This window comes from Streptomyces sp. NPDC001634 (assembly GCF_040298185.1).
Classification (GTDB): domain Bacteria; phylum Actinomycetota; class Actinomycetes; order Streptomycetales; family Streptomycetaceae; genus Streptomyces.
In genome coordinates this window covers 1-55,991 of record NZ_JBEOZU010000029.1, presented here as the reverse complement: position 1 = coordinate 55,991, position 55,991 = coordinate 1, and the positions used below count along the sequence as shown (strand labels likewise).

Below are 55,991 nucleotides of genomic sequence, written 5' to 3'. Positions count from 1 at the left end.
GTACCAGTAGGCGTAGGACGCGAACCAGTTGTTGTTGCCGCCGTAGAGGATCACCAGGGTGTCGTTGGCAATACCCTTCGCCGAGAGGAGCTTCTCGAAGCCCGCCTGGTCGATGAAGTCACGGCGGACCGGGTCCTGGAGGTCCTTGGTCCAGTCGATCCGGATGGCGTTCCTGATGTGGTTCTTCTCGTAGGCGGACGTATCCTCGTCCACCTCGACGATGGCGATGCTCGGGTCGTCCAGGTGCTCCTGGACCCAGTCGGCGTCGACGAGGACGTCGCTGCGGCTCATGCTCTTTCTCCTCCGGGGCAGTTGCGGCGGGGCGTGCGAGTGAGAAGGGGTGCGCGCGCCCGTGTGGCGGCGCAGGGGTGCCCTCAGCAGGGCGGTGGAATGCGGAAGGCCTGCGGGCCCGTCCGCTCAGAAAGTGCGACAGAGCATGGCGGCGACGCGGCACAGGTCGACTGCCCGCCGCTTCGTGAGATCCGCCTGTCGCTTCATCATGGGCTCGATCGTAGGGACGGACAGCCGGGCGTGTCACCGGCGTGTCGTATCCTGAGATGCGATCGTCCACCATATGAGAACAGTTGAGCGCCCGGACTGCCGTCGCGCGCCCCGGGGCGCGCGTGTCCCGCTGCGCATCTGCGGTACGGACGGGGGTGTCTCGCTCCTCGGACACCCGTGGTTCACCGCACGTCGTCCTACCCGGCCAGCTTGACGTCCGAACCCTTCACCGTGATCTCGACGCCGTCCTCGGCGGCCTGCACCTTGTCGAGCTGGATACCGCCGGGCAGCTGGTCGATCGCCTGCTGGAAGTCGGTGATGGCACGGATCCGGCCCTCGGCCAGCTGAACCCCGCCGATTGCGGGCAGGGCGTCGGCGTGCACCTTCACCTTGTTGCCCTGCACCGTGACCGTACTGAGCACATAGACCGGGCTGGGCAGCTTGGCGCCGAAGACCTTGGCCTCGACCGCGACCTTGATCTTGCCGTTGCCGCCGTCCGAGAGGCCGACGACCCGGGCGGTGACGCCCGGCGCGACCTGGGTGGGCTCGGACTTGGCCGTCTTCAGCAGTTCGTCGTAGGTGACGAGCGCGGTGCCGGTGGCACTGGCCGCGGTGGCGGAGCTGTAGTCCCCGGAGAACTTCACGCCCTTCATCTCGGCGTTCAGATCGTCGATACGGATCTTCTCCGAGCCGTTGCCGGTGGCCGCCTCGTAGTTCTTGATGCCGACGTGGACGTCGTCCAGCTCGCCGCCGGCCACCTGGGTGAGGAAGGGGAAGCCCTTGATGGACACGTCCGGGGTGGAGGCCAGGTTCTCGGTGGCCCTGAGCTTGTCGGCCGCCTCGCTCTCCGCGAAGTGAACCGCGACGCGGTCCGCGATCACGAACAGGACGCCCAGGATCACGGCGACGATCAGCAGTATTCGCAGTGCGCGCATGCTCGGTGTTTCCCCAACCTCGGCGGTCGTCCACTACGGCGGTCACGGACGACCGGGTGGCCGTCGAGCGCGACTGTAACCCTGTACGGTCCGACGGCCGCCGAATTGTCGATCACCTGTGACACTCCGTGTGACACGCTCTGTGACCGGCCCTAGCCGACGGCACGCCCCAGCAGGTAGATCACCGGCGCCGCCGCCGTCAGCGGCAGGGCGACGCCCGCCGTGAAGTGAACGAAGCGGGACGGATAGTCGTAGGAGGCGACCCGGTGGCCGATCAGGGCGCAGGCGCCCGCGCCCAGGCCGAGGACGGCACCCGACGTGCCCAGGCCCGTCGCCCCGCCCATCGCGATGCCCGCGCCCGCCGCCGCCAGCAGGGCCACGACCACGGAGGCCACGGTCGGCAGCGGCAGCGCCCGTGCCAGGACCGCCACGGCGACCGCGACCGCGCCCACGGTGACGGCGTCCTGAGGTGCCGCGAGGTGCCCGGCCGCGAGGATCGACAGCGCGGCCGAGGCGACGGTCGCCATCAGGCCGTACATCCGCGTGTCCGGATCGGCGTGCGAACGCAGCTGCAGGACGAGGGACAGCAGCACCCAGACGCCGAGGGTGCCGAGGATCGCGGCGGGCGCATGCTCCCGGCCGGCCACGAGCAGCACGACGTCCGCGGTGACCGCGCCCAGGAACGCCAGCGCGATGCCCTGCCGGGCCGGCCACATGCCGTTCAGCCGGAACCAGCCGGCCGCCGTCACGGCCTGCAGGATCACGAGCGGTACGACGAGGGCGTACGTGCCGAGGGCCGCGGCCCCGGCGAGCAGCGCCCCGAGCACCGCAGTGAGTGCGGCGGGCTGCAGCCCGGGCTCGATGATCGGCGAGCGCCCTTCGAGCCGGGCCCGCTGGTTGGCGGGGAGGCCGGCGAGATCGACGGGGGGTTCGGGAGCGGTCGCCGTCTGCGTGCCGCTGCCGCCGTGGGCAAGGCCGCCAACGCCGGGTGCCCCGTAGCCGTGGGGCTCGTACGCCGGTGCTTCGGGCGGCAACGGCTGCCCGTACGCCTGCCCCTCCCACTGCTGCTGCGGATACACGGCGTTGGGGTCGTACCACCCCTGCTGCTGCGCCTGCGGCGGATACCCCTGCTGCTGATAGGGGTCGTACCCCGCGTCGTACCCCTCGTACGGCTGGTTGCTCATCGCTTCGCTCATCCTCCTGCGAACGGCGGGAGCACCTCGACCGTGCCGCCCTCGGCCAGCCGTACCGTCTCATGCTCACGGGTCCCTACGGGGTCACCGTCGACGAGGAAGGAGCATCGCCGCAGGACGCGGACGAGTTCGCCGGGGTGTCGCCCGCGGGCCGCGTCGAGAGCCTCCGCGAGCGTGGTCGCGTCGTACGGCTCCTCGGCGACCCCGGCCGCGGCCTTGGCGGCGGCCCAGTAGCGCACCGTGCCCTTTGCCATCTGCTGCCTCAACTCGGTCGTGGTGAACACCGTCAGGCTAGGCCCTGTCGTCAAATTCCCGTCGTCCGCCCGCAGGGCGGGCCCCGCACCAGGCGTCGCGGGGCAGGCGGGAATTTGACGACAGGGCCTCAGCCCGCGCGCGAGGCCGCCCACGCCCCGATCCGTGCCAGCAGCTCCTCGTCGCTGGCGTGCTCGGCGTGGCCCATGCCGTGTTCCAGCCAGAGTTCGGCGTGGCCGGGGGCGGCGTCGGCCAGCATCCGGGGGTGGTCGAGGGGGAAGTAGCCGTCCTGGTCACCGTGCACGATCAGCAGGGGCGTCGGCGCGATCAGGGGGACGGACTCCACGGGGGAGGCGGGGACCGGGTCCCAGCCACGGCCGTGGATCCGGGTGTGCAGCCCGTAGCGGCCCACCAGACGGCCCTCGGGCCGCGTCACCAGCCAGTGCAGCCGCCGCATGGGCGCGGTGCCCCGGTAGAACCAGCGGGCAGGAGCGCTGACGGCCACCACCGCGTCCGTGTGCGCGCCCTCCTGGTGCCGCGCCGCATGCCGCAGCACCACGGAGCCGCCCATCGAGAAACCGACGGCGGCCACCCGCGTGTGCCCCAGCTCGCGCGCCCACGCCACCGCGGCCGCCAGGTCGTGGACCTCGCGGTCGCCGACCGTCGACCTTCCGCCCGACGCCCCGTGCCCGCGGAAGGAGAACGTGACCACCGCCCCGTACCGGACGAGGGCGCCCGCCACCCGACGCACATGAGGCCGGTCCAGATCACCCGTGAAGCCGTGCGCGACGACGATCGCGAGATCCTCCAGGTGACCGGAAGGTGGACGTCCGGTGTCGTATACAACGGACCCCGGATCGTATGCAGCGTCGATCCTCACCCCGTCGGCCGTGGTCAGAAACGTCCGCAAAGGCCCATGACGCGCCGTCTCAGAGTTCGGACGAACCGCGGATCGTGCCATATGACCTGCCGGACCAGTGCGCATGTGGGCTATTCTGCTGGGCAGAGGACTCGGGCAGCGTAGCCCCCGGGTCCTTTTGTGCTTTCGGAAGCGTTGTATACGAAGCGGGAAACCGCAGGTGTACGGGGCCCCGGGATCGCAGAGCAATACCGCAAACGTCCTCGCAGGGACCGAGGAGGAACCAGACGTATGAGTTCTCTGCTGCTCCTGACCAACGCCCTCCAGCCGTCGACGGAGGTGCTTCCGGCCCTCGGCCTGCTCCTGCACAACGTGCGGGTGGCTCCGGCGGAAGGCCCCGCACTCGTCGACACCCCGGGTGCCGACGTCATCCTGATCGACGGAAGGCGGGATCTTCCGCAGGTGCGCAGCCTGTGCCAGCTGCTGCGCTCCACCGGACCGGGCTGTCCGCTCGTCCTCGTCGTCACCGAGGGCGGTCTCGCGGCCGTCACGGCCGACTGGGGCATCGACGACGTCCTGCTGGACACCGCGGGCCCCGCCGAGGTGGAGGCCCGTCTGCGCCTGGCCATGGGCCGCCAGCAGATCGTCAACGACGACTCCCCGATGGAGATCCGCAACGGCGACCTGTCCGTCGACGAGGCGACCTACAGCGCCAAGCTCAAGGGCCGCGTCCTCGACCTCACCTTCAAGGAGTTCGAGCTCCTCAAGTACCTCGCCCAGCACCCGGGCCGCGTCTTCACCCGCGCCCAGCTGCTGCAGGAGGTCTGGGGCTACGACTACTTCGGCGGCACGCGCACGGTCGACGTCCATGTACGGCGGCTGCGCGCCAAGCTCGGCCCCGAGCACGAGTCGCTGATCGGCACCGTCCGCAACGTCGGCTACCGCTTCGTCACCCCGGAGAAGGTGGAGCGTGGAGCGGACGAGGCGAAGGCCAAGGCGGCCCGGCCGAAGGCGGAGGACGCCGACGAGACGGCGACCATGCCCGCGGCCGAGGTCACGGCTGAGGCATAGGAAGCCGTAAGCCCTGCCCAGAGGCGGTCCATCCGCGTAGACTCCGCGCGTGGCCAAGGTGACTCGGGACGATGTGGCGCGGCTGGCGGGGACTTCCACCGCCGTCGTGAGCTATGTCATCAACAACGGACCCCGGCCGGTCGCCCCGGCCACGCGCGAGCGCGTACTCGCCGCGATCAAGGAACTGGGGTACCGGCCCGACCGGGTCGCCCAGGCCATGGCGTCGCGGCGCACCGACCTCATAGGCATGATCGTGCCGGACGCGCGCCAGCCCTTCTTCGGGGAGATGACGCACGCCGTCGAGCAGGCCGCCGCCGAGCGCGGGAAAATGGTGCTCGTCGGCAACACCGACTACGTGGCCGAGCGCGAGGTCCACTATCTGCGGGCCTTCCTCGGCATGCGCGTCTCCGGGCTGATCCTGGTCAGCCACGCGCTCAACGACAACGCCGCTGCCGAGATCGAGGCGTGGGACGCCCGGGTGGTGCTGCTGCACGAGCGGCCCGAGGCGATCGACGACGTCGCGGTCGTCACGGACGACCTCGGCGGCGCCCAGCTCGCCGTCCGCCACCTCCTGGAGCACGGCTACGAGTACGTCGCCTGTATGGGCGGTACCGCGGAGACCCCGGCGGTCGGCGACCCGGTCTCCGACCACGTCGAGGGCTGGCGGCGCGCGATGCAGGAGGCCGGGATCTCCACGGAGGGGCGCCTCTTCGAGGCGGCCTACAACCGCTACGACGCCTACCAGGTGGGCCTGGAGCTGCTGTCCGGGCCGAACCGCCCGCCCGCCATCTTCTGCTCCACCGACGACCAGGCGATCGGCGTGCTGCGCGCCGCGCGTGAACTGCGCATCGACGTGCCGGGAGAACTGGCCGTGGCGGGCTTCGACGACGTGAAGGAGGCGGCGCTCACCGATCCGCCGCTGACGACCGTCGCCTCGGACCGGTCGGCGATGGCCCGGGCGGCCGTGGACCTCGTGCTCGATGACGGGCTGCGGGTCGCCGGTTCCCGGCGTGAGCGGCTCAAGCTGTTTCCGTCGCGGTTGGTCGTGCGGCGATCCTGCGGATGTGACTAGGCGCCGGCCGGCGGCGTCTGTGGGCCGTCCGTGGTTGCTCGCGCCTTTGTCTCGCACCTTTGTCCCGCGCCTTTATATCGGGCATACGCGGTTCTGTCGGGCTTCTCAGGGACGACTCAGGAAGCTCTCATGATCACGGGACACTCTCTATTGCATGACCGAGAGCTTCCGCCGCAGCGGCGAGTACGAGTACCCCCAGGGTGACGGGCACCAGTTCACGTACCCCCAGCAGCAGCACGCCTCCTCCCCCGTGAACCCGGAGTGGCCGCCCCCGCCGGCGTACGAGCCGGCTCCGCCGGCCGCCATGACCGCCACGGATCACGGCGGCGACGGCAACGGCGGCGGCACGGCTCTCCTCCCCACCGTCCCCGCCCAGCCCGAGGCACCCGCGCCGAAGAAGCGCGCCAAGGGCCCGCTCGCCCTCCTCGCCGCCGTGGCGATCGTCGCCGCGGCCGTCGGCGGCGGCACGGCCTACGGCATCCAGGAGCTGACCGGCAAGAACACGGTCTCCTCCAGCTCCACCAGCACCAATGTGGTGCCCACCGCCAAGAAGGGCACGGTCGCCGGAGTGGCCGCCGCGGTCAGCCCGAGCATCGTGGAGATCAGCGCCACCTCGAACGCCGGCCAGTCGACCGGCTCCGGCGTGGTCATCACCAGCGGCGGGGAGATCATCACCAACAACCACGTCATATCCGGCGCGTCCTCGATCAAGGTGACGACCAGCAGCGGCAAGTCCTACACCGCCCAGGTCGTCGGCACCGACAGCAAGAAGGACCTGGCACTGATCAAGCTGCAGGGCGCTTCCGGCCTGAAGGCCGCCACGCTCGGCAACTCCGACGGCATCCAGGTCGGCGACCAGGTCGTCGCGATCGGCTCCCCCGAGGGCCTGAGCGGCACGGTCACCAGCGGCATCGTCTCCGCGCTGGCCCGCGACGTCACCGTCTCGACCGACGAGAGCCAGGGGCAGGGCCAGGGCAACGGCCAATGGCCGTTCGAGTTCGGCGGCCGGCAGTTCAACGGCGAAACGGGCTCGTCCACGACGACGTACAAGGCGATCCAGACGGACGCGTCCCTGAACCCGGGCAACTCCGGCGGCGCCCTGATCGACATGAACGGCAACATCATCGGCATCAACTCGGCGATGTACTCGGCCAGTTCGGACTCGACCTCGTCGAGCGCCGGCAGCGTCGGCCTGGGCTTCGCCATACCGATCAACACGGTCAAGTCCGACCTGGCGAAGCTGCGCTCCGGCTCCCAGAGCTGAGCGGGCGTCCTGCCGGGCCACTGGTAAGGAGCACGACATGATCAAGCAGGTTCTGCACGAGGCGACCGCCCCCTTCGGCCCCGCCGGGGTCTCCCTGGCCCTGGCCGTGGCCTACGAACTCCACGAGCCGCTGACTGCCGTGCCGGAGGCGTGCGAACTCCAGGCAGTGGTGACACGGGTGCTGGAGGTGTCGGTCCCGCAGCTGATGGGCCTGCGCACCGACGCCGCGCGTCCCCACCGCCGCAAGGTGCCGCTGAGCCGGCTCACCGCGGTCATGGGCTGATCCGTACGCCGTACGGTCCGGGGGGACCCGGTACCAGCCCCCCGCCGACCCTTACCGTCCCTGCCCGGAAACGTGCGAGGCTGAATCCGTTCAGCCCCGTCCCACCGCACCTCGAGGAACTCCACGTCCATGAGCCCCGCCGAAGGCGACCGTGAACCCCAGCGCATCCTGATCGTCGACGACGAGCCGGCAGTGCGCGAAGCACTCCAGCGCAGCCTCGCCTTCGAGGGCTACGACACCCAGGTCGCCGTGGACGGCGCGGACGCCCTCGAGAAGGCGACCGCGTACCAGCCCGACCTGGTGGTCCTGGACATCCAGATGCCGCGCATGGACGGCCTCACCGCCGCCCGCCGCATGCGCGGCGCGGGCACCACCACACCCATCCTGATGCTCACGGCCCGCGACACGGTCGGCGACCGCGTCACCGGGCTGGACGCCGGGGCCGACGACTACCTGGTCAAGCCGTTCGAACTGGACGAGCTGTTCGCCCGTATCCGCGCCCTCCTCCGCCGCAGCTCGTACGCGGCCTCGGCCGTCGGCGCACCGGAGGACGAGGCGCTGACCTTCGCCGACCTGCGTATGGACCTGGCGACGCGCGAGGTCACGCGGGGCGGGCGGCCGGTGGAACTCACCCGAACGGAGTACACCCTCCTGGAGATGTTCATGGCGCACCCGCGGCAGGTGCTGACCCGCGAGCAGATCCTGAAGGCGGTCTGGGGCTTCGACTTCGAACCGTCGTCGAACTCGCTCGACGTGTACGTGATGTACCTGCGCCGCAAGACGGAGGCCGGCGGCGAACCGCGCCTCGTGCACACGGTCCGCGGCGTGGGATACGTCCTGCGACAGGGCGGCGCGGAGTGATCAAGCGCTACCGCTCCCTCCCGCTGCGCTCCCGGCTCGCCCTGCTGGTGGCGGCGGCCGTGGCGTTCGGGGTGGCGGCGGTTTCGGTGACCTGCTGGTTCATCGTGCGCGACAAGCTCTATGTGCAGGTGGACAACACCCTGAAGGACAACGCGAGCAACGCGGTCCGGGCAGGGCTCCTGGCACAGGTCGTGACGAACTGCACCACCACGCCCTCCACCCAGGACGACCGGGGGCCGCAGCCCTACTACATGCAGGTGGTCGGCGCGGACGGCAAGTCCTGCGTCTTCCCGTACTCCGCGGGCCTCGTCAAGGTCACGAGCAGTGAGACCCACATCGCCCGGCACCCGACCCGGAACGGGACGCTCCACAACGCCACCGACAGCAAGGGCAACCCGGTACGGGTGCTGGCCGCACCCCTGATCGTCGGCACCGGCCCCGGTACGCCTCCTCAGCTGTACCCCGGCTACGCCATGCTCACCGCGTACCCCCTCGAGGACACCTACAAGACCCTCAACGACCTGTCCCTGGTCCTCCTGATCGTCTCCGGCATCGGTGTCGTGGGCGCCGGAGCCGTAGGTCTGGTGGTGGCCCGCGCCGGCCTCCGCCCCGTCGACAAGCTCACCGAAGCGGTCGAACACATCGCCCGTACCGAGGACCTGACCACCCGCATCCCGGTGGACGAGGACAGCGAGGACGAGATCGCCCGGCTGTCCCGCTCGTTCAACTCGATGACATCGGCCCTGGCCAACTCCCGCGAACTGCAGCAGCAGCTGATCGCGGACGCTGGCCACGAACTCCGTACGCCGCTCACCTCGCTGCGCACGAACATCGAGTTGCTCACCCGCAGCGAGGAGATGGGCCGCCCCATCCCCGCGGAGGACCGTAAGGCGCTGCTCGCCTCGGTGAAGGCGCAGATGACGGAGCTGGCCTCGCTCATCGGCGACCTTCAGGAGCTGTCGCGTCCGGAGAACGGTCAGCACACCGGCAAGGCGCAGGTCGTGGCGTGGGAGGACATCGTCGAATCGGCACTGCACCGCGCCCGGCTGCGCGGCCCGGAGCTGACGATCACGGCGGACCTCAAGCCGTGGTACGTGCGGGCCGAGCCGTCGGCGCTGGAGCGGGCGGTCGTGAACATCCTGGACAACGCGGTGAAGTTCAGCCCCGAAGGCGGCACGATCGAGGTCGCCCTGGCGGACGGTGTCCTGACGGTCCGCGACCACGGTCCCGGTATCGCGGCCGAGGAACTCCCGCACGTCTTCGACCGCTTCTGGCGCTCCCCGAGCGCAAGGGCACTGCCCGGCTCGGGCCTCGGCCTGTCGATCGTGGCCCGCACGGTCCAGCAGGCGGGCGGTGAAGTGTCCCTGACGCGGGCGAACGGCGGGGGCACGGTGGCGACGGTACGGCTGCCGGGGGCGCCCACCCCGCTGCCGGAGACGGAACAGCAAGAACTTCCTTGATTCCGGCAACCGTTCCGGTACGGGTGACGACTACCGGGCGACCCGCGCCGCGCACGGCACGGGTGGTCCGACTCGTACGGAACGGAACCCACGCATGGACACCACCCCCCGCAAGGCCCGCCACCGCAGACGCAGAACGGCTCTGATCGCCGGCGTACCGCTGGCCCTGGGCGCCGCCGGAGCGCTGGCCTACGGCACCGTCTTCAACGTGTTCGGAGCGGACGCGCAGCCCGAGGCGTCGGCGGCGACCACGGCTCCCGCCTGGGCCACCGCCACCGCCGACGGCTTCGCGTCCGTCAACGCACTCGGGCAGAACGGGACGTACGGCGGCCGGGGCGGAAAGACCGTCACCGTCAGGAACCTGGCCGACCTGGAGAAGTACGCGACGGCCTCCGACCCGTACGTCATCGTCGTCGCGGCCGCGATCACGATGGACCCGGTCGGCAAGGAGATCAAGGTCGCGTCGAACACCGCCACCCTCGTCCAGCGCGGCAACGTCTTCTCGGGCACGAGCGGCCGCAACGAGAGCGGCGGCGGTACGGCGTTCGACCCGAAGACGTACTACTCGTACACGCCCGACAAGGCGGCCGATGTGCCGTCGCTGGTCAAGTCCGGTGCCGGACCGCGCAGTTCGATCGGCGCCACGGCGAACACCGCATCGAACACGGCATCGAACACCACGCCGACCACGAAGGCCGCGGCCACCAGCCTCACCGTCGCCACGGACGGCAGCGGCCAGTACACCAGCGTCCAGAGGGCCGTCGACGCCGTCCCGGCCGGGAACACCTCCCGTGTGGTGATCCAGGTCAAGCCGGGCACCTACCGCGAGACGGTGAAGGTCCCCGCGAACAAACCGCACGCCACCATTGAGGGCACGGGCGCCAGTCGCAAGGACACGGTGATCGTCTACGACAACGCGGCCGGAACGAAGAAGCCCGACGGCTCCGGCACCTACGGCACTCCCGGCAGCGCCACGGTCTCCGTGCAGGCCGACGACTTCCAGGCCCGCAACCTCACCATCTCCAACGACTTCGACGAGGCCAGGCACCAGGACATCGCGGGCCAGGCGGTGGCCCTGCTCACGGCCGCCGACAAGGTCGTACTGGACGGAGTGATCGTCACCGGCGACCAGGACACCCTGGAGATGGAGACCGCCGCGGCGAACAAGCCCGGCCGCGTCTACGTCACCAACTCCTACATCGTGGGGAACGTCGACTTCGTCTTCGGCCGGGCCACCGCCGTGATCGACAAGTCGGTCATCACGCTGAAGAAGCGCTGGAACGGCACCTCCGCCGGCTTCGTCACCGCGCCGGGCACCCCGGCGAACCGCAAGGGCATCCTGATCAACCGCACCACCATCAGCGGCGACGTGGCCGCCCGCAGCTTCTTCCTCGGCCGCAACTGGCACGCGGGCGGCGACGCGAGCCTCCGCCCGCAGACCACCGTCCGCAACTCCACCCTCAGCGCCGCGATCAAGTCGACCCCGTGGTCGGACATGGGTGGCTTCTCCTGGAAGAAGGACCGCTTCGCCGAGTACAGGAACACGGGCCCGGGCGCGGGCGCGGCAAGCTCCGACCGCCCGCAGCTGACGGATGCCCAGGCCGCGGACCAGGAGGTCGCGGACTGGCTCGGCGGCTGGAACCCTGACGCACTGGTGCCGGGGCCTCGCGCGGGGCCCCGGCACCAGTGCCCGTACCGACATCGCCGTAGCCTCACCCCATGAGTGACCTCTACGAACTCCAGCTCGTCCTCGATCCGCCCGACTCCCTGCCGGACACCGATCTCGCGCTGCTGCAGTGGCACTTGGGCGAGCGCGACGACGATCCGGAGAACCCGGACGCATACCCGTTGCTCGCCTCCCGGGGACCCGCCTCGCGGATAGGTGGTGCGCTCGTGGGCGTGCTCGTACAGGGTGCGCGCGGCTGGGCGCTGACCGTCCGGCAGGAGGTGCACCCGGACGAGTTCGACCGGCTGCGGGAGCTCGTGGTGTGGCTCGGGCGCCGGACCAGTACGTTCGGGGCCATCGGCTATCTGCGGTTCCTGGAGAACGACGTCCCCGACGTGCTCGTCGCCGACACCGCGTCCGGGACCGTACGCCGGTTGACCCCGACGTCCGGGCCCGCCGAGGAGATCGATCCCATCCCGGACCCCTGGGGCTGACCCGCCCCGGCCCACTCCCCAGCCTGCCCACACCCCGCTCCAAGCCCCCGCACAGACCGCCGTAACACGTTGGAGGGATGGCGCGGAAGATCCTGCTGGCCGATGACGACCAGGCCGTACGTGAGGGCCTCGACCGGGTGCTCAGGTTCGAGGGTTACGAGACCGTCCTCGCCGGGGACGGACGTGAGGCGCTCGACATCGTGGGCGGGCCCGGGGAGTGGCCCGATCTGGTGTTGATGGACGTGATCATGCCGGGGCTGGACGGTCTCGCCGCGACCCGGCGGATCCGGGCATCCGGGTCGACCGTCCCGATCCTCATGCTCACCGGCCGCGACGCCCTCGGCGACCGTGTCGTCGCCCTCGACAACGGCGCCGACGACTACCTGATGAAACCCTTCGCCGTCGAGGAGCTGCTGGCGCGGGTGCGGGCGCTGCTGCGGCGCAGCCCCCGGCGGGCCGAACGCCCCGCCGTCCCCTACGACCGTCTCTCGTTCGAGGACGTTCTGATGGACCGGCGGACCCGTACCGTCACCCGGTCCGGACAGGTCCTCGACCTCACCAAGACCGAGTACTCCCTGCTCGAGTACCTCCTGCGACATCCCGGCAAGGTGCTCAGCCGCGCCCAGATCCTCAAGGAGGTCTGGGGCTTCGACTTCGAGCCCGCCTCCAACACTCTCGACGTCTACGTCATGTATCTGCGGCGGAAGCTGGAACGGCAGGGGCGGGCCCGGGTCATCCAGACCGTCCGCGGGCTCGGATACAGCCTCCGGAACCAGTGAGGCGGGCGGCCTCAGACACGGAGGATCAGCGTGTCGTCCGCGCGGCCGCCCGTCACCGTCTCCGGCAGCGGGGCCGCCAGCCTCGCGTACGTCCCGCCCCGCGCGAGCAGTTCCGTGTGCGTGCCCGCTTCCACCAGACGACCGGAGTCCACGACCAGGATGCGGTCCGCGTCCGCGGCCAGGCTCAGATCATGGGTGATCATGATCGTCGTACGGCCCGCCATCAGACGGCGCAGGGGCTGTACGACACGGCGTGCGGCCAGGGCGTCCAGGTCCGCCGTCGGTTCGTCGAGGACCAGGACCGTGGAGGAGCGGAGCATCGCGCGGGCGATCGCGATGCGCTGGAGCTGGCCGCCCGACAGGGCCGCGGTGCCCGGGGCGATCTCCGTGTCGTAGCCGTCCGGGAGCGCGGTGATGAAGTCGTGCGCCGCCGCGTCCCTGGCCGCCTGTTCGATCTCTTCGCGACTCGCGCCGGGACGGCCGGCCTCGATGTTCTCCCGGACGGTGCCGCTGAGGATCAGGGTCTCCTGTGGCAGCAGGGTCACGTTCTCGCGCAGGAACTCCAGCGGCAGGTCGGTCAGCGGCACGCCGTCCAGGCAGATCACTCCCGCCGTGGGGTCGTAGAAGCGGGTGAGGAGTTTGGACAGCGTGGACTTGCCCGCGCCGCTCGGGCCCGTGACCAGGATCAGTTCCCCGGGGCCGGCGGTGAACGTGATGTCCTGCAGACAGGCGCGCTCGGCGCCCGGGTAGCGGAAGGACGCGCCGTGGATGCCGACCCAGCCGCGCACCGGCCACGGGGCCACCGGTTCGGCCGGGTCGGTCACGGCGGGCCGGGCGTCCAGGATCTCGTTCAGGCGTTCGGCGCCCGCCGTGGCGGCGGTGAAGGTCAGGCCCAGCCGGCCGAGGTTGCGGATCGGCGGGTAGAGGTAGCCGAGGAAGGCGGCAAAGGCGAGCAGCTCTCCCAGGGTCATACGGCCCTGGGAGATCTCCCATGCCCCGAGCCCGATCACGGCGAGGACGCACAGCGTTTCGACGACCTCGACGAACTGCTCGTACATCTCGCTCGCCCGCGCGCCCCGCACGGATGCTCGCATCCAGGCGCGCGCCTCGCGCTCCAGCCGTTTCTCCTCCGCCCGCCTGCGGTTGTACGCCTGGGTGAGGACGACATTGCCGAGTGACTCCTCGACGACCGAGGTGATCGCGCCGTCGGCGGTCCGCTCGTCCTGGGACGCCTTCTTGATACGGCCGGAGAAGCGGCGCGCGGTGACGAGGAAGAGGGGGGCCAGGAGGAACGTGACGAGGGCCAGGTCCCAGCGCAGCCAGAGCGCCGCGGTCGCGTAGAAGACCGCGGAGAAGGCGGCGGAGATCGTACCGACGACCCCCGACACGACCATCTGCTCGATGGCCTCGACATCGCCCGTCAGTCGTTCCACCAGGTCACCCTGGCGGTGCCGCTGGAAGAAGTGCGGCGGCAGGTCCTGGACATGGCGGAAGACGTTCGCCCGCAGACGCAGGACGAATCTCTCCGCCGTCCAGGTGGCGAGCGAGTTGCCCAGGTAGCCGACGAGCGCGCCCAGCGCCGCGGCGCCCAGCCAGGACCCGGCCGGCCCCCAGAACGCGGAGAGCGAACCGGCCTTCAGCGCATGGTCGGTGAGCTGGGCGAAGAGCAGGATCGACGCGGTCTCGGCCAGCGCGGACACGATCACGCACACGATGATCAACGCCAGCCATTTGCGGTCGCCGCGCGTCAGCGGCCAGAACCGGGCGAACGCGTCCTTGATGTCGCGCATGTCGGCTTCAGCTCCTCTGAGGCTTGTCGGGGTCTCGGTGACACGGCCGAGGCGGGGCCCCGGAGGTTTTCCGGTGACCCCGCCTCGTGGCGTGTGTCAGTGCTGGTGACCGACCGGGCGACGCCGCACGTGCTTCTTCGGGGCCGGCTTCCTGGGGGCAGGCTTCTTCGGAGCCGGCTTCTCGGCCTTCTTGATGGGGAGGATCTTGTGAAAGCTCATGGGAGGTCCTTTTCTGCTGTGTGAGGAGACGCGTGTTCCACTGTGCGAGGAAACGCGTGGGGAAAGAAACTCTCGGCGACCTTGCACCGGCTCTGTACTGACTTCGTAACAGCCCGGCGCCTGTCGATTTCCGATCAGGCTCGGCGACGCGGCCCCAAGGCCCTACGAATTCTGCTCAACCCTGACTCTTGTGGCCGACGGGGCGCTTGGGCCCGGGCTTCTTCGGGGCCGGCTTCCTGGGCGCCGGGGCGGGCTTGCAGTGCTTCTTGACCGGGACGATCTTGTGGAAGCTCATGAATTCTCCTTGCTTGCCTGCGGGTGGATTCCCTGTGCCGTAAGCACTGTTCGCTTTCGACATGGAAAACATTACGGGATCCGCGGGCCAGAAAAAGCCAATTCCGCTTAGACCTCGATGAAATGCGCCTGAATCAATTTTCAGGCGCTCCATGGAACCGAACCGGTACTCACACAGAATTTATTATGGACCTCACCTGGAACTTACCGAGGTAATTGCCAGGTTATTTCAGCGTGGCCCGCCCCTGTCCATGGAGGCCGGCGGACCTCGGCGGCCAGGGGCGGGCCGACGATCACTGCTCGATCGGCGCTCGATCAGTGCTCGATCACTGCACGACCGTGATCCGGTCCGCCGCCGGCACCGGATACGGCGTCGCGGCCGACGAGTTTGCCGTCGGACACGCCTCGAACGCCGCCAGGTCGTCGCCGCCGACCAGCACGTTCGTCCCCTTGCCGAGCTCGGCGAAGCTGTCGCCGCCGCCCGCCAGGAAGGAGTTCATCGCGACGCGGTAGGTGGCGGCCGGGTCGATCAGCGGCCCCGAGAATGCGGTGAATACGTCTGCGCCGGTACCCGGTCCTCCCCGTACCCTCGTACCCATGACCAGCGACGACACCGCCCACCCGGCATCGCCCCGCTCCATCGAGACCGTCACCGCGCTCTCCCCCGAACAGGCCGAGGCGGTGCTCGCGCTGCTCGCCGACGCCGCCCGGGTCGACGGACAGCAGGCCGTGTCCGAGCAGGGGCGCCTCCAGCTGCGCGGCGGTGAACGGGAGGGCGTGTCCCATCTGCTGCTGACGATCGACGACACACTCGTCGGATATGCGCAGCTGGAGGACACCGACCCCGTGGAAGCCCCAGCCGCCGAGCTGGTCGTGCACCCCTCGCACCGCGGCCACGGACACGGCCGGGCGCTGGGTGCCGCGCTCCTCGCCGCCTCCGGCAAGCGGCTGCGGGTATGGGCGCACGGCGGTCACTCCGCCGCGCGGCACCTCGCCCAGGTCCTCGGTCTCACCCTCTTCCGCGAACTGCGCCAGCTGCGCCGCCCGTTGACCGGACTCGACCTGCCCGAGCCGAAGCTGCCCGACGGCGTCACCGTGCGCACCTTCGTGCCCGGCCAGGACGACGCGGCCTGGCTCGCCGTGAACGCGGAGGCCTTCGCCCACCACCCCGAGCAGGGCTCCCTCACCCAGCGCGACCTCGACGACCGCAAGTCCGAGCCGTGGTTCGACCCGCAGGGTTTCTTCCTCGCGGAGCGCGAGGGCGAGCTCGGCCCCGAGCTGATCGGCTTCCACTGGACCAAGGTCCATGCCGAGATGGGGGTCCCCCCGGTCGAGCGAAGTCGAGACTGGGGGAAGCTCGGTGAGGTGTATGTCCTCGGCGTCCGCCCCGGCGCGCAGGGCGGCGGTCTCGGCCGCGCCCTCACCACGATCGGTCTGCGCCACCTGGCCGCCCAGGGGCTCCCGACCGCCATGCTGTACGTCGACGCGGACAACAAGGCCGCCCTCACGGTCTACGAACGGCTGGGCTTCACGACCTACGAGACGGATCTGATGTACCGCACGGAGACGTGAGCTCCGGCCGGCCGCGTCAGCGGTGGGCCCAGGCCCTTGCCCGGTACCTGCGTATCGGCTCGGGCAGAAGCGCCGCGCCCACCGGCAGGGTGAGCGTCAGGAGCGCCGCCCACCGCTGATGAGCCGCCGCCCAGTCCGAGGCGTCCACCTCGGAGAACAGTTCCCATCGGCCCGGAAGCAGCAGCGCGAACACCGTGCCGGCCAGGAGCGACACCGTCACGGCCCTGCCCGGCCGTGGCTCGTCCGTGAACCGCACGGCCGCCATCGCGCCCGTGAGCGCCAGGGCGATGAGGGTCGCCACCTCGAGGGTGACGGCACCCACCGGGGGCCGCATCTCCCCCGGTACGAGCAGCAGGGCCGCCGTCCAGGACAGCGCCGCGAGCGGGGCGACAAGGGCCATCCGCAGCCCGGTACGCACCACCCGCCGGGTCGGGACCACCGCGGTGGTGTGCCGTGCCGGGTCGTCCAGCAGGAACGCCAGACCCAGGGCAAGAGCGAGCGCGCCGGTTCTCAGAACCATGAGGCCATGCGTCGTGCCGCCCGCACGGGGCATCAGGCGCCCGGCTCCGGCGAGGACCGGGCCCAGCCCGCCGGCGGCACCGAGCACCCGCCAGGGCAGGGTGCGCCACACCGGCGGAAGAAGCGCGCGGACCCCTACGTACTTGTCGCCTACTCCGAGCACGACGCCCCCTTCTCGGTGCCCTTCTCGGTGTCCTTCGCCGCCGGTACCCCCAGCATCTCCGCCACCCGCGCCTCCGACGTCTTCGGGGACATCAGCTCCGTCCAGTGGGCCTTCACCTTGGCCGTGACGCCGAAGCGCGGGCGCTGCAGCAGTTCGCGCACGATCCGGGTCTGTTCCGCGCTCATGAAGACCCCGTCCGTGGGGGTCATGGCGATCGCCGAGCCCTTGATGCTGTCGTCCAGGCGGACGTTGCGGAGCGCGGTCATCGGGTCGTCCTGCGCGGCCAGCGCCAGCCACATGACCGTCACCACACGGGCGTCGCACATCCTGGTGCCCGCCAGCTCGTCACCCGCGACGAGGACCGCGGCGGCTCCGACGGAGAACTCGGGGATGCGGTTGCCGCCCCAGCGCGTACCGACCGTGACCTCGCCCGGTGCGCGCAGCGGATCGAGGGAGGAGTCCTCGTCCAGCTCGTGGATGGCCGGTATCCGCTGCCGGACCGTCAGCCGCGCTCCTCCGGCGCCGCCGCCCGCCAAATCCTGGATGCGGTCGACGACCGCCGCCCATTGGTCCCGCCAGGCGGTCCACTCCGGGAAGGAGCAGTACCTCGAGCGGCCGTGTGTCACGCACTCCTGGGACGTCACCGGCGTACGGCTCGCCTTCTCGCGGGCCGCGATCAGGGCGGACTCATGGCTCGGGGACTGTCCGGCGATTCCCGCGACCGTGGCGCCGAGGGCGACCGCCGTCACCGCCTTCATCAGGCGCGTCCGTCCCCCGCTCAGCAGAACTGCTACGCACAGCAGCAGCGCGGTCAGGCCCGCCAGATAAAGGGCGTGCCAGGCGGCCGGGCGGCCCAGGAGACCGGAGGGGAGCGGCTTCGTGCCGTCCTCGGAGACCAGTGGGAACAGCCAGTCCGGCCAGTGCGCCGCGTTGGGCCCCGCGACGGCGAAGGCGGCCATGAGCGCGGCGAACCCGACGCCCATGAAGACGGGAAGGCCGGCGGCACTCGGGAACAGCCGCGCGATCAGCACCCCCAGGACTCCCGCCAGCAGCACCGACAGCGGCGCCACCGCCAGCTCGGCGACCGACCCATGGCCGACCGCACCCGGTTTCAGCGCCGCCCAGCCGAACTGGGCGGCGACAACGAGCGCGGTCACCGCCGCGAACGGCACCACGGACAGCGCGTGCGCGACCGTACGCCGCCAGGGCTCCATGACCAGAACGTCGAAGTGCCGGTCCGTGCCGTTGCGCCGGGAGCGCAGCGCGGCGACGTTCACACAGATGAGCACCACGATGGCGAGGAACAGCGAACCGGGCTGGGTGGCGCGGTCGGTGTTCTGGAGGATCGGATAGTCGTCCATGCCGTCGCGGGGGCTGAACAGCTTCCAGCTCGTATAGCCGATGTAGAGCAGGAAGACCACGAACACCGGGAGCTGCAGCAGGAGTTCGCGGGCTTCGAAGCGGGCGAGCGCGAGGACGGCGGAGGCCGGGTGGCGGCCGGTCCGTACGGGTGCCGGAACCGCGGGGGCCTTGTCCATGACCGTGCTCATACGGACGCCACCTCCGCGGGCTCGCCGTCGAGGACCAGCAAGTAGCCGTCCTCCAGGGTGGGTTCGAGGAGGTCGGCGCCCTTGGGCGGGTCGCCGACGTTGCGGAAAGTGCCCATACCCGTACGCCAGCCGGCGCGGGCCCCCCGGTCGCGTTCCGCGCTGCTCCACACCCGGCCCGCCGCCTGTGCCGTCAGCTCGGCCGGAGTGCCCTCGAAGCGGACACGGCCGCGGGCCATGACGATCACACGGTGGCAGAGCATCGCCACGTCCTCGGTCTGGTGGGTGGACAGCAGCACCGTCCGGCCCTCGCCGGCCTCGGCGATCAACTCCCGGAACCGCATGCGCTGTTCGGGGTCCAGGCCCACGGTCGGTTCGTCGAGGAGGAGCAGGCCCGGGTCGCCGACGAGCGCAGCGGCCAGGGCTACGCGCTGGCGCATGCCGCCGGAGAGCCGCTTGAGGCGCTTGCCGCGCACGTCGGAGAGATCGACGGCCTCCAGCACGCGCCGCACCTCGCGGTGGCGGGCGGCGCGATCGGTGATTTCCTTGAGGATCGCCACGTAGTCGACGAACGCGAAGGCCGTGAAATCCGGGTGGAAGCCCGGGGTCTGCGGCAGATAGCCGAGCCGGCGCCGCACTTCCTGGCGGCCGGCGGCCGTACCCGGGTCCTGCCCGAGGACCGTGAAGGCGCCCCGGTCGGCGGGCACGGCGGTGGCCAGCACCCGCAACAGGGTTGTCTTCCCCGCCCCGTTGGGCCCGAGCAGCCCGGTGACGCCCTCGTTCAGACGAAGAGAGACGCCGTCGAGCGCGGCCGTGCCGCCGTAGCGCAGGGTCAGCCCGGAGGCCGAGACGGTGGAGGCGGTGGAGGCGATGGTCATGAGGCGCTCCTGTGGGCGAAGTCCGTGAAGGGGGCATGGGCCGGCGAGGCGTCGAACCGGTCCCGCAGACGGTGCAGCAGCAGGGCCGCGACGGCCGCGACCGCCGCCGCCACGCCCTGGCCTACCGCCGTGAAGGGCGCGAGTGCCGCGTGGTGCGTCGCCCGGGCGACCACCAGCAGGCCGATCCAGGCGCCGCTGACCAGGGCGGGCGCGAGAACCGGGCCCAGCCGGGCCGTCAGCGCGAGTCCCGTCGCGGTGAGGGCGAGGGCCGGCAGCAGCCAGGCCAGGGCGCGCAGCCCGTACGCCGGCAGGGCCAGCGTCGCCAGGCCGTTCAGCCCCAGGGTCGCGGCCAGCACCGCGACCGTGCGGATCATCAGCAGCCGGAAGCCGTGCAGGGGAGCGACGAGCGTCATCTCGTACGTCGGGTCGAGAGCCGGCGTGTACGAGAGGGCGACGCCCGCGAGCGGCATCAGCGGGGCCAGCGCCAGGAACGTGGCGGGCGAGTCGACCGTGTACACGCTGGCCACCGTCATGGCCAGGACCAGCAGGACCGCGCCCAGCCAGGAGGCACGCAGCACGGGTGTCGCGGCGAGCAGCCGGGCGGTGTGATCGGCGACCCCGAACCGCACAAGCAGCGCCTCGAAGACCCCCGGCCGGGGGGCGTCCAGCTCGGCGTCGAGCCGCTCCCAGCCGCTCTCCAGGGCGACCGGGTCGGCGCACTCGGCCAGCGTCAGGCGGCAGGGTGCGCAGGCGACCAGGTGGGTGTCGACGGACCAGAGCCGGGGCGCCTCCAGCTCGCCGCGCGCATACGCGCGCAGGTCGTCGGCGTCCGCGTGCCATCCGGCGCCGTCGTGCGTCTCGTCCCTCATGCCAGCTCCTCCCGCAACCGCTTCCGCGCGCGCAGCGCCCGTGTCTTGACCGTGCCGGGAGGGATGCCGAGCAGGACGGCTGCCTCCCGGGTCGTCAGTCCGTCGATCACCGTCGCCTGCAGGACGGCCCGCAGCTCGGGCGAGAGCCTGGTCAGCGCTCCCGCCAGGTCGCCGTGCTCCACACCGGCCAGGACACGTTCCTCCGCGGAGGCCTCGTGGCGGTGGCGCAGCCGCGCCAGCGTCTGCCGCAGCCGGCCGCGCGCGCCGTCGCCGCGCAGCGCGTCCACCAGCCGGCGGGCGCCGATGCGCCACAGCCAGCCGGCCACGTCCCCGTCCTCGCGGTAGCGCGCGGTGCCGTGCCAGACCGCCAGGAATGTCTCCTGCACGACGTCGTCCACCACGCCGGGATCGGCGCAGCGGCCGCGCAGCCGTGCCGTGAGCCACGGCGCATACCGCCGGTACAGCTCCTCGAAGGCGTGACGGTCCCCATCTGCCGCGGCACGCAGCAGCTCCCCGTCACTTGTCGTTTCCCTCACGCCCCTTCATCGGACGAGCCCCCGCGATCGGTTCACACCTCGGGGAGTAGTTTTTCGAGCGAGTGCGGACCGCCCGCACGACGAGCCGCACGCCTTTCGTACGACGCCCGGGACAGGAGCGGCGCCTCGACGCCGAGTTCACGCTCCCGTCCAGCCCCGTCCTACGCCTGTGCGCCCGATGTAGACGTCCGCGAGCCTCCCCCCGCTATCCCGCACGTCATGTCGCCGTAACCATTGATTCAGACGGACTTGCGACGCTCAGCCAATGATTGCCGCCGTGCCAGAGCCCTCCCCACCTCCGGAGAAGGGGGCCGGTGCGGAGCGCGGGCTTCCGTTCGCCGCGCTGCCGCCCGCGCTCTCCGACGCGCCCATGACCCGGTCGGCGCGGAAGAATGGGTTCATGAGCCAGCAGAACGCCGAGGCACCGGCCCACCCGTCCCCCACCACCCGTGATGGAGAGCCTGCGGGTCGCGCGAACATGCAGAATCAGCAGCCCTCCGTGGGCTCCATCGCCGCGCACCGCCCGCACGCCGTGGCCGCGGCGGTCTCCGACCTGGATCCCGACCTCGATGCCGACCTCGACGTCTACGAGGAGACCGAGGGCGCCGAGCTTCCCCAGGGCCGCTTCCTCGACCGGGAGCGCAGCTGGCTCGCGTTCAACGAGCGCGTGCTGGAACTGGCCGAGGACCCCAACACGCCCCTCCTCGAACGCACGAAGTTCCTGGCGATCTTCGCGAGCAACCTGGACGAGTTCTTCATGGTCCGGGTGGCGGGTCTCAAGCGCCGTATCGCCACCGGTGTCGCCACCCGGTCGGCGTCGGGTCTCCAGCCCCGCGAGGTGCTGGAGATGATCTGGGCCCGCTCCCGCGAGCTCATGGCCAGGCACGCGGCCTGCTTCCACGAGGACGTCGCCCCCGCGCTCGCGGAGGAGGGCATCCACCTGGTCCGCTGGAACGAGCTGACCGAGAAGGAGCAGGCGCGCCTCTTCACGCTCTTCCGCCACCAGATCTTCCCGGTCCTCACCCCGCTGGCCGTCGACCCCGCGCACCCCTTCCCCTATATCTCGGGACTCTCGCTCAACCTCGCGGTCGTCGTGCGCAACCCGGTCACCGGCCACCGCCACTTCGCGCGCGTCAAGGTCCCGCCGCTGCTCTCCCGCTTCCTGGAGGCCTCCCCGCAGCGGTACGTCCCCATCGAGGACATCATCGCCGCGCATCTGGAGGAGCTGTTCCCGGGCATGGAGGTGCTGGAGCACCACACCTTCCGCATCACCCGTAACGAGGACCTCGAGGTCGAGGAGGACGACGCCGAGAACCTGCTCCAGGCCCTGGAGAAGGAGCTCATGCGGCGCCGCTTCGGGCCGCCGGTGCGCCTGGAGGTCGAGGAGTCCATCGACCGGTACGTCCTCGACCTGCTCGTCCGAGAGCTGAAGATCTCCGAGGCCGAGGTGTACCCGCTGCCGGGCCCCCTGGACCTCACCGGCCTCTTCGGCGTCGCCAACCTCGACCGGCCCGAGCTGAGGTACCCGAAGTTCGTCGCGGGTACCCACCGTGACCTCGCGGAGGTCGAGTCGGCGTCCGCGCCCGACATATTCGCGGCGCTGCGGGAGCGGGACGTCCTGCTGCACCACCCGTACGACAGCTTCTCCACCTCCGTCCAGGCCTTCCTGGAGCAGGCGGCCTCCGACCCGGACGTGCTCGCCATCAAGCAGACGCTGTACCGGACCTCGGAGACCTCGCCGATCGTCGACGCGCTCATCGACGCGGCCGAGTCCGGCAAGCAGGTCCTCGTGCTGGTCGAGATCAAGGCCCGCTTCGACGAGCAGGCCAACATCAAGTGGGCCCGCAAGCTGGAGGAGGCGGGCTGCCATGTCGTGTGGGGGCTCGTCGGGCTGAAGACGCACTGCAAGCTGTCGCTCGTCGTACGGCAGGAGGGCGACACGCTCCGCCGCTACAGCCACGTCGGCACGGGCAACTACCACCCGAAGACCGCACGCCTGTACGAGGACCTGGGGCTGCTGACCGCCGATCCGCAGGTCGGCGCGGACCTGTCCGACCTCTTCAACAGACTGTCGGGCTACTCGCGCCGCGAGACCTACCGCCGGCTGCTCGTCGCCCCCAAGTCCCTGCGCGACGGTCTGATCTCGCGGATCAACAAGGAGATACAGCACCACCGGGCCGGCCGGCCCGCGTACGTCCGCATCAAGGTCAACTCGATGGTGGACGAGGCGATCGTCGACGCCCTCTACCGGGCGTCGATGGCCGGCGTCCCGGTCGACGTCTGGGTGCGCGGCATCTGCGCGCTGCGCCCGGGCGTCCCCGGCCTGTCCGAGAACATACGCGTACGGTCCGTCCTCGGCCGCTTCCTCGAGCACTCGCGCGTCTTCGCCTTCGGCAACGGCGGCGAGTCCGAGGTGTGGATCGGCAGCGCCGACATGATGCACCGCAATCTCGACCGCCGCATCGAAGCACTTGTCAGGGTCACCGACCCGGCGCACCGGGCGGCGCTCAACCGGCTCATGGAGACCGGTATGTCCGACACGACCTCCTCCTGGCACCTGGGCCCGGACGGCGAGTGGACCCGGCACGCGATGGACGGGGACGGCCAGCCGCTGCGGAACATCCAGGAGATGCTCATAGACGCCCGGAGGCGCCGGCGTGGCACAGCAACACCTTGACCCCCCGACCGACCCGACCCCCACGGCAGGGCCAGTGTCCGGGGACGCCCTCGCGGGCTACCTGAGTGCCCAGGCCACGGAGTTCCTCCGCTCGCTGCGGCAGCACCGGGAGACCGGCGCCGTCGCGGCGAACGCCGCGGAGGACTCCGGCGACGCGGCACTCTCGCTGCGCCGCTCGGCCCGCCGTATCAGCGGCACCCTGCACACGTTCCGCCCCCTCCTCGACGCCGACTGGTCCGAGGAGATGCGGCCCGAACTCGCCTGGCTGTCGGGGACGCTGGCCCGCGAGCACGCGTACGCGGCCCGGCTCGAACGGCTGCTGCTCGCGCTGCACCGGCTGTCGGGCTCGTCGGTCTTCCCCGCGCAGTCGGCGACCGTCGCGGAACCCGTCGGCGCCGGACCGCGCAGCCACCCCGCAACCCCGGAGCGCGGCAATCTGACCGTGGGCGCGGCGAAGGCGGGCGCCCTGCTGGAGCGCCAGCTGACCCTGGCCCGGACACGCGCCCACTCCGCTGCCCTGCAGGCCATCGGGTCGAGCCGCTTCCACGCGGTGGCGGACAGCGTCGCCGTCCTCGCCAGCGAGGTCCCGCTCACGCCCGCCGCGGCGAGCGCCGACCTGCGCCCGCTGGCGGCGGCGGCCGAGGAGCGGCTGACCGACGCGGTGGCCGCGCTGCCGCTGGTCATCGCGGGCCACCCGTACAACGCGGAGGCCCTTGTCCACGGCCTGTCCCCCGACCCGGCCCCGCATCCGCAGGACGCCCCCTGGCACCAGGTCCGGCTGCTGCTGCGGCTGCACCGCTACGCCCGGGAGGTGCTCTACGGCGAGGACGCGGCCGTCGACGTACGGCTGCTGGCGGCCGGCCAGGCCCTGAACCGGCACCGCGACGCCTCCGAGGCGGCAGCGGCGGCGGCAGCGGCGGCGCGCACCCCGCGCATCGCCCCGGCGACGGCATACGCACTCGGCGTTCTGCACGCCGACCAGCGCCACGAGGTGGAGGCGGCGCGCTTCGCCTTCCAGCAGTCGTGGCAGAAACAGGCGGTGGGCACTCCGTAGGCACCCGTACCACGGCACTGCGCACGCGAGCGAGCCGAAGGGGCGCGACGGTGTCGAGAGCTCGGGCGCGCGGAGGCCCCGACGAAGGAGGGGCTGAGCACGGTCGAGCTCTCGACACCGGCTCAAGCGCCCCGGAGGCGAGCCAATCAGAGGGGTCACGCCGCAGGCACGAGAGAGGAGCCAGAGCACCCGATGACCGACGACACCATCATCGCAGCGGGCTGTGTCCTGTGGCGCCGTTCACCCATCGACGGCGGGCCGGAGATCTGCCTGGTCCACCGGCCGAAGTACGACGACTGGTCGCATCCGAAGGGCAAGTTGAAGCGCGGCGAGGACCCGCTCAGGGGTGCGCTGCGGGAGGTGGCGGAGGAAACTGGGTACACCGCCGTGCCCGGCGCACGCCTGCCCACCATGCACTACGAGGCGAACGGCCGTCCGAAGCAGGTGCACTACTGGGCGGCCGAGGCGACGGGCGGATCCTTCACCCCGAACCGAGAAGTGGACCGCGTGCTCTGGCTCACCCCGACAGCAGCCCGCAACCGTCTGACGCAGCCCCGCGACCGAGAACTGGTCGACGCGCTCCTGAACGCACTGCACCTGACCTGAGTACCTCCCCGCGCCCCTGAAAAGGGGCGCGGGGAGCAGCACAACGCGCGCTGCCGTAAGGGGCGCGCGGCAGTTGCGCCATGCGGCTCCGCCGCGTGGGCGCGCCCCACCCCGACGAACCCGCACCTGACCGAAAACCGCAGGCCACGCACCCCCACACCGGCCCGGCCCAATGGAATGCCCCTGTGTCCGAGACGTAAGCGTTCCGTGACCTAACCGCACCGACCTCAGGGGTTCACCTTCCGTTCACTCTTGGCCATCGGCAGCTTCACCTGTTCTGCCTAATTTCGGCCTTACACGGTGCGAAGGACGCATGAAGGCGTGCTGTCGCACTCCAGAGTCACCCCAGCCCCCTGACGGGCTGACCACACCTCGCACGCCGCCCTGGAGGCGGCTCCAGGAAGGAACTCCCGAAAGTGATGCTTCAGCGCAAGAACCGGCTTCGCGCCCTTTCGCTCGGTGCTGTCGCCGTCTCCGGCGCCCTGGCCCTCACGGCGTGCGGCTCGGATGCCAAGAGCAGCGACAACGGTGGCAGCAGCTCCTCCGCCTCGGCGCCGAGCAGCTCCTCCGTCAAGTGCGACAACGCCAAGGGGCAGCTGCAGGCCTCCGGCTCTTCCGCGCAGAAGAACGCGATCGACGCCTGGGTCAAGGCCTACACGCAGGCCTGCACCGGCGTGCAGATCAACTACAACCCGACCGGGTCGGGTGCGGGTGTCACCGCGTTCCTCGGTGGCCAGACCGCGTTCGCCGGCTCGGACTCCGCGCTGAAGCCCGAGGCGGTCCAGCAGTCCAGCAAGGTCTGCACCGGCGGCGGCAAGGCCATCGACCTGCCGATGGTCGGCGGCCCGATCGCGGTCGGCTTCAACGTGCCGGGCGTCGACAGCCTGGTCCTCGACCCCTCCACGATCGCCAAGATCTTCAACGACCAGATCAAGAACTGGAACGACCCGGCGATCAAGAAGCTGAACCCGAGCGCGAAGCTGCCCGACCTCAAGATCCAGGCCTTCCACCGCTCCGACGAGTCCGGCACCACGGACAACTTCACCAAGTACCTGATCGCCACCGCCAAGACCGACTGGCCCTACACGGGCGGCAAGGCCTGGCAGGCCAAGGGCGGCCAGTCCGCTCAGGGCTCCGCGGGTCTGGCCCAGCAGGTGAAGCAGACCTCGGGTGCGATCTCGTACTTCGAGCTCTCCTACGCCGCCGACGGCATCAAGACGGTCGACCTCAAGACCGGTGCCTCCACCCCGGCCAAGGCCACCGTCGAGAACGCCACCAAGGCCATCGCCAGCGCCACGGTCGCCGGCACCGGCAGCGACCTGGCCCTGAAGCTGAACTACCAGCCGACCGAGGCCGGCGCCTACCCGCTCACCCTCGTCACCTACGAGATCGTCTGTGACAAGGGCAACAAGGCCGACACCCTGCCGGCCGTGAAGTCCTTCCTCACCTACACCGCGTCCGAGGACGGCCAGAACCAGCTGGCCGCCGCCAACTACGCGCCGATCCCCGCCGAGATCATCTCCAAGGTTCGCAGCACCATCTCGAGCCTGAGCTGACCTGATGTGCGGCCCGCTCCCTCCGGGGGCGGGCCGCACCGTCCGGTGCACCGCCGCCTGGAGCCGCCACCCGCCGCGGCTCCGCAGACCGGAGACTCCCGATGGACATAACCACACAGAACACAGACGCGCCTCCCCCCACCCCCCAGCCTTCCGCGGCCGCGCACAAGCGCACGAGCCGCGGCGCCACCCGCCCCGGAGACCGGATCTTCCTCGGTCTGTCCCGCGGGTCAGGCATCTTCCTCCTGGTGATCATGGCCGCGATCGCGGTCTTCCTCGCCTACCGTGCGTCCCTCGCGATCAGCAAGGACCACGGCAACTTCCTGACCACCTTCGAGTGGAACACCAACCTCATCCCGCCGGTCTTCGGCATCGCGGTCCTCGCCTTCGGCACGGTCGTCTCCTCGATCATCGCCATGGCGATCGCGGTCCCGGTCGCGGTGGGCATCGCGCTGTTCATCACGCACTACGCCCCGCGCAAGCTGGGCGGCCCCATCGCGTATGTGATCGACCTGCTGGCCGCCGTGCCGTCGATCGTGTACGGCCTGTGGGGCGCCCTCGTCCTCGTACCGCACATGCAGGGACTGTTCGGCTGGCTCAACGACTACTTCGGCTGGACCGGCATCCTCTCCTGGCAGGGCGGCGCCCCGCGCTCGCTGTTCACCGTCGGCATCCTGCTCGCGATCATGATCCTGCCGATCATCACCAACGTGAGCCGTGAGGTCTTCCGCCAGGTCCCGCAGATGCACGAGGAGGCGGCCCTCGCCCTCGGCGCCACGCGCTGGGAGGTCATCCGCATGGCCGTGCTGCCCTTCGGCCGCTCCGGTGTGATCTCCGCCTCGATGCTGGGCCTCGGCCGCGCGCTCGGCGAGACGATGGCCGTCGCCACGGTCCTCTCGCCGACCTTCGACATCCAGGCCAGCCTGCTGGACCCGGGCGGCGGCACCTTCGCCCAGAACATCGCCAGCAAGTTCGGCGAGGCCACCGACCAGGGCCGTGACGCGCTCATCGCCTCCGGTCTCGTCCTCTTCGTCATCACCCTGCTGGTCAACGGCGCGGCCCGCATGATCATCGCCCGCCGCAAGGAATACTCGGGGGCCAACGCATGAGCACCGCAGCCGTCACCGACAAGCGTCCGAGCACTCTGCAGGGTGCCAGCCTGCCGAAGTGGTCGCCCTGGGCGATCGCCGCGGGTTCCATCGTCCTCGCCGTGGTCATCGGACTGGCCGGCGGCCTTGACAGCAAGGTCCAGTGGGGCCTGGTCGCCGCGGTCCTCCACGTCCTCGGCACATACGGCATCGCCGCCCGTGTGGAGGGCCGCCGGCAGGCCAAGGACCGTCTGGCGACCAGCCTCGTCTGGGTCTGCTTCCTCGTCGCGGTCATCCCGCTGGCCTCCCTCATCTGGGAGACCGTCAAGCGCGGTGTGAAGGTCTTCGACGTCTACTTCCTGACCCACTCCATGGGCGTGGTCGCCGACACCGAGCCCGGTGGCGGTATCTACCACGCGATCCTCGGCACCCTGGAGCAGGTCGGTATCGCCACGGTGATCGCCGTGCCGGTCGGTGTGCTCACCGCCGTCTACCTGGTCGAGTACGGGCGCGGCAAGCTCGCGCGTGCCGTCACCTTCTTCGTCGACGTCATGACGGGTATCCCGTCGATCGTCGCGGGTCTGTTCATCCTCAGCTTCTGGATCCTCATCCTCGACATGGGCTACTCCGGCTTCGCCGGCTCGCTCGCCCTGTCGATCCTGATGATGCCCGTGGTGGTCCGCTCCACCGAGGAGATGCTCAAGCTCGTCCCGAACGAGCTGCGCGAGGCGTCCCTCGCGCTGGGCGTGCCGAAGTGGCGCACCATCCTCAAGGTGGTCCTGCCGACCTCCATCGGCGGTATCACGACGGGCGTGATGCTCGCGATCGCGCGCATCACCGGCGAAACCGCACCTGTCCTGCTCTTGGTCTGGGGCACGAACTTCATCAACAGCAACCCGTTCCAGGACCCGCAGGCCTCGCTGCCGCTGTACATCTACCAGCAGTACGCGAACAGCGCGGGCTCCGGCGCGGCCTACGACCGGGCGTGGGCGGCAGCGCTCGCCCTCATCGGCTTCGTGATGATCCTCAACCTGTTGGCCCGCGGGATCGCCCGCTGGAAGGCCCCGAAGACCGGTCGCTAAGGCGACGATTTCCGGCTCCGCCGGTCGGGGCCCTCAGCGACTGATACTGGAAGTGAAGTAGTCATGGCCAAGCGAATCGACGTAAGCGGACTCACCGCCTACTACGGCTCCCACAAGGCGATCGAGGACATCTCGATGTCCATCGAGCCTCGCTCTGTGACGGCGTTCATCGGCCCCTCGGGCTGCGGCAAGTCGACGTTCCTGCGCACGCTCAACCGTATGCACGAGGTGACGCCTGGCGGGCGTGTCGAGGGCAAGGTGCTCCTGGACGACGAGGACCTGTACGGCGCCGGTGTCGACCCGGTCTCCGTCCGCCGCGAGGTGGGCATGGTCTTCCAGCGCCCGAACCCCTTCCCCACGATGTCGATCTTCGACAACGTGGCGGCGGGTCTGCGTCTGAACGGCAGCTACAAGAAGTCCGAGCTGAACGACGTCGTCGAGAAGTCCCTCAAGGGCGCGAATCTCTGGAACGAGGTCAAGGACCGCCTGAACAAGCCGGGCTCCGGCCTGTCGGGTGGTCAGCAGCAGCGTCTGTGCATCGCCCGCGCGATCGCGGTGGAGCCGAAGGTCCTGCTGATGGACGAGCCCTGCTCCGCCCTGGACCCGATCTCCACCCTCGCCATCGAGGACCTGATCGGCGAGCTGAAGGAGCGCTTCACGATCGTCATCGTGACGCACAACATGCAGCAGGCGGCGCGTGTCTCGGACCGTACGGCGTTCTTCAACCTGGCGGCCGTGGGCCAGCCGGGCAAGCTGATCGAGATCGACGAGACGGAGCGGATCTTCTCCAACCCGTCGGTCCAGGCGACGGAGGACTACATCTCCGGCCGCTTCGGCTGATCGGCTGTAGCCGAAGACCCCTCGCGGTGCTGCATGGCGGTGCCACCGCGAGGTAGAAGAGGGCCCGCCCCTGGCTCCCGGGGGCGGGCCCGTTCGCGTCCCGGCCTATTCGGCGACTTCTGTCCGTTCCCACCACTGGTAGACGTTCACCCGACCCTCCTGGGTGTCCTCGTGGCGCGACGTGACCTTGTAGTGCTCGTATCCGCCGCGGTGCGGAATCTTCAGCTCTTGTCCCGGAGGAACGACCGGCACGAGCTTGCCCGCCAGATCCTCCGGCCCGCCTTCGAGGAGTGCCTTGGTAGTCATAGCTCCAGTCTTGTCCCAAGGCCGACAACCGCATCTCGAAGACCTCCACTCCAGCGGGACGCCTCACGACTTGAGGCGGAACCTCGAGTCGGGGGCGTGGTCCCGGCGGGGGTCCGGGGTGAGGGCGAGACCCGGGGGAGGCAGCCCCCGGCGGGGGAAGCGGACACAACCCCGATCAGGGTCCCAGGGCTGCAGCCCCCGGCCGGTCCGGGGCGCAGCCCAGCGATGAATCGCGAGAGCACGACCCTCGGCAGGAACCGCGGCGAACCGTCCGGGCGACTGCCTGATGGCGACGCAGCCCCCAGGGGGAATGGGCACAACCCCGAGCAGGGCCCCAGAGCCGCAGCCCCCGGCCGGAGCTGGGGCACAGCCCGGGACGGATGGCGAGAGCACGACCCCCGACAGGAACGACGCGAAACCAACGAGACGACTGCCTGAGGGCGACACAGCCCGCGGTGGAGAGGGCACAGCCCCCAGCAGGGCCCCAGAGCCGCAACCCACGGCCGGAGCTGGGTTTCGGCCCGCCACGCAGAGGTCGTGAAGGGCGACGCACTCCCCGGCAGGAAAGCCAGGGCACAGCCCCGAGGCACGCTCCGGGAGCGCAGCCCCCGGCCGGAGCTGGGGCACTGCACAGAGACGGCTCGCCAGGGCACGACCCCCGACAGGAACCGACGCGAAACCATCCAGGCGACTGCCTGAGGCCGACACAGCCCGGCGGCGGAGAGGGCACAGCCCCCAGCAGGGCCCCAGAGCCGCAACCCCCGGCCGGTCCAGCGCACAGCCCCGCGATGAATCGCGAGAGCACAACCCCCGACAGGAACCGACGCGAAACCGTCCAGACGGCGATCTGAGGGCGACGCAGTCCCAGGCGGGGGTCCCGCGGGGCGCAGCCCCAGGAAGCGTCCAGGGGGCGTAACCGCGCCCCGTCCCGGGGGTGAAGGGGCGGACCCCGGAGGAGATGGGACGCGTGGGGGCGGGGCGATGGAAGTCCTCCTCGGCTCCCGGCCACCGGCGACTTACTCGGCACCCCGGCCACCGGCGATTTACTCGGCCCCCGGCCACCGGCGATTTACAGGAACGCCAGGTCGATCAGCCAGAACCCGCACGCCGCCACGATCGCCGCCGCCGGCATCGTGATGAACCAGCCGAGCACGATGTTCTTCGCGACACCCCACCGCACGGCGTTCACCCGCTTGGTCGCCCCCACACCCATGATCGCCGACGTGATGACGTGCGTCGTGGAGATCGGGGCCTTGAACAGGAACGCCGTCGCGAACATGATCGACGCACCGGTCGTCTCCGCCGCGAAGCCCTGCGGCGGATCCAGTTCAATGATCTTGCGGCCCATCGTCCGCATGATGCGCCACCCACCGGCGTAGGTCCCCAGCGACAGCATCACCGCGCAGATGATCTTCACCCACACCGGGATCGGGTCCCCGTACTTCTGGACGTCCGCGATGACCAGCGCCATCGTCACGACACCCATCGTCTTCTGCGCGTCCTGCAGACCGTGCCCGAGCGCCATCCCGGCCGCCGACACCGTCTGCGCTATCCGGAAACCCCGCTTCGCCTTGTGCGGGTTCGCCCGGCGGAAGACCCACATGATCACCATCATCACCAGATAGCCGACGATCAGGCCCACCACGGGCGACAGGAACATCGGGGTGATGATCTTGTCCAGGACCCCGTTCCAGTACACCCTCGTACCGCCGGCCAGCGCCGCACCCACCATGCCGCCGAACAGCGCGTGGGACGAGGACGACGGCAGGCCGTGGTACCACGTGATCAGGTTCCAGGTGATGGCACCGACGAGCGCCGCGAAGAGGATTCCCATCCCCTTACCGCCCTCGGGCGTCTGGATCAGGCCCTCACTGACCGTCTTGGCCACCCCGACCCCGAAGAACGCACCGGCGAGGTTCATCACCGCCGCCATCGCCAGCGCCGCCCGCGGCGTCAGCGCACGCGTCGACACCGATGTGGCGATCGCGTTCGCCGAGTCGTGGAAGCCGTTCGTATAGGTGAAGAGGAGTGCGACCAGGATGGTCAGGACCAGGGCAAAGGTGTCCATGGACGCCTCAGGACTCCTTGACCGCGATGGTCTCCACGGTATTGGCCACGTGCTCGAAGGCGTCCGCCGCCTCCTCCAGCACATCCACGATCTGCTTGAGCTTCAGGACCTCGATCGCGTCGTACTTGCCGTTGAACAGGTGAGCGAGCAGCTTCCGGTGGATCTGGTCCGCCTGGTTCTCCAGACGGTTCACCTCGATCCAGTACTCGGTGAGGTTCTCCATCGTGCGGAGGTTCGGCATCGCCTCGGCCGTCAGCTCAGCCGCCCGCGCCAGTACCTCGATCTGCTGCTCGACGCCCTTCGGCAGTTCCTCGATGTTGTAGAGGACGACCAGGTCGACGGCCTCCTCCATGAAGTCCATGATGTCGTCGAGGGACGATGCGAGGGAGTAGATGTCCTCGCGGTCGAACGGCGTGATGAACGAGGAGTTCAACTGGTGGAAGATCGCGTGCGTGGCGTCGTCACCGGCGTGTTCCGCGGCCCGCATACGCTCTGCGATCTCGGCCCGGCCGGAGGCGTCCGCCCCGAGCAGTTCCATCAGGAGTTTCGAGCCCGTGACGATGTTGTCCGCGGATGCGGCAAACATGTCATAAAAGCTCGTCTCCCTGGGGGTCAGACGAAAGCGCACGTGGGGTCCTCAGGATCCTTCGGTTTCAGTCAGGCTGATGCTAAGCGCATCATCCGGCCACAGCTAAGGGGCCGTCCTCCAGTTTCGCCCATCGGACACAGTGGTCGTCACGGGGGCGGTGCGGGGGCGGCCGAGGCTCTGGCCAAGGGCCGTATACCCAGCAAAGTTCGTTACCATATACCCACCAGGGGTATATGTCCGTATCGGGATGTGCACGATCCGCATCCGCGGGCCATCTGTCCAAAACCGTAACCCCGGGCAACCGTCAACAGGAGGACGCGATGACGACCACCGAGGCCGGCGCGGGGGCGCCCTCCGAGGGCACCGGGACCGTGGTGACCGATCACGACCGCGGCATCCACGGCTATCACAAGCAGAAGGACGAGCACCTCAAGCGGCTGCGCCGTATCGAGGGCCAGATCCGCGGTCTGCAGCGGATGGTCGACGAGGACGTGTACTGCATCGACATACTCACGCAGGTCTCCGCCTCGACGAAGGCCCTGCAGTCCTTCGCGCTCCAGCTCCTGGAGGAACACCTGCGCCACTGCGTCGCGGACGCCGCGCTCAAGGGCGGGTCGGAGATCGACGCGAAGGTGGAGGAGGCCACAAAGGCCATCGGCCGCCTGCTGCGCACCTGACGCCGCCGCTGTGCGCCCGATGCCACGGGCCCCCGGGATCAGCCATACGACGGGCACCCGGCTCAGTCGCCGGAGGCATCCCGCTCTTCGGCCACCTTCAGCACCTCGTCGATGCTCTCAAGACTGAGCCGGTCCTCGTGCGCGGCCGAGGCCGCGATCATCAGGTCACCGCACAGCTCGATCTCGGCGAGGGCCACGTGGTCCTGAACTGCCGTACCGCCGACCGGAGCCACGTGCATCACCTCTTTCTGCCGTCACCGACTTCCTAGAGTAGGGAGCGGCCTACACACCGCGCATGGCACGGACGGACCATTTCCAGCCCCTCAGCCGCGCCACTCCGGTACGCCTGCGGGCTCTCCGGCCCCCTCGGCGCCGATCATTCCCGGCCATCTCCGGGTGCGCGCCGCCGCTCCGCCCGCTCCTGCGCGCACAGCTCCGCTCACTGCTCCGCGATCTTCCCGGCGTAGATGTCCTTGGGCTTCGGCAGCCGTACGTCGGCGGGGGCCCCGAAGTCGTACAGCAAGGTCGTCGAGGCCACGGCGACCGTCGTCTTCTGCAGGCCGTTGACGAAGCTGAACCGGTGGCGGATCTTCCGGATGCGCCCCTGGTCGTCGAGGTAGGCGTCGAACGGGACGTCGGCCGTGGCGAACCCTTTCGCCGCCGCCCGCAGGGACTCCTTCGTCCCGGCGGAAGCGCTCCGCGCGGCGAGCGCGATGTCGGCCACCCCGCGGTAGTGCCGCACGGGCGTCCCGGCGACCTCGGTCCGCCCCACGTATGTCGCCTTCCGGACCCCGCGCAGCAACTCGGCCGCCGCGTAAGGGTCGGTGACGCCGCCGGTGACGAGGTTGCCGTCGGACAGCGTGGTCGTGTCGACCCGCACCCACTTGTCCGCGGGCACCCCGGCACCCCGGTTCTTCATGAACAGGGCGCCGGGGGCGAGCAGTTCGGTGATGGGGCGGTGCTCCTCGGCGCCTGCGGGGTCCCGCGGCAGAGTCACCCTCAGCCGGCCGAGCCGGTCGCGGTAGTCGTAGACGCCCTCGCCGCGGATGGTGACCCGGGTGCCGCCGGTGGCCATCTCCATCGACGTACGGGCCTTGGAGCTGCCGGCCCGCTCCAGAGCCGCCGCTGCCCGGTGCAGCGCCTCGACCGCGCCCGTACCGGAACGCGCGTCCTCGGCCGCCGCACCGCCGCCCGCGCACCCGGAGACCGAGGAGCCACCGACCAGGAGTCCCATCGTCGCGAAGACCGCCGCACCCACCCGACCGTGCTGCCGCACCACCATCGCCTGCCTACCCCCAGCCGGTCCGTCCCGGTGTCCCTCCTGTCGTTCCGGTTAACGACGGGTCGGAGGACCCGTCACGCGCATGGCATGGCAACTCACTTGCCCTGGGTAACCTTGTCGGGGTGGAGCAGCAAGGCACCCCCACCATTCCGGAAGAACACCGCACCACGACGGTCGAACAGGGCCGTTTCTGTGTGGCCAGATGCATCTGCGGCTGGCGGGGACCGGCGCGCAGAGCCCGCAGCCTGGCGAGGGCGGACGCGCAGGAGCACTCGGCCGGACAGCCGTACACCCGCACGCTGTAGCGATTCTGTGGCATTCCCTTGCGGAACCTCCCGCCACGAGGCTCCGTCTCGTTCCACGAAACCCAAGGGAGGCGCACATGCAACGGCGTACGTTCATCGGCGGAGCCACCGCCGCGCTCGCGACGACGGTCACCACCGCGTGCACCAGCGCCGCGAGCGGCTCAACCGCCGCCGACACATCCATACGTACGAGCACCACCAGCACCCGTGCCGCCGCCAACTGGACCGCCCTGGCCAAGGACCTGGACGGCATCCTGGTCCGCCCCGGCGACCGTGCCTGGGCCACCGCGCACCAGCTCTACAACACCCGCTACGACTCCCTGACGCCCGCGGCGGTGGCGTACGTGGCGCACTCCGACGACATCCGCAGCGTGCTGTCGTACGCCCATGCCCACAACATCAAGGTCGCGATACGCAACGGCGGTCACTCCTACGCCGGTTGGTCCTCCGGGAACGGCCGGCTGATCCTCGACGTGAGCAAGCTGAACACCATCCGCGCGAGCGCGGGCGAAGCCGTCATCGGTGCCGGGTCCAAGCTGATCGACGTCTACCGCACGCTCACCGCGAAGGGCGTGACGATACCCGCCGGTTCCTGCCCCAGCGTCGGCGTCTCCGGTCTCACCCTCGGCGGCGGCCACGGCGTGGTCTCCCGGGCGTACGGACTGACCTGCGACAGCCTCACGCAGGCCACCCTCATCACCGCGGACGGCAAGCAACTCGTCGCGAACGCCACCCAGAACAAGGACCTCTTCTGGGCCCTGCGCGGCGCGGGCAACGGCAACTTCGGCGTCGTCACCGAGCTGCGCTTCAAGACGCACCCAGCGCCGCAGGCCGTGTCCGCGTACGTGACCTGGCCGTGGTCGAAGGCCGCGGCCGTGCTCAAGGCGTGGCAGGAGTGGGGCCCGTCCCAGCCCGACGAGATCTGGTCCTCCTGCCACCTCGAGAACGGCGGCTCGCCCACCGTCTCCGTCGCCGCGTTCTCGCTCGGCACGTACGGCGAACTCCAGAACGCCGTCGACCGACTGGCCGAGAAGGTCGGCTCCCCGGCGCGCAGCGTCTCACTCAAGCGGCATTCGTACGAGGGCGCGATGGAGGCGTACGCGGGCTGCTCGTCCTTCCCCACCGCCGCCCAGTGCCATCTGCCGGGCTCGACGCCGGGCCGCTCCCCGCAGGGCGCCCTCGGCCGCGAGACGTACGCGGCCCGCTCGGACTTCTTCGACCGCTCGATCCCCGCGGCCGGCATCCAGACGATCCTGAACCAGGTGGCGCAGGTGCGGGGCGGCGCCGGCAGCGTCGCGTTCACCGCGCTGGGCGGTGCGGTCAACCGGGTCTCGCCGACGGCGACGGCGTTCGTCCACCGCCGTTCGCGCATGCTGGCGCAGTACATCGCGAGCTGGCGCGCGGGCGCGTCCGGCACGACGGCCCAGTCCTGGCTGACGTCCGCACACGCGTCCATGCGCAGCTACGCGTCCGGGGCCGCGTACCAGAACTACACGGACCCGAACCTGACGAACTGGCGGAAGGCGTACTACGGGGATGCGGCGGGCCGGCTGACGCAGCTGAAGCACCAGTACGACCCCGACGGGTTCTTCACGTTCCCGCAGTCGCTGTAGCCACCGGCAGGCTCACGCCGCCAGATCCCGCTCCTGAGCCGCCGACTCCGTCCGCGCCCCCGGAAGCACGGCGTCCGGGGTACGCGCCCCGCGTGCCCGGATCAGCCAACCGGCGCGCGGCGAGCGCTCGATCGCCTTGGTGAGCGGGGTGAGCAGCGCCGTGGCGAGCGGGGAGAGCAGCAGGGCGACGGCCGTGCCGAGGGCGAAGCCGCCGACGACGTCCGTCGGGTAGTGCACGCCCATGTAGACGCGGCAGAAACCTTCGAAGAGGGCGAGTCCGAGGCCGATGAGCCCGAACTTCCGGCTGGCGACGAAGAGTCCGACCGCCATGGCCATCGTGAGCGTGGCGTGGTCGCTGACGAAGGAGTAGTCGGACTTGCCGGTGACGAGGACGTCGAGGCCCTGGTGGTCGACGAACGGACGCGGGCGCTGCACGAATCCCCGGATCGGCACGTTCACCAGCACGGCGAGTCCGGCGGCCAGCGGGGCCCAGATGAGCGCGGCCACGGAGGACGCCGCGTCCTCGCCGCCCCGTCGGCGCACACTCCACCAGCACCACAGGACGAGCAGAACCATGGCGAGCAGCAGGCCGTACTCGCCGACGAACTCCATGAGGCGGTCGAACCAGTGCGGCGCATCCTTGGCCAGGCCATTGATGTCATAAAGGAGATCGACGTCGGGGTTCGACCCGGATTCGGCGAGTCCAGCCATCGTGCGCGGCCCCTTCGTCGTCTGTCCCGTTGCGGACGCACCCGTGCGCGCGCCGCTTCACCACCCCCGTGGCTGTAGATCCGCTCCACGTCACGCCGCTGCCGTACGTCAACGCTCTACGTCAGAAGGAACGCACAGTCCTCTTGTCTACGTTCCACACTCCACCGAATGATCACGCAGACGTTATCGAAGAGAGACTCGTCTTCGCAGCTCAGAGGGCGCGTTTAACGGAGAGTTCCGGCCAGCGCGCGCCCTTGCGTGCGCCGTTCACAACCCGATTCACACCGAAGTGGGCAGCGCTTTCGCGCCATCTTCGGTGACACGCGTCGCACCGAAGTAGTCACGGGTGTCGATCGGGTCGAACCGGATCACGGCACCCGTCCTGGGCGCGTCGATCATGTAGCCGCCGCCGACGTAGATCCCGACGTGATGGATGGCGCGGGAATCGGTCGGGTCGTTCGAGAAGAACACCAGGTCGCCCGGGAGGAGTTCATCCCGTTTCGGGTGCGGTCCGGCGTTGTACTGGTCGTTGGCGACACGCGGCAGCGTGATGCCCACGCTCTCGTACGCGGCCTTGGTCAGCCCTGAGCAGTCGAAGCGACCGCCCTGGTCGGCGGTGCCGTCGCCGCCCCACAGATAGGGGGTGCCGAGCTTCTTCTGCGCGTAGTAGATCGCCCCGGCCGCCTGCTTCGACGGGTCGACCCGCTGCACGGGCGCGGCGAAGCTCTTCTCCAGGGTCGTGATCGTCTTCACATAGTTCTGGGTCTCCTTGTACGGCGGCACGCCCCCGTTCCGGATGACCGCGTCGGCTCCCGCGTTGTAGGCGGCGAGCATGTTGTCCGTCGGGTTGCCCGGCACGGTCTTGACGTAGGAGGCGAGCTTGCAGTCGTACGAGGCGGCCGACGGGATCGCGTCGCGGGGGTCCCAGACGTCGGCGACCCCGTCGCCATTGCCGTCGATGCCATGGATGGCCCAGGTGCCGGGGATGAACTGCGCTATCCCCTCTGCCTTCGCGGGGCTCTTGGCGTTCGGGTTGAAGCCGCTCTCCTGGTAGAGCTGGGCGGCGAGCAGCGCGGGGTTGATCGCGCTGCACAGGTTGCCCCACTTCTGCACGATCGACGCATACGCTGCGGGGACGGCGTTCTTGGCGAGCCCGACGGTCCCGCCGATGCCGTTCATGAGGTTCCCGGCGGCCATGTAGACCCCGACGACCAGCAGCATCACGAAGCTCAGCGCGGCACCGACGGCAACGGTCGCCCAGATCCCCGCCTTACGCACCGTCAACCGCCCCTCGCCGCCCGGGAGTACGCCGAGGGTCAGTGTAGGGGCGCGAAGAGTCTACGGACCCGGGAAGGTCCTGGTCCGGCCGTCAGGAACGCACAAGATCGGCCACCACAGGGGCAATGGGGCGCGGCTGAGCCCAAAGGGCCCGACGAGGGCCGCGGTTACTGGCCCGAGGCGGACCGGTACAGCTTCGAGGCCTCGCCGCCCAGGACGACGCTGTAGGAGATGTCCGGGGTGTCGCCGCCCTGTTCATGGCCTCCCAGGATGCCCACGACCTCGTCGTCGCCGTTCACCCAGGGGCTGCCGCTCGTACCGCTGGTGAAACTGGGGCAGTCGATGCGCTGCTGGGTACGGCTGTGCGCGGTCGGCTTGTTCGTGCAGATGATCGGGGCTTCCTGGGAGTCGGGGTATCCCGTGACCGTGACGGCGGTGGCGCCGGTCTCACGTCCCGTCACAAACTTGTTGCCGCCGACGATGTCCTCGACGTTGACGCCGCCGATGGACTCCAGTGTGGCGAAGGCGACATCGCTGTCCTCGTCCTGGCCACCGCTCCAGGCGTCCCCGACGTAGGTCTGGGCCACCTTCCAGATCCCGTACGGCGCCCTGCCGTCCCGGTAGCCGGGGGCGAACCAGATGGTGCCGCTGCCCAGGCAGTGCGCGGCGGTGACGATCACATTGTGGCCCTTGCTGTGCACCACCGAGCCGGTGCAGAAGTGGCCGCCCTCCAGGGCGCCGCTCGCGCCGAAGAGCGCGCCGATCCGCGAGCTGGCCGAGTTGACCTCGGCCTGGGCCGTCAGGCCCAGTGGGCCGGGCCCGCCGTCGGCGGCCGCCACGGAGGAGGACGTGACGGCCAACAGCACGATGGCACCGAAAAACGCGTGCCGGCGGTTGCCAGAGGGGCGTGTGATGCGGTTCATCGCCTTCCACTGTGACCCACGAAGGTGAGAAAAATCCTGAGAGCACTCTGAAATTCTTCTATGAGGTTCCATTTCCGCAGGTCAAGCCCCTCGTTCGGCCTACAGCTGATTCACCCTTCGGACGCACAGGGCTCACCGGGCAAGCCCTACCCCGAGAAGTTGACGTACACACGTACGAGAAGCAACCCCTGGCCACCGGGGAACGTCCTCCTCTGTGCCGAGCTCTGCCCCCAGAGGCCGGCGCGTCCTAGCCGCCCGTGTACGCCGCCGTCGTCCGCTCCGCCGCCGCTCGCGCGGCCTCCTCCGGCTCACCCGCCGCCGCGTTCGCCGCACCCCACGCTTCGCTGCTCAGCGTCACGAAGCGGCGGCCCTCGTCGGACGCCACCCAGGCCATACCCTCTGCCGGGTCCACGGACGCCCCGGAAGCCAGGTGCCGGGACAGACCCAGCAGGCCCAGGTCCCAGCCCACACCCACCGCACCCGGGCCGAACTCCGCCCATCGCTCGTCGTCCACATGAGCGATGTGTTCCAGTTCGAACCGCGTCCGCTCCTCCGCCACCGGCGTCAGCCGCAGCTCGATCCAGCTGACCTCACCGCCGTATTCCCAGGTCGCCAAGAAGCTCTTGGGCGGGTCGCACCGTTCGATCGTGCCGCTCGCGTTGCCCTCGAGCTGAAAACGGCCGCCGACGCGCAGGTCCCCCGAGACGGGCAGGAACCAGCGCGGGATGCGCTCGGGGTTCGTACACGCGTCCCAGACGTCGTCGAGAGGCGAGTCGTACGTCCGCGAGACGGTCACCGCCCGCGCCTCGCCCTCCTTGAAGACCCTCCGGCCCACCTGTCGCCGTACCGCATTGATCTCGTGTGTCACATCGGTGCCGTCAACCATCCCTCTCTCCTTCCCCACGACGCTGCCGCCTTCCGCGCGCCAGCTCCGTCTCCAGTGCGTCCAGCCGCGGGGCCCAGAGCCGGCGGAAGCGGCCGATCCACTCGTCGACGTCCCTCAACGGCTCCGAGTTCACCGCGTACAGCCGACGGGTGCCCTCCGGGCGCACCGTCGCGAAGCCGTTCTCGCGCAGCACCTTCAGGTGCTGGGAGACACCGGGCTGCGATATCCCGAACTCCGCCGTGATGACCTCGCAGACCGCCCCGGACGTCATCTCGCCGTCCGCGAGCAGTTCGAGGATCCTGCGGCGCACGGGATCTCCGAGCACATCGAAAGCGTGCATGGGCACAACGTATCAGCCACCTCTTATATAAGCCATGAGCGAAATAAAGCAGGAGGAGCGCGCTCGCACACAGCCGCAGGCAGATGCGCGTAGACCCTTCGATCCCATGCGTGTTCTGTGAGCCGCGTCAAGCCACTGCCAGGCCCCGGCCATTGACCGGTAAGGCGAGCGCCTCGGTTCGGCAATGCGGAAGTCAGGAATCCCGAACCCTCTTGTTTGTCGCGTACTCAACAAGTCAGTGTCGTGCGCGGGCCGCCGCCTCGTCGCCGGAACACCGTACCGGCGACGCACCCGCACGCATCCCCCCATGTCAACACGGATCAGGAGAACGCACCTTGCGTACGACACCCCCCAACAGACCGGCCATACGCGGCAGGTGGCGCCGCATCGGCTCGGCCGCCGTCGCCACCGCGGCCCTCGTGCTGACCGGCCTCGGCACCGCGGCTCATGCGAGCGCGGCCTCGACGACCGCCGCCAAGTCCACCTCCACCAAGGTGACATGGACCCGGTCGTGCGCCGTGCCCAAGAAGAAGGGCGAGATGGCCTGCAACGCCCTGCGCGTGACAGGCGGCATCACGGCCTTCCAGAAGCAGCGGGCCACGGCGGACGGCATCACGCCCAAGGCGATCTCCCCCAAGGCCGCCGCCGACTCCCCCACCGGCTACGGCCCGAGCGACCTCCAGTCCGCCTACGGTCTGACCTCCGCCGCCTCCTCCAACGGCTCCGGTGAGACCATCGCGATCGTCGACGCATACGACGACCCGAACGCCGAGTCCGACCTCGCGCAGTACCGCTCGTACTACGGCCTCCCGGACTGCACGTCCGGCAACGGCTGCTTCACGAAGGTCAGCCAGACCGGCTCCACGACCTCCCTCCCCTCCGCCGACAGCGGCTGGGCCGGTGAGATCTCGCTCGACCTGGACATGGCCAGCGCCGTCTGCCCGAACTGCAACATCCTGCTCGTCGAGGCCAAGTCGTCCTCGATGGCCAACCTGGGCACCGCGGTGAACGAGGCCGTCAAGCTCGGCGCGACGTTTGTCTCCAACAGCTACGGCGGCTCGGAGTCCTCCTCCGACACCACCTACGACTCCAAGTACTTCAACCACCCGGGCGTCGCGATCACCGTGAGCGCGGGCGACAACGGCTACGGCGCCGAGTACCCGGCCGCCTCGAAGTACGTCACCTCCGTCGGCGGCACCGCGCTCTCCACCTCCTCCAACAGCCGCGGCTGGACCGAGAAGGTGTGGAACACGAGCAGCACCGAGGGCACCGGTTCCGGCTGCTCCTCGTACGACGCCAAGCCGTCCTGGCAGACCGACTCCGGCTGCTCGAAGCGCATGATCGCCGACGTCTCGGCCGTCGCCGACCCGGCGACCGGCGTCTCGGTCTACGACACCTACGGCGACGGCACCGGCTGGGTGACCTACGGCGGCACCAGCGCCTCGGCGCCGATCATCGCGGGTGTGTACGCCCTCGCCGGCACCCCGTCCAGCGGTTCGTACCCGGCGCAGTTCCCGTACAACGCGGCCGGCACGTCCGCCCTCAACGACGTGACCAGCGGCAGCAACGGCTCCTGCTCCACGAGCTACTTCTGCACCGCCGGCTCCGGCTACGACGGCCCGACCGGCTGGGGCACCCCGGAGGGGACGGACGCCTTCACCGGCTGATCCTCCCTCCGAGCGCATGACGGATGTCGTCGGCAAGTAAGTGGGGACTTACGGGCGGCATCCTTCAGAAGACGGGCCGCGGCAACCAGTCGCGGCCCGTCTCCGACCTGTCAGGCCCGTCTCCTCCACGTCAGCGGTGGTTCGCCGGCCGGCCGAAATCCCTTGCAATACCTATGAGTCGGTCAAGCAGCCGCCAGGAACCGGCCATCGAGCGGCCATCGGCGCGTAATGCACTGGCCTCGTTCAGTAAGGCGGAGGTCGGGATTCCACAGGACTCTTGTTGTCACGTACTCAACAAGTCATCGTCTTCCGCGGGCCCGCTCGGCCCGACGCCGGGGACACCGTACCGGCGTGAAGCAGGCACCCGCACCGCCCCTGTCACCCCATACTCAGGAGGCAGTACGTTGCGCACCTCACCCTCCGACAGAGCGAACAGACCTGCCCCGCGCGGCGGATGGCGCCGTGTCGGCTCCGCTGCCGCCGCCACCGTCGCCCTCGTGTTCGCCGGTTTCGGTACCGCCGTCCACGCGGACGCCGCGGCGAACACCACGTCCTCGAAGGTCACATGGACCCGCGCCTGTGCCGTTCCGGGCAGGGCCGGCGAGATGGCCTGCAAGGCGCTGCGCGTCACCGGCGGCCTCACCGCCTTCCAGAAGGCACGGTCCACGGCGGAGGGCATCACCCCGAAGGCCGCCGACGCAGCCACCCCGTCCGGCTACGGGCCCAGCGACCTCCAGTCCGCCTACGGTCTGACCTCCGCCGCCTCCTCCAACGGCTCCGGCGAGACCATCGCGATCGTCGACGCGTACAACGACCCGAACGCCGAGTCCGACCTCGCCAAATACCGCTCCTACTACGGCCTGTCGGCCTGCACCACCGCCAACGGCTGCTTCAAGAAGGTCAGCCAGACCGGCTCCACGACCTCCCTGCCCCGCAGCGACTCCGGCTGGTCCGAGGAGATCTCCCTCGACCTCGACATGGCCAGCGCCATCTGCCCCAACTGCAACATCCTGCTCGTCGAGGCCAAGTCCGCCACCATGGCCAACCTCGGCACGGCGGTGAACGAGGCGGTCACGCTCGGCGCGAAGTACGTCTCCAACAGCTACGGCGGCTCGGAGTCCTCCTCCGACACCACGTACGACTCCTCCTACTTCAACCACCCCGGCGTCGCCATCACCGTCAGCGCCGGTGACAGCGGCTACGGCGCCGAGTACCCGGCCGCCTCGAAGTACGTCACGGCCGTCGGCGGCACCGCCCTGTCGAAATCGTCCTCGGCCTCCCGCGGCTGGACCGAGTCCGTGTGGAAGACCAGCAGCACCGAGGGCACGGGCTCCGGCTGCTCCGCGTACGACGCGAAGCCGAGCTGGCAGACCGACACCGGCTGCTCCGGGCGGACCATCTCCGACGTGGCGGCCGTCGCCGACCCGGCGACCGGCGTCTCCGTCTACGACTCGTACGGCGTCACGGCCGGCTGGTACACCTTCGGCGGCACCAGCGCCTCGTCCCCGATCATCGCAAGCGTGTACGCCCTCGCGGGGACGCCGTCCAGCGGCTCCTACCCGGCGAAGTTCCCCTACACCGCGGCCGGCACCTCGGCACTGAACGACGTGACCAGCGGCAACAACGGCACCTGCTCCCCCACTTACCTGTGCACCGCACAGTCGGGCTACGACGGCCCGACCGGCTGGGGGACCCCGGAGGGAGTCGCGGCCTTCACCGGCTGACCTCCGGGCACGGGGGAGCCGGCCGGGGGAGATGCGTGGGGACTCCTTCTGCCAGTGACGCCGGGAGGAACGGGCCGCGGCTTCCGCCTGCGGCCCGTTCGCCGACTCCGGGGAAGAGGCGGAGTCAGTCGCTCCCGTATGCCACCCACAGCACGAAGGCCACGGCGTACACCACGGGCGTCAGAACCTTCGTGTACAGGAACGCCGTCGCGCAGGCCGCGACGGCGAGACCCCGGCGCTCGGGCCGGTGCGCCCGCGTCCTGGGCAGCAGCCAAGCGCGCGTCAGCAGGCCCGCCGGGAGCAGATATCCCACCGCCCAGATCAGCGGGGCACCCGTGAACGCCGAGTACGCGTAGTCCAGGCAGCCCAGGGCCGGCGCGAGCGGCGTGCACAGCACCAAAACCACCCACCAGCGCTCATCTACGGCGGCCCCCCGGGCGGAGGGCGCCGGGACGACCGGGGACGCCTGCGAAGTCGTATGCATGACGACAGTTCACCGTCCGGCCCCGCTTCCCCGGCAGCGCGCGGATACTCAACCCCACCCGCCGCACTACTCACGTCACCCCGGGGATAGCCTTCCGCTCGGACGGGTGACACCCGTATGGAACGGGCCGGATGCGCGGGCCGCGTCGCACGCCCACCCGGGTGATCGCGATGCAGGAGGGGTTAACGACGGAACCACACGACAGGTTCCGCTTCGGCCTCATTGCCCCGCGTGACCTGCCATGATACACAGAGTGACCATACGCCCCTTCGTATACCGCCCCACGTCTCCCCTGAGGGTCTCGCGGGGGCCGGAGGCAAGGGATACGTACGAAACCCGCCAATCAATGACGCCAAGTCGACATACGACAGCGTCATTGTCGGCGAGAATGACCCTGACCTCTGCGACCGTGGCAGGGGGTACGGAACTACCCACCAGGGGCGGTGACTTACATGCATCTCGCGGCCGCAAAAGGCGACATCAACACGATCATCGGCGGAATCGCCCCGGACTGGGGTCCCTTCGGCAGTCTGGGCAACGAGGCTCGCGTGATGGTCGAGGTGGTGATGGCCGTCGCCATCCTGCTCTGCCTGGCGATCGCGATCTGGGGCGCGGCCAAACAGCGCATCGGCGCGACGGCCCTGCGCGACACGTTCAGCGCCGAACAGGGCAAGGGCCTCATCATCGCGGGCCTGACCGGCGTCTTCATCATCGGCTCACTCGGCACGCTGTTCACGATCGTGTACGGCATGGCCGTCTAGGCCCGGCCCCGGATCGCCACGCCACACCTGGCGCGCCGTCAGTCCCGTCCGGGCGCGCCCGGTTCCCTCCTCCGACCCACCCGTCCGTCGCGCCCACCGGCTGAGGTTGCGTTTCCCTGATGTCGAGTCACCACACCGCGCCCGCGCGGGAACCAGCACGGCTACCGTCGTACTTCTACGTGTTGCCACACGAAGTACGGAATGGCGATGAGGTCGAGGGGGCGTGCGCGGCGTGAGTCTCGGTGACGGTGCCTCCGGCGGGGGCGAGGGAGAGTACGGCGGTGTCGGTCAGACGCGGACGCGGCTGCCGGACCGGGGCGGAGACGTGTACGGGGGTGCCCGGCGCGGGCGGTCCTCGTCACGAAGCCTGGTCACGGTCGTCGGGGTGGTCGTCCTCCTGATCGCCGCGATCGCCTTCGCGAACCGTGGAGGCGGTTCCTCTTCGAACGACGACGGCGGCAACAAGGCGCAGTCGGCCCCCACGGCAGCGTCGGGGACGCGGCCGGTGGAGTCGAAGTCGGGGGGGATTCCGGCGGGGTTTGCGCATGATCAGCAGGGGGCGCAGTCCGCTGCCGCGAACTATGCGGTGGTACTGGTTTCGGCCGACATCCTCAAGCCCGCGCGGCGCAGCGAGATCCTGCAGCAGGTGTTCGTCTCCACCCAGGTGCCCGCGCTCGAGGCCAAGTTCAACCAGGCGTACAGCAAGGACTTCCTGAACAAGGTCGGGCTGGATGAGAACGGCAACCCGACGGCAGGCCACACGTACGTCTCGCGCACGATGCCGATCGGCACCAAGACCACCCAGTATTCGAACACCACGGCGACCGTCGAGGTCTGGTGCACAGGGGTGTTCGGCACGGCAGGCGAGGACTCGACCAACCCGGTCAGCAGCGACTGGTTCACCATGACGCTCCAGCTGCGCTGGTCCGGCGGCGACTGGAAGGTCGACAGCTTCTCCCAAAAGGAAGGCCCGGCGCCGGTGAACGGCGACAACAAGGTCTCAACGTCCGACGAGATCTCCAAGGCCGTAGAGGAGTTCGGAGGCTTCACCTATGCCCGGTAGCCAACGCCGCGCCCTCAAGATCACCGCTACGCTCACAGCGGTGCAGACCGCTGTCGTTCTGCTGGCCACCCGAGCCACAGCGGCACCGTCTCCCTCCCCGTCGCCGTCCCAGTCAGGCAGCAACTGCGACCTCATCGTCGGTCCCGCCAAGGACTACTGCGAAAAAGGCAACACCTCCGGAGGATCCGGCGGCGGCTCCAACCCCCTCACCGACACCCTCGACCCCCTCTCCTCCCTCGCCAAGGGCTGTGCCGACGCCGCCTCCTGGACCATCGACAAGCTCTCCGCGGCCGTCAAGGAGACCGCGAACGTCGACTTCACCAACCCCAAGTTCCTCCAGCAGTACGCCGTCGTCTTCGCCGCCTCGACCATCCTCACCCTCCTCCTGTGGCTGCTCGCCGTCGCGAAGAGGGCCGTGCGCGGCGTCCCCCTCGGTACCGCCCTCTCCGAAGCCATAGGCTTCCTCTGGCTGACCGTCCTCGCCTCCGCCTTCACCCCGCTGATCCTCTACACCGTCGTCTCGGCCACCGACGGCGTCACCGACGTCCTCGCAAAGACCACCGGCGACCAGACGAACACCTTCTTCGGCACCTTCTCCGGCGCCCTGAGCAAGGGCAACAACATCGGCGGCGGGCCGATCATGCTGATCGTCGTGTCCCTGGTGTCGATCCTCGCCGCCGGCGTCCTGTGGCTGGAGCTCGTCATCCGCGCCGCCCTGCTCTACGTCGGCGCCCTCCTCGGCACCGTCGTCTACGCGGGCCTCGTCGACAAGAACCTCTGGGGACACGTGCGGCGCTGGGCCGGGATCATGATCGCGGTCATCCTCGTCAAACCCGTCATCGTCATCGTCCTGGGGCTCGCCGGCGCGCTCTCCTCCGACAACGGCCCCAACTCCTTCTCGGCCGTCGTCTCCGGACTCGCCATCATCCTGCTCGCCATCTTCGCGAGCGCCATGATCTACCGGTTCGTGCCCGGCTTCGGCGACGAGATCGCCGCCTCCCGCAGCAACCGCCTCATGCAGGGCGCCGAGGGCAAGGCCGCGGCCGTCATCAGCTCCCCGGCGACCCTCGTCGCCCAGGGCATCAAGACCCACAGCACGCGCGCCGACAGCAACGGCGGCGGAGCAGGCGGCGGCAGCGTGCCGCCCCGCCCCGCCAACCCCGCGTCCGGCGGTGTGGCCGCGCACAGCACGCGTACGCCGGGCGGCGGCGGATCTGTCCCCTCCGCCGCGCCCCCGCCGCGGAGCAGCCCGACCAGCACCCCCCACGCCAGCAACACCCGCAACAGCAGTACCAACCGCAGGGGAGGTGAAGGGCGTTGACGACCGAGTCCCACGTGTCCCATCCGGTCACGCCCCGCCGGACATATCTGATCGGCCGCGCCCGGCCGAACGCGATCGTCGGCCGCAACCGCGAGACCGGCGAGATCGCGTTGATCATCGCGGGCGCGTTCCTCGGCATGATGTGCGGGCTCCTCGTCCCCGTCCTGTCCCTGCGCATCGTGCTGCTGACGGGCTTCCCGCTGCTCGCGCTGGCCGCCGTGTACGTCCCGTACAAGCACCGCACGTTCTACAAGTGGTTCGAGATCAACCGCAGTTACAAGCGCACCCTGCGGCAGGGAACCACGTACCGGTCGGGGGTCATGGAGGCCGGGACCCGTTTCGACGGGCGCGAGGTCGAGATCGGACCGCCCCCCGGCATCGGCCGCATCACCTGGCTCGCCGCCCCCTTCGGGCCCGACGAGCTCGCCGTGCTCCTGCACGCCGACCGGCGGACCGTCACCGCCGCCATCGAGATCGAGGGCCCCGGCGTCGGACTGCGCGACAGCGAGGACCAGGAGGCCCTCGTCGACCGTTTCGGCACACTCCTCAAGCACGTCGCGAACGGCGACGGCTTCGTCACCCGGCTCCAGATGCTGGCCCGCACGCTGCCCGCCGACCCGGACGCCCACGCCAAGGACGTGTCCCAGCGCGGCAACGACCGCTCTCCGGCCTGGCTGCAGCAGTCGTACGACCAGCTGCAGTCCATGGTCTCCACGAGCAGCGAGCAGCACCGCGCCTACCTCGTCGCCTGCATGCACTTCAACCGCGAACTCGCCGCCGAGGCCCAGGCCATGGCGCGCGCCGCGCGGCCGCAGGGCGGCAAGAAGGTCGACCGGGACGCGGGACTCGCCGTGGTCATGGCGCGCGAGCTGACCGACATCTGCTCACGGCTGCAGGAAGCCGACATCCGCGTACGGCAGCCGCTGGGGCAGGGACGGCTCGCCTCCCTGATCCACTCCATGTACGACCCCGACCACCCCATCGACCACATCCAGGCGATGACCAGGCGCAACGCCTGGCCCGCCGAACTCGACGCCATGGAGCCCACCTACCTCCAGGCGAAGACCCGGGAGTCCTCGACACGCGCGCCCTGGTGCCATGCCACCGCCTGGGTCAAGGAGTGGCCGATGACCCCGGTCGGCGTGAACTTCCTGGCCCCGCTGCTCGTCCACACCCCGGACGTCATCCGTACGGTCGCCGTCACCATGGACCTCGAACCCACCGAGGTCGCCATCGAGCGGATGCTGACCGAGAAGACGAACGACGAGGCCGAGGCCAGCCGCGCCGCCAAGATGAACCGCACCGTCGACCCCCGTGACATCGCCGCCCACTCCCGCCTCGACCAGCGCGGCGAGGACCTCGCGAGCGGCGCCGCGGGCGTCAACCTGGTCGGCTACATCACCGTCTCCGCCCGTTCGCCGGAAGCCCTCGCCCGCGACAAGCGGACCATCCGTGCCTCGGCCGGCAAGTCCTATCTGAAGCTGGAGTGGTGCGACCGCGAGCACCACCGGGCCTTCGTCAACACGCTCCCCTTCGCCACCGGCATTCGGAGGTAATGCCCTGATGCGGGATCCGTTGTCCGTCCTGACCGACGCCTTCACGTCCTTCCTCTTCGGCAAGGTCGAGACGACCCGGCTGCCCGTCCGCACCTCCACGGGCCAGGCCCAGGCCGTCTATCTGCCGACGGCCGCACCCGGCCTCGGCGACTCCGGCGTCATCATCGGCCGCGAGGTCTACTCCGGGAAGGGCTACATCTACGACCCCTTCCAGCTGTACGGCCAGCAGCTCCCGGCGCCGCACTGGCTCGTCCTCGGCGAGTCCGGCAACGGCAAGTCGGCGCTGGAGAAGACGTATGTCCTGCGCCAGCTGCGGTTCCGCGACCGGCAGGTCGTGGTCCTGGACGCGCAGGGTGAGGACGGGGTCGGCGAGTGGAACCTCATCGCGGAGGAGCTGGGGATAACACCCATCCGGCTCGACCCGACGGCCGCCCTGGACCACGGCATCCGGCTCAACCCGCTCGACCCGGCGATCACTACGACGGGCCAGCTCGCGCTGCTCCGCACGATCATCGAGGTCGCGATGGGGCACGGCCTGGACGAGCGAGCCGGCTTCGCCCTGAAGGTCGCGCACGCATACGTCAACGAGACGATCGTCCAGCGCCAGCCGGTACTCACCGACATCGTCGAGCAACTGCGGCACCCCGAACCGGAGTCGGCCGAGGCGATGAACGTCGCCCTGGACGACGTACGGGCCTGGGGCCTGGACGTGGCACTGGTCCTGGACCGTCTGGTCGACGGTGACCTCAGGGGCATGTTCGACGGGCCCACAACGGTCGGCATCGACCTCGACGCCCCGCTGATCGTGTTCGACCTGTCCCACATCGACCGCAACTCGATCGCCATGCCCATCCTGATGGCGATCGTCGGAGTATGGCTTGAGCACACCTGGATCCGCCCCGACCGGAAGAAGCGCATCTTCCTGGTCGAGGAGGCCTGGCACATCATCAACAGCCCCTTCGTGGCTCAGCTGTTCCAGCGGCTGCTGAAGTTCGGCCGACGGCTCGGTCTGTCCTTCGTGGCGGTCGTGCACCACCTGAGCGACGTCGTGGACGGGGCGGCGGCCAAGGAGGCTGCCGCGATCCTGAAGATGGCGTCGACGAGGACCATTTATGCCCAAAAGGCGGACGAGGCACGGGCGACCGGCCGGGTGCTGGGTCTGCCGAGGTGGGCCGTGGAGATCATCCCGACCCTGACGCCCGGCATCGCGGTGTGGGACGTCAACGGCAACGTCCAGGTGGTCAAGCACCTGGTCACGGAGATGGAACGGCCGCTCGTCTTCACCGACCGTGCGATGACGGAGTCGTCGGACGACCTGACGGACGACGCGCTGCGCGCCGCGGAGCTGGAGGCGGAGGAGCGGGCGGCGGCGTTCGTGGAACAGCGGCTGAGCGACGTGGACGATTCGTCCGAGTCGACGGTGGCATAGGACATGGGGCCTCGATGAGACCAGGCAAGGAGCAGCGGGACGGCCAGGGAGGCATCCCCGACGGCCTGCTGGTGGGTGTGATCGCCTTCCTGCTCGGTGTGACGCTGATGGTGTGGACGGCCACCGGCGTCGCGGGCTGGTTCGCGCGGGGCGCCTGGCCGCACGGCGTCCGGTTCACCCGTACGCCCGTGGCCATGCGCCATCTGATCACCCAGCCGCACGACATCACGGGCGCCTGGCCGGACACGCCTCCCGGCCAGTTGTCCGGATACGGGCTGTTCTGGGGCCTGTTCATAGGCGAACTGATGGTGCTGTTCGTGCTGACCGTGTTCGTGATCGGCACGGTGGCGCGATGGAAGGCGGTACGGGCGCGGCGGCAGAACGCCTCCTCGACCGCTGTTCCCGCTCCCCGGCCCGCAGGGGCCGAGCACCGTACGGCGGAGCAGCCTGTGGCGGAGCAGCCGACCCCCGAGCCGGCTCCTCTCACGCCCGCACCCGTCCCCGTCACGCCCGAGCCGGTTCACCTCACGGGCGAACCCGTTGCTCTCACGGCCACGGTTGAGCAGATGGCCGCCACCCAGCAGATCGGCGTGGGCGCCGAGCAGACCGTTTCCGCCGCTCCGCCCTCCGCCACGCGGACACCGCCGTCCGTCGTCCTCGGGACGCCCGACACCCGTCACCCCGTCGCCGCCCAGGCCGTACGCGACGCGGAGGGCCCGGCGCTCGTCATCACCTCTGGCCCCGCCCTGTGGTCCGAGACCAAGGACGCCCGTGGCAAACTCGGCCCCGTCCTCCTCTACGACCCCTCCCACCTGTGCGACACCCCGGCCCGGCTGCACTGGTCCCCCTCCGCGGGCTGCGAGGACAAGGCGACCGCCGCGGCCCGCGCCATCGCGCTGCTCGCCCCGGTCCGCCCCACGGCCCGTATCGACCAGGCGGTCGCCGACACCGCGGAAACGCTCCTGCGGAGCTATCTGCACGCCGCCGCCGTGGAGGGCCGCACCATCCGGCACATCCACCGCTGGGCCCAGGGCACCCAGGTCCAGGAGGCGGTACGAGCGCTGCGGACGAACCCCAAGGCGTCGTCCGGCACGGCCGGCGAACTGGAGGCCGCGCTCACCTCGCACCCCGAACGCAGGGACATGGCCCAGGAGTTGACCGCACGCGCCCTGTCCTCCCTCTTCACGGTCAATATCCGCGAGGCATGCACATCCAACCGAAATGACAGCCTCGCCTTGGATTCCTTCGTGAATGAAGGGGGCACGCTTTATGTAGTGGGTGAATCCATCGAGGACCCCCGGCAGCATCCTGGTGCAATGCCGCTGCTGACGGCCCTCGCCTCCAGCGTGGTCGAGCGCGGCCGGCGCATGGCCGAACGGTCATCCTCCGGTCGCCTCGACCCACCACTCACCCTCGTCCTCGACGACGTGGCGGCCGTGGCTCCGCTTCCCCAGTTCCCGGAGCTGCTCTCCACGGGAGCGGACCGCGGCCTGCCGACGCTGGCCCTGCTCCGCTCCCGCGAACAGGCCCGGGCCCGCTGGCCACAGTTCGAACTGCCGGTGTAGCGCCCGTTCGGCCCGTCAGGCCCGCTCGATCACCATCTCCAGCTCGGAATCTCCCGAGTGCCCCGTCAGCGGCACGGTGACCCCGCTCTCCACGAACCCGACCTTGCCGTAGAAGGACTTGGCCCGCGCGTTGTCCTCGTGCACGATGAGCCGCACCCGCTCGGCACCGCGCCCCCAGGCCCACTCCAGGCCGGCGTCGAACAGCGCCTTGGTCAGCCCGGTTCCCCGGTGCTCCGGGCGTACGAACACGCCGACGACGTGCCCCTGCTTCCGCTCCACCGGAAAACCGGCCCAGTCCGTCGTCCCGGGCTCCTCGACCAGCACGGTCAGGGTGCCGCACCAGGTCCCGTCCGGGGCCTCGGCGATGATCTGCTGCGCGCCGACCGCTCCCTCGGCGCCCCCCTCCGCCCGCTCCTGCCAGAAGGAGTCCGGCTTGGCGAGGGCCTCCTCGTAGGTCTCCAGAAAGGCGAGGTGCGCCACCGGGTCCTGGAGCGCGGCGAGCCTCAGCTCCTTCACCGCGGGCCAATCGTCGGGGCGTATGGGCCGGATGTCGATATGCATGCGGCCACGGTAACCGCGGGACGCGACAGGTGCGGCCCCATTTTCGCGGGGCCGCACCCGAGCGCGGTCAGCCGACCTCGGTCATCGTGGGTCGTCGCCGGCGATGATCAGGCGTCGTCATCCTCCTTCTTCGCCTGGTCCTTCGGCGCGGCCGCGTACAGGGTGTGCTTCGGCTCCGGCATCACGGAGTCCGCCCCGCGCACGCTCTTCCAGATCGCCTCGTTGAAGGTCCGCTCGTCGATCTGGTCCTCCTTGGTGAGGTTCTGCTTCGCGGAGACGCCCGCCATCGGCGAATGGGCCGAGTTCACCGCGGTCAGATCGGTGGACGGCTTGATGGCCTTGTACGCGGCCGCGTTGGGCCGAGCCGTGAAGGAGTTCACCATCGGGGTGGCGTACGCGTCGAACTGCGTCATCGGCTGGATGCCGAGCAGCAGCTCGATCGTGCGCACCATCGACGCGGTGGAGTAGAACGTCGAGTCGATCCGTCCGGTCCGCGTGTACGGGCTGATGACCTGCGAGACCGTCCGGTGCGCGTCCACGTGGTCGGGACCGTTCTGGGCGTCGTCCTCGGTCACGAAGATCGCGGTCGACTTCCAGTACTTGGAGTGCGAGACGGTGTCGACGAGCTGGCCGAGCGCCCAGTCGTTGTCGGCGACGTACGCCTTCGGGGTCGGTGCGCCGGCCATGGTCCCGGCGGTGTGGTCGTTGGGCAGCCGCACCATCTCGAAGGAGGGCAGCTTCCCGCTCTTCTCGTACTGGGAGAACTCCTTCTTCCACTCCTCGATCCGCGGGCTGCCGCAGGTCGTGGCCTTGGCGCGGAAGGTGTTCGCGGCGTCGGGGCAGCTCATGTCGAAGCCCTTGAAGCCGTGGTCGGTCCGCGCGTTGAGCACGGGGTCCGCGGCCACGGTCTTCCCGTTCGCATCCGAGCTCGCATAGAACCCGTAGTTCCGGAAGCTGACGCCCTTGTCCGCGAGCCGCTGCCAGATGTACGCGTGCTCGGGGTCCTTGTTGGGCGCGATCGCCGGGTCGTTCCCCTCGGAGGGATACGTGTGGTTACGCCCGGAGTAGGTGGCCGGCCAGCCCTCCTCGGCGTACGGGTTGGAGTTGGCCGCGACGGTCCAGTTCCAGCCCTGCGCGCTCACCTCGGCGTCGGCGTAGAAGTTGTCGAGCGTCACGAACTGCCGCTGGAGCGCGCGGGCGTTGGGTACGGAGTCGTCACCGAAGAGGTTGAGCGAGGAGTCCCCGTTGCCCTTGCGCAGGGAGCCGAACTCCTGGTCGTAGGTCCGGTTCTCCTTGACGACATAGATGACGTGCTTGATGGGCGACTTCTCGCCGACCGTCCGGGGCACGATCGCGCCCGTGGCCCGGGGGCTGTCCCCCTGCTCGAACCCGTTGTTGGCGACGACGGTCCGCGTCCACAGCTTGAGCTGCCGGTCCCCGCCGTCGAGACCGATGGTCGACAGGGTGCCCTTGATCATCGAGCCCGAGTACTGGTCGGGCGACTGGGGCGCGGTGGAGGTGGGATTCGGGTGACCCGGACCGTTGTTGGGTCCGGCACCGAGCCCCTTGGCGTTGGTGACATACAGCTTGCCGCCCTGGGCGATGACGGAGGTCGGGTACCAGGCGGTGGGGATGAGCCCGTCCGTCGCCCCGCTGTTCAGGCCGACGACGGCGATGTCGTTGTTGCCGGAGTTGGCGACGTAGAGCCGGCGCCCGTCCTCGGAGAGCGTGAGGGCGTCGGGGTTGCTGCCGACAGGGGCGTGCCGGTAGGGAGACAGCCCGATCGTGCGGGTGACCTGCCGCGTCTTCGCATCGATGACGCTGACCTGGTCGCTGTCGCCGTTGGCGACGTACAGGGTCTTCTGCGCGGGGTCGGCGATGACGGCGTTGGGGTGGGTCCCGACCTTGATGGCGGTCCGCCGGACAGGGGCCGACCTGCTGATGTCGAGGACGCTGACCGTGTTGCCACCCTGGTTGGTGACGTAGGCGGTCTTACCGCCATCCGTGAGGACTACACCGTACGGGGCGTGCCCGACGGCCACGGTCGACATCGACCCGTCGGCCAGGTTCACGACGGTCGCGGCGTCCGCGAGCCGGTCGGCGACGACGAGCCGCTTCCCGTCCGGGGTCACGGCGATCCCAGCCGGATACATGTTCAGGGGCTGGCCCTGCGGGTTCTTGGTCGGCAGCTTGATGGGGCTGGTCTCGGTGAGCCGCCCGCCCCGCACGTCATAGGTGTGGATGATTTCGCGCCCGCCGCCGCTGGCGTAGGCGCGCTTGCCATCGGGGCTGAAGGCAAGGCCGGTGAAGATGGCCTGCGGGCTCGGATACGAGATGGTCTGGACGACCTTCGAGTCCTTGGCGTCGACCAGCTGGAGGGACTGGGTGCCCTGACCGGCGTTACTCACCAGGAGCATGCTCTTGTCGGGCGAGAGAACGGCGTTGAGGGGGAGGTCTCCGAGCTGGGCCTGCTTGCCGGCCGGGGTGACCTTGTAGCCGACGGGGGTGATGGCGGTTCCGTCACCCTTCGGCCCCGCGGTGCCCTGGCTGCCGGCGGCGAGGGTGAAGGCCGCTCCGGTGGCGAGCACGGCGGTGCTCGCGATCACGGTGACGGCGAGCCGTCGGTTTCTGCTGCGTCCACTGCTGCTGCGCTGTGTGCGCGCTGTGCGTGTGAGGACCATGGAGCACAACGCTGACTCCGGTCCGTGACAGGACCCTGACATCCTGCTGTCGTGACCATGTCCGAGCGGCAACGAACGCGAAAAAGCCCCAACTCGCCGATAATCACCGGGAGTTGGGGCTTCTTCTCAAGAATTGTTCGGCGGTGTCCTACTCTCCCACAGGGTCCCCCCTGCAGTACCATCGGCGCTGTGAGGCTTAGCTTCCGGGTTCGGAATGTAAC

General features: G+C 69.9%; 54 protein-coding genes, 1 rRNA gene and 1 pseudogene (1 of these 56 running past the window's edge). 28 read left to right on the top strand and 28 right to left on the bottom strand.

Going from position 1 to position 55,991, the window contains the following annotated elements:
• From ABT186_RS20965 to ABT186_RS20940, 6 genes are all read right to left on the bottom strand, one after another.
• Positions 1–291, bottom strand: the beginning of a protein-coding gene (locus ABT186_RS20965) for a sulfurtransferase (RefSeq protein WP_351237681.1). It extends 549 nt beyond the left edge of the window; 291 of the gene's 840 nt are visible here — the first part of the coding sequence; it begins with the start codon at positions 289–291; its stop codon lies off the left edge, out of view.
• Between the two features lie 126 nt (positions 292–417).
• A complete protein-coding gene (locus tag ABT186_RS20960) occupies positions 418–498 on the bottom strand; it encodes a putative leader peptide (protein ID WP_350310325.1) in 81 nt (26 codons plus the stop codon).
• Between the two features lie 200 nt (positions 499–698).
• Complete coding sequence (locus ABT186_RS20955; protein ID WP_351237683.1) at positions 699–1,436, bottom strand: LmeA family phospholipid-binding protein; 738 nt, start codon at positions 1,434–1,436, stop codon at positions 699–701.
• Positions 1,437–1,588: 152 nt separating this feature from the next.
• Complete coding sequence (locus ABT186_RS20950) at positions 1,589–2,620, bottom strand: hypothetical protein (RefSeq protein ID WP_351237685.1); 1,032 nt, start codon at positions 2,618–2,620, stop codon at positions 1,589–1,591.
• A gap of 8 nt (positions 2,621–2,628) precedes the next feature.
• The gene (locus ABT186_RS20945) at positions 2,629–2,883 is read right to left on the bottom strand and encodes a MoaD/ThiS family protein (protein ID WP_351237689.1); all 255 of its coding nucleotides are present in this window, start codon (positions 2,881–2,883) and stop codon (positions 2,629–2,631) included.
• Positions 2,884–3,011: 128 nt separating this feature from the next.
• A complete protein-coding gene (locus tag ABT186_RS20940; RefSeq protein WP_351231840.1) occupies positions 3,012–3,866 on the bottom strand; it encodes an alpha/beta hydrolase in 855 nt (284 codons plus the stop codon).
• A 165-nt stretch (positions 3,867–4,031) separates the two neighbouring features.
• Between ABT186_RS20940 and ABT186_RS20935 the strand changes: the two genes are divergently transcribed.
• From ABT186_RS20935 to ABT186_RS20895, 9 genes are all read left to right on the top strand, one after another.
• Positions 4,032–4,811 (top strand): winged helix-turn-helix transcriptional regulator, encoded by a 780-nt coding sequence (locus tag ABT186_RS20935; RefSeq protein ID WP_351231841.1) that lies wholly within the window; start codon positions 4,032–4,034, stop codon positions 4,809–4,811.
• 49 nt (positions 4,812–4,860) lie between these two features.
• Positions 4,861–5,883, top strand: a complete 1,023-nt coding sequence (locus ABT186_RS20930; RefSeq protein WP_351231843.1) for a LacI family DNA-binding transcriptional regulator — start codon at positions 4,861–4,863, stop codon at positions 5,881–5,883.
• Between the two features lie 154 nt (positions 5,884–6,037).
• Positions 6,038–7,147 carry a S1C family serine protease gene (locus tag ABT186_RS20925; RefSeq protein ID WP_351231845.1) on the top strand — a complete coding sequence of 370 codons (1,110 nt, stop codon included), beginning with the start codon at positions 6,038–6,040 and terminating at the stop codon, positions 7,145–7,147.
• Positions 7,148–7,184: 37 nt separating this feature from the next.
• Complete coding sequence (locus ABT186_RS20920) at positions 7,185–7,430, top strand: hypothetical protein (RefSeq protein ID WP_351231847.1); 246 nt, start codon at positions 7,185–7,187, stop codon at positions 7,428–7,430.
• A gap of 129 nt (positions 7,431–7,559) precedes the next feature.
• Positions 7,560–8,291, top strand: a complete 732-nt coding sequence (locus ABT186_RS20915) for a response regulator transcription factor (protein WP_351231849.1) — start codon at positions 7,560–7,562, stop codon at positions 8,289–8,291.
• A complete protein-coding gene (locus ABT186_RS20910) occupies positions 8,288–9,751 on the top strand; it encodes a sensor histidine kinase (RefSeq protein WP_351231851.1) in 1,464 nt (487 codons plus the stop codon). Before ABT186_RS20915 ends, ABT186_RS20910 begins: the two co-directional genes overlap by 4 nt.
• Before the next feature lie 94 nt (positions 9,752–9,845).
• On the top strand, positions 9,846–11,474 hold the full coding sequence (locus ABT186_RS20905) for a pectinesterase family protein (RefSeq protein WP_351926217.1): 1,629 nt from the start codon (positions 9,846–9,848) through the stop codon (positions 11,472–11,474).
• Entirely contained in the window at positions 11,471–11,911 is a 441-nt protein-coding gene (locus ABT186_RS20900) for a hypothetical protein (RefSeq protein WP_351926215.1), read from the top strand. The genes ABT186_RS20905 and ABT186_RS20900 overlap by 4 nt, the downstream gene beginning before the upstream one ends.
• Positions 11,912–11,988: 77 nt before the next feature.
• Positions 11,989–12,690, top strand: a complete 702-nt coding sequence (locus tag ABT186_RS20895; protein ID WP_351231857.1) for a response regulator transcription factor — start codon at positions 11,989–11,991, stop codon at positions 12,688–12,690.
• Positions 12,691–12,701: 11 nt separating this feature from the next.
• On the opposite strand, the gene ABT186_RS20890 is transcribed toward ABT186_RS20895, so the two are convergent.
• The 3 genes and pseudogenes from ABT186_RS20890 to ABT186_RS20880 all read right to left on the bottom strand — a co-directional run.
• Entirely contained in the window at positions 12,702–14,480 is a 1,779-nt protein-coding gene (locus ABT186_RS20890) for an ABC transporter ATP-binding protein (RefSeq protein ID WP_351926213.1), read from the bottom strand.
• Positions 14,481–14,576: 96 nt separating this feature from the next.
• Complete coding sequence (locus tag ABT186_RS20885; RefSeq protein ID WP_351231861.1) at positions 14,577–14,699, bottom strand: hypothetical protein; 123 nt, start codon at positions 14,697–14,699, stop codon at positions 14,577–14,579.
• Between the two features lie 620 nt (positions 14,700–15,319).
• Positions 15,320–15,535, bottom strand: a pseudogene (locus ABT186_RS20880) (5'-nucleotidase C-terminal domain-containing protein); the annotation flags it as partial.
• A gap of 55 nt (positions 15,536–15,590) precedes the next feature.
• Between ABT186_RS20880 and mshD the strand changes: the two are divergent.
• Positions 15,591–16,565 (top strand): mycothiol synthase, encoded by a 975-nt coding sequence (mshD, locus tag ABT186_RS20875; RefSeq protein ID WP_351231863.1) that lies wholly within the window; start codon positions 15,591–15,593, stop codon positions 16,563–16,565.
• 16 nt (positions 16,566–16,581) lie between these two features.
• Here the strand turns inward: mshD and ABT186_RS20870 are convergent, their stop codons facing one another.
• The 5 genes from ABT186_RS20870 to ABT186_RS20850 are packed head-to-tail and all read right to left on the bottom strand — an operon-like array spanning position 16,582 to position 21,077.
• Positions 16,582–17,247 (bottom strand): ABC transporter, encoded by a 666-nt coding sequence (locus tag ABT186_RS20870; protein ID WP_351926211.1) that lies wholly within the window; start codon positions 17,245–17,247, stop codon positions 16,582–16,584.
• The gene (locus ABT186_RS20865; RefSeq protein ID WP_351926209.1) at positions 17,235–18,797 is read right to left on the bottom strand and encodes an ABC transporter permease; all 1,563 of its coding nucleotides are present in this window, start codon (positions 18,795–18,797) and stop codon (positions 17,235–17,237) included. Before ABT186_RS20865 ends, ABT186_RS20870 begins: the two co-directional genes overlap by 13 nt.
• On the bottom strand, positions 18,794–19,672 hold the full coding sequence (locus tag ABT186_RS20860) for an ABC transporter ATP-binding protein (protein ID WP_351231868.1): 879 nt from the start codon (positions 19,670–19,672) through the stop codon (positions 18,794–18,796). The genes ABT186_RS20865 and ABT186_RS20860 overlap by 4 nt, the downstream gene beginning before the upstream one ends.
• Positions 19,669–20,541, bottom strand: coding sequence for a zf-HC2 domain-containing protein (locus ABT186_RS20855; protein WP_351231870.1), 873 nt, complete (start codon positions 20,539–20,541; stop codon positions 19,669–19,671). Before ABT186_RS20855 ends, ABT186_RS20860 begins: the two co-directional genes overlap by 4 nt.
• Positions 20,538–21,077: an RNA polymerase sigma factor gene (locus ABT186_RS20850; RefSeq protein WP_351231872.1), complete on the bottom strand. Its 540-nt coding sequence runs from the start codon at positions 21,075–21,077 to the stop codon at positions 20,538–20,540. Before ABT186_RS20850 ends, ABT186_RS20855 begins: the two co-directional genes overlap by 4 nt.
• Before the next feature lie 265 nt (positions 21,078–21,342).
• Between ABT186_RS20850 and ABT186_RS20845 the strand changes: the two genes are divergently transcribed.
• The 7 genes from ABT186_RS20845 to pstB all read left to right on the top strand — a co-directional run bounded on the left by ABT186_RS20845 (position 21,343) and on the right by pstB (position 29,980).
• Positions 21,343–23,754 carry an RNA degradosome polyphosphate kinase gene (locus ABT186_RS20845; RefSeq protein ID WP_502973267.1) on the top strand — a complete coding sequence of 804 codons (2,412 nt, stop codon included), beginning with the start codon at positions 21,343–21,345 and terminating at the stop codon, positions 23,752–23,754.
• A complete protein-coding gene (locus tag ABT186_RS20840; RefSeq protein WP_351231874.1) occupies positions 23,735–24,808 on the top strand; it encodes a CHAD domain-containing protein in 1,074 nt (357 codons plus the stop codon). Before ABT186_RS20845 ends, ABT186_RS20840 begins: the two co-directional genes overlap by 20 nt.
• Positions 24,809–25,000: 192 nt before the next feature.
• The gene (locus tag ABT186_RS20835) at positions 25,001–25,414 is read left to right on the top strand and encodes an NUDIX hydrolase (RefSeq protein WP_351231876.1); all 414 of its coding nucleotides are present in this window, start codon (positions 25,001–25,003) and stop codon (positions 25,412–25,414) included.
• 416 nt (positions 25,415–25,830) lie between these two features.
• Entirely contained in the window at positions 25,831–26,970 is a 1,140-nt protein-coding gene (gene pstS, locus ABT186_RS20830) for a phosphate ABC transporter substrate-binding protein PstS (RefSeq protein ID WP_351926207.1), read from the top strand.
• 101 nt (positions 26,971–27,071) lie between these two features.
• A complete protein-coding gene (gene pstC / locus ABT186_RS20825; RefSeq protein ID WP_351231880.1) occupies positions 27,072–28,079 on the top strand; it encodes a phosphate ABC transporter permease subunit PstC in 1,008 nt (335 codons plus the stop codon).
• Positions 28,076–29,140, top strand: a complete 1,065-nt coding sequence (gene pstA / locus ABT186_RS20820) for a phosphate ABC transporter permease PstA (protein ID WP_351231882.1) — start codon at positions 28,076–28,078, stop codon at positions 29,138–29,140. Before pstC ends, pstA begins: the two co-directional genes overlap by 4 nt.
• Positions 29,141–29,203: 63 nt before the next feature.
• The gene (gene pstB, locus ABT186_RS20815) at positions 29,204–29,980 is read left to right on the top strand and encodes a phosphate ABC transporter ATP-binding protein PstB (RefSeq protein ID WP_351231884.1); all 777 of its coding nucleotides are present in this window, start codon (positions 29,204–29,206) and stop codon (positions 29,978–29,980) included.
• A gap of 105 nt (positions 29,981–30,085) precedes the next feature.
• Here the strand turns inward: pstB and ABT186_RS20810 are convergent, their stop codons facing one another.
• The 3 genes from ABT186_RS20810 to ABT186_RS20800 all read right to left on the bottom strand — a co-directional run bounded on the left by ABT186_RS20810 (position 30,086) and on the right by ABT186_RS20800 (position 32,982).
• Positions 30,086–30,286 (bottom strand): DUF5988 family protein, encoded by a 201-nt coding sequence (locus ABT186_RS20810; protein ID WP_351231886.1) that lies wholly within the window; start codon positions 30,284–30,286, stop codon positions 30,086–30,088.
• A gap of 1,069 nt (positions 30,287–31,355) precedes the next feature.
• Entirely contained in the window at positions 31,356–32,354 is a 999-nt protein-coding gene (locus ABT186_RS20805; protein WP_351232213.1) for an inorganic phosphate transporter, read from the bottom strand.
• 7 nt (positions 32,355–32,361) lie between these two features.
• Positions 32,362–32,982 (bottom strand): DUF47 domain-containing protein, encoded by a 621-nt coding sequence (locus tag ABT186_RS20800; RefSeq protein WP_351232215.1) that lies wholly within the window; start codon positions 32,980–32,982, stop codon positions 32,362–32,364.
• Between the two features lie 281 nt (positions 32,983–33,263).
• On the opposite strand from ABT186_RS20800, the gene ABT186_RS20795 reads away from it, so the two are divergent.
• A complete protein-coding gene (locus ABT186_RS20795) occupies positions 33,264–33,620 on the top strand; it encodes a metal-sensitive transcriptional regulator (RefSeq protein WP_351926205.1) in 357 nt (118 codons plus the stop codon).
• 62 nt (positions 33,621–33,682) lie between these two features.
• On the opposite strand, the gene ABT186_RS20790 is transcribed toward ABT186_RS20795, so the two are convergent.
• Complete coding sequence (locus tag ABT186_RS20790) at positions 33,683–33,853, bottom strand: hypothetical protein (RefSeq protein WP_351926248.1); 171 nt, start codon at positions 33,851–33,853, stop codon at positions 33,683–33,685.
• 206 nt (positions 33,854–34,059) lie between these two features.
• Positions 34,060–34,902 carry an SCO4651 family lipoprotein gene (locus ABT186_RS20785; RefSeq protein ID WP_351232221.1) on the bottom strand — a complete coding sequence of 281 codons (843 nt, stop codon included), beginning with the start codon at positions 34,900–34,902 and terminating at the stop codon, positions 34,060–34,062.
• A 122-nt stretch (positions 34,903–35,024) separates the two neighbouring features.
• Between ABT186_RS20785 and ABT186_RS20780 the strand changes: the two genes are divergently transcribed.
• The gene (locus ABT186_RS20780; RefSeq protein ID WP_351232223.1) at positions 35,025–35,207 is read left to right on the top strand and encodes a hypothetical protein; all 183 of its coding nucleotides are present in this window, start codon (positions 35,025–35,027) and stop codon (positions 35,205–35,207) included.
• A 77-nt stretch (positions 35,208–35,284) separates the two neighbouring features.
• Complete coding sequence (locus ABT186_RS20775; protein ID WP_351232225.1) at positions 35,285–36,820, top strand: FAD-binding oxidoreductase; 1,536 nt, start codon at positions 35,285–35,287, stop codon at positions 36,818–36,820.
• A 12-nt stretch (positions 36,821–36,832) separates the two neighbouring features.
• Here ABT186_RS20775 and ABT186_RS20770 read toward each other — a convergent pair whose 3' ends face one another.
• The 5 genes from ABT186_RS20770 to ABT186_RS20750 form a co-directional block, all read right to left on the bottom strand.
• Entirely contained in the window at positions 36,833–37,531 is a 699-nt protein-coding gene (locus tag ABT186_RS20770; RefSeq protein WP_351232226.1) for a phosphatase PAP2 family protein, read from the bottom strand.
• 279 nt (positions 37,532–37,810) lie between these two features.
• Positions 37,811–38,815 carry a C40 family peptidase gene (locus ABT186_RS20765; RefSeq protein WP_351232228.1) on the bottom strand — a complete coding sequence of 335 codons (1,005 nt, stop codon included), beginning with the start codon at positions 38,813–38,815 and terminating at the stop codon, positions 37,811–37,813.
• Positions 38,816–38,976: 161 nt separating this feature from the next.
• Positions 38,977–39,732, bottom strand: coding sequence for a trypsin-like serine peptidase (locus ABT186_RS20760; RefSeq protein WP_351232230.1), 756 nt, complete (start codon positions 39,730–39,732; stop codon positions 38,977–38,979).
• 247 nt (positions 39,733–39,979) lie between these two features.
• A complete protein-coding gene (locus ABT186_RS20755; RefSeq protein ID WP_351232232.1) occupies positions 39,980–40,618 on the bottom strand; it encodes an SRPBCC family protein in 639 nt (212 codons plus the stop codon).
• On the bottom strand, positions 40,611–40,958 hold the full coding sequence (locus ABT186_RS20750) for an ArsR/SmtB family transcription factor (RefSeq protein ID WP_351232234.1): 348 nt from the start codon (positions 40,956–40,958) through the stop codon (positions 40,611–40,613). Before ABT186_RS20750 ends, ABT186_RS20755 begins: the two co-directional genes overlap by 8 nt.
• A 335-nt stretch (positions 40,959–41,293) precedes the next feature.
• Between ABT186_RS20750 and ABT186_RS20745 the strand changes: the two genes are divergently transcribed.
• Entirely contained in the window at positions 41,294–42,625 is a 1,332-nt protein-coding gene (locus ABT186_RS20745; RefSeq protein ID WP_351232236.1) for a S53 family peptidase, read from the top strand.
• Positions 42,626–43,029: 404 nt separating this feature from the next.
• The gene (locus ABT186_RS20740; protein WP_351232238.1) at positions 43,030–44,349 is read left to right on the top strand and encodes a S53 family peptidase; all 1,320 of its coding nucleotides are present in this window, start codon (positions 43,030–43,032) and stop codon (positions 44,347–44,349) included.
• A 124-nt stretch (positions 44,350–44,473) separates the two neighbouring features.
• Here the strand turns inward: ABT186_RS20740 and ABT186_RS20735 are convergent, their stop codons facing one another.
• Positions 44,474–44,833, bottom strand: coding sequence for a hypothetical protein (locus tag ABT186_RS20735; RefSeq protein WP_351232240.1), 360 nt, complete (start codon positions 44,831–44,833; stop codon positions 44,474–44,476).
• Positions 44,834–45,285: 452 nt separating this feature from the next.
• Here ABT186_RS20735 and ABT186_RS20730 point away from each other — a divergent pair, with 452 nt between their 5' ends.
• The 6 genes from ABT186_RS20730 (at position 45,286) to ABT186_RS20705 (ending at position 52,528) form a co-directional block, all read left to right on the top strand.
• A complete protein-coding gene (locus ABT186_RS20730; RefSeq protein WP_043441655.1) occupies positions 45,286–45,594 on the top strand; it encodes a DUF8827 family protein in 309 nt (102 codons plus the stop codon).
• Positions 45,595–45,826: 232 nt separating this feature from the next.
• Positions 45,827–46,657: a DUF8175 domain-containg protein gene (locus ABT186_RS20725; protein WP_351926203.1), complete on the top strand. Its 831-nt coding sequence runs from the start codon at positions 45,827–45,829 to the stop codon at positions 46,655–46,657.
• On the top strand, positions 46,647–47,978 hold the full coding sequence (locus tag ABT186_RS20720; RefSeq protein ID WP_351926201.1) for a hypothetical protein: 1,332 nt from the start codon (positions 46,647–46,649) through the stop codon (positions 47,976–47,978). Before ABT186_RS20725 ends, ABT186_RS20720 begins: the two co-directional genes overlap by 11 nt.
• A complete protein-coding gene (locus ABT186_RS20715; RefSeq protein ID WP_351926199.1) occupies positions 47,975–49,534 on the top strand; it encodes an SCO6880 family protein in 1,560 nt (519 codons plus the stop codon). The genes ABT186_RS20720 and ABT186_RS20715 overlap by 4 nt, the downstream gene beginning before the upstream one ends.
• Before the next feature lie 7 nt (positions 49,535–49,541).
• Complete coding sequence (locus ABT186_RS20710; protein ID WP_351232248.1) at positions 49,542–50,963, top strand: ATP-binding protein; 1,422 nt, start codon at positions 49,542–49,544, stop codon at positions 50,961–50,963.
• A gap of 14 nt (positions 50,964–50,977) precedes the next feature.
• Positions 50,978–52,528 carry a TraM recognition domain-containing protein gene (locus tag ABT186_RS20705; RefSeq protein ID WP_351232250.1) on the top strand — a complete coding sequence of 517 codons (1,551 nt, stop codon included), beginning with the start codon at positions 50,978–50,980 and terminating at the stop codon, positions 52,526–52,528.
• Between the two features lie 15 nt (positions 52,529–52,543).
• Here ABT186_RS20705 and ABT186_RS20700 read toward each other — a convergent pair whose 3' ends face one another.
• The 3 genes from ABT186_RS20700 to rrf all read right to left on the bottom strand — a co-directional run.
• A complete protein-coding gene (locus ABT186_RS20700; protein WP_351232252.1) occupies positions 52,544–53,089 on the bottom strand; it encodes a GNAT family N-acetyltransferase in 546 nt (181 codons plus the stop codon).
• 107 nt (positions 53,090–53,196) lie between these two features.
• Positions 53,197–55,770, bottom strand: coding sequence for a beta-propeller fold lactonase family protein (locus ABT186_RS20695; protein WP_351232254.1), 2,574 nt, complete (start codon positions 55,768–55,770; stop codon positions 53,197–53,199).
• A 135-nt stretch (positions 55,771–55,905) separates the two neighbouring features.
• Positions 55,906–55,991, bottom strand: a 5S ribosomal RNA gene (rrf, locus tag ABT186_RS20690); the annotation flags it as partial.

What these genes read in the sequence shown, in the direction of transcription:
- ABT186_RS20960 (WP_350310325.1), bottom strand. Translation starts at nt 498, where the DNA reads ATGAAGCGACAGGCGGATCTCACGAAGCGGCGGGCAGTCGACCTGTGC.
- ABT186_RS20955 (WP_351237683.1), bottom strand. Translation starts at nt 1,436, where the DNA reads ATGCGCGCACTGCGAATACTGCTGATCGTCGCCGTGATCCTGGGCGTC.
- ABT186_RS20950 (WP_351237685.1), bottom strand. Translation starts at nt 2,620, where the DNA reads ATGAGCAACCAGCCGTACGAGGGGTACGACGCGGGGTACGACCCCTAT.
- ABT186_RS20945 (WP_351237689.1), bottom strand. Translation starts at nt 2,883, where the DNA reads ATGGCAAAGGGCACGGTGCGCTACTGGGCCGCCGCCAAGGCCGCGGCC.
- ABT186_RS20940 (WP_351231840.1), bottom strand. Translation starts at nt 3,866, where the DNA reads ATGCGCACTGGTCCGGCAGGTCATATGGCACGATCCGCGGTTCGTCCG.
- ABT186_RS20935 (WP_351231841.1), top strand. Translation starts at nt 4,032, where the DNA reads ATGAGTTCTCTGCTGCTCCTGACCAACGCCCTCCAGCCGTCGACGGAG.
- ABT186_RS20925 (WP_351231845.1), top strand. Translation starts at nt 6,038, where the DNA reads ATGACCGAGAGCTTCCGCCGCAGCGGCGAGTACGAGTACCCCCAGGGT.
- ABT186_RS20920 (WP_351231847.1), top strand. Translation starts at nt 7,185, where the DNA reads ATGATCAAGCAGGTTCTGCACGAGGCGACCGCCCCCTTCGGCCCCGCC.
- ABT186_RS20915 (WP_351231849.1), top strand. Translation starts at nt 7,560, where the DNA reads ATGAGCCCCGCCGAAGGCGACCGTGAACCCCAGCGCATCCTGATCGTC.
- ABT186_RS20905 (WP_351926217.1), top strand. Translation starts at nt 9,846, where the DNA reads ATGGACACCACCCCCCGCAAGGCCCGCCACCGCAGACGCAGAACGGCT.
- ABT186_RS20900 (WP_351926215.1), top strand. Translation starts at nt 11,471, where the DNA reads ATGAGTGACCTCTACGAACTCCAGCTCGTCCTCGATCCGCCCGACTCC.
- ABT186_RS20895 (WP_351231857.1), top strand. Translation starts at nt 11,989, where the DNA reads ATGGCGCGGAAGATCCTGCTGGCCGATGACGACCAGGCCGTACGTGAG.
- ABT186_RS20890 (WP_351926213.1), bottom strand. Translation starts at nt 14,480, where the DNA reads ATGCGCGACATCAAGGACGCGTTCGCCCGGTTCTGGCCGCTGACGCGC.
- ABT186_RS20885 (WP_351231861.1), bottom strand. Translation starts at nt 14,699, where the DNA reads ATGAGCTTTCACAAGATCCTCCCCATCAAGAAGGCCGAGAAGCCGGCT.
- mshD (WP_351231863.1), top strand. Translation starts at nt 15,591, where the DNA reads ATGACCAGCGACGACACCGCCCACCCGGCATCGCCCCGCTCCATCGAG.
- ABT186_RS20865 (WP_351926209.1), bottom strand. Translation starts at nt 18,797, where the DNA reads ATGAGCACGGTCATGGACAAGGCCCCCGCGGTTCCGGCACCCGTACGG.
- ABT186_RS20860 (WP_351231868.1), bottom strand. Translation starts at nt 19,672, where the DNA reads ATGACCATCGCCTCCACCGCCTCCACCGTCTCGGCCTCCGGGCTGACC.
- ABT186_RS20855 (WP_351231870.1), bottom strand. Translation starts at nt 20,541, where the DNA reads ATGAGGGACGAGACGCACGACGGCGCCGGATGGCACGCGGACGCCGAC.
- ABT186_RS20845 (WP_502973267.1), top strand. Translation starts at nt 21,343, where the DNA reads ATGATTGCCGCCGTGCCAGAGCCCTCCCCACCTCCGGAGAAGGGGGCC.
- ABT186_RS20835 (WP_351231876.1), top strand. Translation starts at nt 25,001, where the DNA reads ATGACCGACGACACCATCATCGCAGCGGGCTGTGTCCTGTGGCGCCGT.
- pstC (WP_351231880.1), top strand. Translation starts at nt 27,072, where the DNA reads ATGGACATAACCACACAGAACACAGACGCGCCTCCCCCCACCCCCCAG.
- pstA (WP_351231882.1), top strand. Translation starts at nt 28,076, where the DNA reads ATGAGCACCGCAGCCGTCACCGACAAGCGTCCGAGCACTCTGCAGGGT.
- pstB (WP_351231884.1), top strand. Translation starts at nt 29,204, where the DNA reads ATGGCCAAGCGAATCGACGTAAGCGGACTCACCGCCTACTACGGCTCC.
- ABT186_RS20810 (WP_351231886.1), bottom strand. Translation starts at nt 30,286, where the DNA reads ATGACTACCAAGGCACTCCTCGAAGGCGGGCCGGAGGATCTGGCGGGC.
- ABT186_RS20805 (WP_351232213.1), bottom strand. Translation starts at nt 32,354, where the DNA reads ATGGACACCTTTGCCCTGGTCCTGACCATCCTGGTCGCACTCCTCTTC.
- ABT186_RS20795 (WP_351926205.1), top strand. Translation starts at nt 33,264, where the DNA reads ATGACGACCACCGAGGCCGGCGCGGGGGCGCCCTCCGAGGGCACCGGG.
- ABT186_RS20785 (WP_351232221.1), bottom strand. Translation starts at nt 34,902, where the DNA reads ATGGTGGTGCGGCAGCACGGTCGGGTGGGTGCGGCGGTCTTCGCGACG.
- ABT186_RS20775 (WP_351232225.1), top strand. Translation starts at nt 35,285, where the DNA reads ATGCAACGGCGTACGTTCATCGGCGGAGCCACCGCCGCGCTCGCGACG.
- ABT186_RS20770 (WP_351232226.1), bottom strand. Translation starts at nt 37,531, where the DNA reads ATGGCTGGACTCGCCGAATCCGGGTCGAACCCCGACGTCGATCTCCTT.
- ABT186_RS20760 (WP_351232230.1), bottom strand. Translation starts at nt 39,732, where the DNA reads ATGAACCGCATCACACGCCCCTCTGGCAACCGCCGGCACGCGTTTTTC.
- ABT186_RS20755 (WP_351232232.1), bottom strand. Translation starts at nt 40,618, where the DNA reads ATGGTTGACGGCACCGATGTGACACACGAGATCAATGCGGTACGGCGA.
- ABT186_RS20750 (WP_351232234.1), bottom strand. Translation starts at nt 40,958, where the DNA reads ATGCACGCTTTCGATGTGCTCGGAGATCCCGTGCGCCGCAGGATCCTC.
- ABT186_RS20735 (WP_351232240.1), bottom strand. Translation starts at nt 44,833, where the DNA reads ATGCATACGACTTCGCAGGCGTCCCCGGTCGTCCCGGCGCCCTCCGCC.
- ABT186_RS20730 (WP_043441655.1), top strand. Translation starts at nt 45,286, where the DNA reads ATGCATCTCGCGGCCGCAAAAGGCGACATCAACACGATCATCGGCGGA.
- ABT186_RS20720 (WP_351926201.1), top strand. Translation starts at nt 46,647, where the DNA reads ATGCCCGGTAGCCAACGCCGCGCCCTCAAGATCACCGCTACGCTCACA.
- ABT186_RS20710 (WP_351232248.1), top strand. Translation starts at nt 49,542, where the DNA reads ATGCGGGATCCGTTGTCCGTCCTGACCGACGCCTTCACGTCCTTCCTC.
- ABT186_RS20705 (WP_351232250.1), top strand. Translation starts at nt 50,978, where the DNA reads ATGAGACCAGGCAAGGAGCAGCGGGACGGCCAGGGAGGCATCCCCGAC.
- ABT186_RS20700 (WP_351232252.1), bottom strand. Translation starts at nt 53,089, where the DNA reads ATGCATATCGACATCCGGCCCATACGCCCCGACGATTGGCCCGCGGTG.
- ABT186_RS20695 (WP_351232254.1), bottom strand. Translation starts at nt 55,770, where the DNA reads ATGGTCCTCACACGCACAGCGCGCACACAGCGCAGCAGCAGTGGACGC.